This is a genomic window from Streptomyces sp. NPDC046915 (assembly GCF_040644935.1).
Lineage (GTDB): Bacteria > Actinomycetota > Actinomycetes > Streptomycetales > Streptomycetaceae > Streptomyces.
Genome location: NZ_JBEYXB010000017.1, coordinates 55,749 through 112,939, shown reverse-complemented (window position 1 = coordinate 112,939; position 57,191 = coordinate 55,749). Strand labels below are relative to the sequence as shown.

Annotated in this window: 51 protein-coding genes, 4 pseudogenes and 1 riboswitch (2 of these 56 cut by a window edge); of the genes and pseudogenes, 18 read left to right on the top strand and 37 right to left on the bottom strand. The window is 70.9% G+C overall.

Features of this window, described 5'->3' with window-relative positions; all coding sequences use genetic code 11:
• The 7 genes and pseudogenes from glyA to ABZ915_RS35340 form a co-directional block, all read left to right on the top strand.
• Positions 1-1,139, top strand: the 3' portion of a protein-coding gene (gene glyA / locus ABZ915_RS35370; RefSeq protein WP_361811830.1) for a serine hydroxymethyltransferase. Its footprint begins 196 nt before the window's first position; the window shows 1,139 of its 1,335 coding nt (coding positions 197-1,335); the start codon falls outside the window, past its left edge; it ends in the stop codon at positions 1,137-1,139.
• Positions 1,139-2,386 (top strand): sarcosine oxidase subunit beta family protein, encoded by a 1,248-nt coding sequence (locus tag ABZ915_RS35365; protein ID WP_361811827.1) that lies wholly within the window; start codon positions 1,139-1,141, stop codon positions 2,384-2,386. Before glyA ends, ABZ915_RS35365 begins: the two co-directional genes overlap by 1 nt.
• Positions 2,387-2,405: 19 nt before the next feature.
• Positions 2,406-5,572, top strand: a pseudogene (locus ABZ915_RS35360) (sarcosine oxidase subunit delta family protein).
• Positions 5,562-6,152 carry a sarcosine oxidase subunit gamma family protein gene (locus ABZ915_RS35355; protein ID WP_361811824.1) on the top strand — a complete coding sequence of 197 codons (591 nt, stop codon included), beginning with the start codon at positions 5,562-5,564 and terminating at the stop codon, positions 6,150-6,152. The pseudogene ABZ915_RS35360 and the gene ABZ915_RS35355 overlap by 11 nt, the downstream one beginning before the upstream one ends.
• Positions 6,153-6,207: 55 nt before the next feature.
• Complete coding sequence (gene purU, locus ABZ915_RS35350; protein ID WP_361811821.1) at positions 6,208-7,062, top strand: formyltetrahydrofolate deformylase; 855 nt, start codon at positions 6,208-6,210, stop codon at positions 7,060-7,062.
• Between the two features lie 117 nt (positions 7,063-7,179).
• Positions 7,180-7,929: a MerR family transcriptional regulator gene (locus ABZ915_RS35345; RefSeq protein ID WP_361811818.1), complete on the top strand. Its 750-nt coding sequence runs from the start codon at positions 7,180-7,182 to the stop codon at positions 7,927-7,929.
• Complete coding sequence (locus tag ABZ915_RS35340) at positions 7,926-8,555, top strand: hypothetical protein (RefSeq protein ID WP_361811815.1); 630 nt, start codon at positions 7,926-7,928, stop codon at positions 8,553-8,555. The genes ABZ915_RS35345 and ABZ915_RS35340 overlap by 4 nt, the downstream gene beginning before the upstream one ends.
• Positions 8,556-8,566: 11 nt before the next feature.
• Here ABZ915_RS35340 and ABZ915_RS35335 read toward each other — a convergent pair whose 3' ends face one another.
• Both ABZ915_RS35335 and ABZ915_RS35330 read right to left on the bottom strand, forming a co-directional pair.
• On the bottom strand, positions 8,567-9,748 hold the full coding sequence (locus ABZ915_RS35335; protein ID WP_361811812.1) for a spermidine/putrescine ABC transporter substrate-binding protein: 1,182 nt from the start codon (positions 9,746-9,748) through the stop codon (positions 8,567-8,569).
• A gap of 169 nt (positions 9,749-9,917) precedes the next feature.
• Positions 9,918-11,375 (bottom strand): gamma-aminobutyraldehyde dehydrogenase, encoded by a 1,458-nt coding sequence (locus ABZ915_RS35330; RefSeq protein ID WP_361811809.1) that lies wholly within the window; start codon positions 11,373-11,375, stop codon positions 9,918-9,920.
• Between the two features lie 161 nt (positions 11,376-11,536).
• Between ABZ915_RS35330 and ABZ915_RS35325 the strand changes: the two genes are divergently transcribed.
• From ABZ915_RS35325 to ABZ915_RS35295, 7 genes are all read left to right on the top strand, one after another.
• Positions 11,537-12,049 carry an Lrp/AsnC family transcriptional regulator gene (locus ABZ915_RS35325; protein ID WP_361811806.1) on the top strand — a complete coding sequence of 171 codons (513 nt, stop codon included), beginning with the start codon at positions 11,537-11,539 and terminating at the stop codon, positions 12,047-12,049.
• Positions 12,034-13,416 (top strand): aspartate aminotransferase family protein, encoded by a 1,383-nt coding sequence (locus ABZ915_RS35320; RefSeq protein WP_361811803.1) that lies wholly within the window; start codon positions 12,034-12,036, stop codon positions 13,414-13,416. Before ABZ915_RS35325 ends, ABZ915_RS35320 begins: the two co-directional genes overlap by 16 nt.
• 194 nt (positions 13,417-13,610) lie before the next feature.
• Entirely contained in the window at positions 13,611-14,351 is a 741-nt protein-coding gene (locus ABZ915_RS35315) for an ATP-binding cassette domain-containing protein (protein WP_361811800.1), read from the top strand.
• Positions 14,333-15,598, top strand: a complete 1,266-nt coding sequence (locus ABZ915_RS35310) for a hypothetical protein (protein WP_361811797.1) — start codon at positions 14,333-14,335, stop codon at positions 15,596-15,598. Before ABZ915_RS35315 ends, ABZ915_RS35310 begins: the two co-directional genes overlap by 19 nt.
• Before the next feature lie 87 nt (positions 15,599-15,685).
• Positions 15,686-16,090 carry a VOC family protein gene (locus ABZ915_RS35305; RefSeq protein WP_361811794.1) on the top strand — a complete coding sequence of 135 codons (405 nt, stop codon included), beginning with the start codon at positions 15,686-15,688 and terminating at the stop codon, positions 16,088-16,090.
• Between the two features lie 48 nt (positions 16,091-16,138).
• A complete protein-coding gene (locus ABZ915_RS35300) occupies positions 16,139-17,263 on the top strand; it encodes a Rossmann fold nucleotide-binding protein (RefSeq protein ID WP_361811791.1) in 1,125 nt (374 codons plus the stop codon).
• A gap of 160 nt (positions 17,264-17,423) precedes the next feature.
• On the top strand, positions 17,424-18,149 hold the full coding sequence (locus ABZ915_RS35295) for an LAETG motif-containing sortase-dependent surface protein (RefSeq protein WP_361811789.1): 726 nt from the start codon (positions 17,424-17,426) through the stop codon (positions 18,147-18,149).
• An 85-nt stretch (positions 18,150-18,234) separates the two neighbouring features.
• On the opposite strand, the pseudogene ABZ915_RS35290 reads toward ABZ915_RS35295, so the two are convergent.
• The 10 genes and pseudogenes from ABZ915_RS35290 to rpsB form a co-directional block, all read right to left on the bottom strand.
• Positions 18,235-19,248, bottom strand: a pseudogene (locus tag ABZ915_RS35290) (ABC transporter ATP-binding protein); the annotation flags it as partial.
• A complete protein-coding gene (locus tag ABZ915_RS35285; protein ID WP_361811786.1) occupies positions 19,248-20,849 on the bottom strand; it encodes an iron ABC transporter permease in 1,602 nt (533 codons plus the stop codon). The gene ABZ915_RS35285 and the pseudogene ABZ915_RS35290, both read right to left, overlap by 1 nt.
• A gap of 50 nt (positions 20,850-20,899) precedes the next feature.
• Positions 20,900-21,982 (bottom strand): thiamine ABC transporter substrate-binding protein, encoded by a 1,083-nt coding sequence (locus tag ABZ915_RS35280; RefSeq protein WP_361811784.1) that lies wholly within the window; start codon positions 21,980-21,982, stop codon positions 20,900-20,902.
• 89 nt (positions 21,983-22,071) lie between these two features.
• Positions 22,072-22,179, bottom strand: a riboswitch (TPP riboswitch).
• A 24-nt stretch (positions 22,180-22,203) separates the two neighbouring features.
• Positions 22,204-23,310, bottom strand: coding sequence for a 23S rRNA (adenine(2503)-C(2))-methyltransferase RlmN (gene rlmN, locus ABZ915_RS35275; protein WP_361811781.1), 1,107 nt, complete (start codon positions 23,308-23,310; stop codon positions 22,204-22,206).
• A gap of 55 nt (positions 23,311-23,365) precedes the next feature.
• On the bottom strand, positions 23,366-24,052 hold the full coding sequence (locus ABZ915_RS35270; RefSeq protein WP_361811778.1) for a hypothetical protein: 687 nt from the start codon (positions 24,050-24,052) through the stop codon (positions 23,366-23,368).
• A gap of 111 nt (positions 24,053-24,163) precedes the next feature.
• Complete coding sequence (locus ABZ915_RS35265) at positions 24,164-25,351, bottom strand: phosphatidate cytidylyltransferase (protein ID WP_361811775.1); 1,188 nt, start codon at positions 25,349-25,351, stop codon at positions 24,164-24,166.
• Entirely contained in the window at positions 25,351-25,908 is a 558-nt protein-coding gene (gene frr, locus ABZ915_RS35260) for a ribosome recycling factor (RefSeq protein WP_361811772.1), read from the bottom strand. The genes ABZ915_RS35265 and frr overlap by 1 nt, the downstream gene beginning before the upstream one ends.
• A 142-nt stretch (positions 25,909-26,050) precedes the next feature.
• The gene (gene pyrH / locus ABZ915_RS35255; RefSeq protein ID WP_116146707.1) at positions 26,051-26,809 is read right to left on the bottom strand and encodes a UMP kinase; all 759 of its coding nucleotides are present in this window, start codon (positions 26,807-26,809) and stop codon (positions 26,051-26,053) included.
• 215 nt (positions 26,810-27,024) lie between these two features.
• Positions 27,025-27,861, bottom strand: a complete 837-nt coding sequence (gene tsf / locus ABZ915_RS35250) for a translation elongation factor Ts (protein ID WP_361811768.1) — start codon at positions 27,859-27,861, stop codon at positions 27,025-27,027.
• 176 nt (positions 27,862-28,037) lie between these two features.
• On the bottom strand, positions 28,038-28,976 hold the full coding sequence (gene rpsB / locus ABZ915_RS35245; protein ID WP_361811765.1) for a 30S ribosomal protein S2: 939 nt from the start codon (positions 28,974-28,976) through the stop codon (positions 28,038-28,040).
• 283 nt (positions 28,977-29,259) lie between these two features.
• Between rpsB and ABZ915_RS35240 the strand changes: the two genes are divergently transcribed.
• Positions 29,260-29,838, top strand: coding sequence for a peptidoglycan DD-metalloendopeptidase family protein (locus ABZ915_RS35240; protein ID WP_361811762.1), 579 nt, complete (start codon positions 29,260-29,262; stop codon positions 29,836-29,838).
• A 43-nt stretch (positions 29,839-29,881) separates the two neighbouring features.
• Here the strand turns inward: ABZ915_RS35240 and ABZ915_RS35235 are convergent, their stop codons facing one another.
• The 18 genes from ABZ915_RS35235 to proS all read right to left on the bottom strand — a co-directional run bounded on the left by ABZ915_RS35235 (position 29,882) and on the right by proS (position 44,582).
• Positions 29,882-30,439, bottom strand: coding sequence for a helix-turn-helix domain-containing protein (locus ABZ915_RS35235; RefSeq protein WP_361812031.1), 558 nt, complete (start codon positions 30,437-30,439; stop codon positions 29,882-29,884).
• Between the two features lie 66 nt (positions 30,440-30,505).
• Complete coding sequence (gene whiG, locus ABZ915_RS35230) at positions 30,506-31,348, bottom strand: RNA polymerase sigma factor WhiG (RefSeq protein ID WP_132855968.1); 843 nt, start codon at positions 31,346-31,348, stop codon at positions 30,506-30,508.
• Positions 31,349-31,660: 312 nt separating this feature from the next.
• A complete protein-coding gene (dprA, locus tag ABZ915_RS35225) occupies positions 31,661-32,821 on the bottom strand; it encodes a DNA-processing protein DprA (RefSeq protein ID WP_361811759.1) in 1,161 nt (386 codons plus the stop codon).
• Positions 32,818-34,443, bottom strand: coding sequence for a YifB family Mg chelatase-like AAA ATPase (locus ABZ915_RS35220; RefSeq protein ID WP_361811756.1), 1,626 nt, complete (start codon positions 34,441-34,443; stop codon positions 32,818-32,820). Before ABZ915_RS35220 ends, dprA begins: the two co-directional genes overlap by 4 nt.
• Before the next feature lies 1 nt (position 34,444).
• On the bottom strand, positions 34,445-34,858 hold the full coding sequence (locus ABZ915_RS35215) for a YraN family protein (RefSeq protein WP_361811753.1): 414 nt from the start codon (positions 34,856-34,858) through the stop codon (positions 34,445-34,447).
• An 88-nt stretch (positions 34,859-34,946) separates the two neighbouring features.
• Complete coding sequence (locus ABZ915_RS35210; protein ID WP_003965949.1) at positions 34,947-35,255, bottom strand: DUF2469 domain-containing protein; 309 nt, start codon at positions 35,253-35,255, stop codon at positions 34,947-34,949.
• Positions 35,256-35,311: 56 nt separating this feature from the next.
• Entirely contained in the window at positions 35,312-35,836 is a 525-nt protein-coding gene (locus tag ABZ915_RS35205) for an NUDIX hydrolase (protein WP_361811750.1), read from the bottom strand.
• Positions 35,826-36,605 carry a signal peptidase I gene (gene lepB, locus ABZ915_RS35200; protein WP_361811747.1) on the bottom strand — a complete coding sequence of 260 codons (780 nt, stop codon included), beginning with the start codon at positions 36,603-36,605 and terminating at the stop codon, positions 35,826-35,828. The genes ABZ915_RS35205 and lepB (ABZ915_RS35200) overlap by 11 nt, the downstream gene beginning before the upstream one ends.
• A 58-nt stretch (positions 36,606-36,663) precedes the next feature.
• Positions 36,664-37,650 carry a signal peptidase I gene (gene lepB, locus ABZ915_RS35195; protein ID WP_361811744.1) on the bottom strand — a complete coding sequence of 329 codons (987 nt, stop codon included), beginning with the start codon at positions 37,648-37,650 and terminating at the stop codon, positions 36,664-36,666.
• Positions 37,541-38,632, bottom strand: coding sequence for a signal peptidase I (lepB, locus tag ABZ915_RS35190; protein ID WP_361811741.1), 1,092 nt, complete (start codon positions 38,630-38,632; stop codon positions 37,541-37,543). Before lepB (ABZ915_RS35190) ends, lepB (ABZ915_RS35195) begins: the two co-directional genes overlap by 110 nt.
• Entirely contained in the window at positions 38,625-39,323 is a 699-nt protein-coding gene (lepB, locus tag ABZ915_RS35185; protein ID WP_361811738.1) for a signal peptidase I, read from the bottom strand. Before lepB (ABZ915_RS35185) ends, lepB (ABZ915_RS35190) begins: the two co-directional genes overlap by 8 nt.
• A gap of 45 nt (positions 39,324-39,368) precedes the next feature.
• Positions 39,369-39,719: a 50S ribosomal protein L19 gene (rplS, locus tag ABZ915_RS35180; protein ID WP_030612790.1), complete on the bottom strand. Its 351-nt coding sequence runs from the start codon at positions 39,717-39,719 to the stop codon at positions 39,369-39,371.
• Between the two features lie 133 nt (positions 39,720-39,852).
• On the bottom strand, positions 39,853-40,686 hold the full coding sequence (trmD, locus tag ABZ915_RS35175; protein ID WP_361811735.1) for a tRNA (guanosine(37)-N1)-methyltransferase TrmD: 834 nt from the start codon (positions 40,684-40,686) through the stop codon (positions 39,853-39,855).
• Complete coding sequence (rimM, locus tag ABZ915_RS35170) at positions 40,686-41,228, bottom strand: ribosome maturation factor RimM (RefSeq protein ID WP_361811732.1); 543 nt, start codon at positions 41,226-41,228, stop codon at positions 40,686-40,688. Before rimM ends, trmD begins: the two co-directional genes overlap by 1 nt.
• A 107-nt stretch (positions 41,229-41,335) precedes the next feature.
• A complete protein-coding gene (locus ABZ915_RS35165) occupies positions 41,336-41,575 on the bottom strand; it encodes an RNA-binding protein (RefSeq protein ID WP_005479813.1) in 240 nt (79 codons plus the stop codon).
• Between the two features lie 5 nt (positions 41,576-41,580).
• Positions 41,581-42,000: a 30S ribosomal protein S16 gene (rpsP, locus tag ABZ915_RS35160; protein WP_020942484.1), complete on the bottom strand. Its 420-nt coding sequence runs from the start codon at positions 41,998-42,000 to the stop codon at positions 41,581-41,583.
• Between the two features lie 294 nt (positions 42,001-42,294).
• Complete coding sequence (locus ABZ915_RS35155) at positions 42,295-42,897, bottom strand: hypothetical protein (protein ID WP_132855956.1); 603 nt, start codon at positions 42,895-42,897, stop codon at positions 42,295-42,297.
• Positions 42,898-43,166: 269 nt separating this feature from the next.
• Positions 43,167-44,582 carry a proline--tRNA ligase gene (proS, locus tag ABZ915_RS35150; RefSeq protein ID WP_361811729.1) on the bottom strand — a complete coding sequence of 472 codons (1,416 nt, stop codon included), beginning with the start codon at positions 44,580-44,582 and terminating at the stop codon, positions 43,167-43,169.
• Positions 44,583-44,781: 199 nt separating this feature from the next.
• Here proS and ABZ915_RS35145 point away from each other — a divergent pair, with 199 nt between their 5' ends.
• The gene (locus ABZ915_RS35145; RefSeq protein WP_361811726.1) at positions 44,782-45,615 is read left to right on the top strand and encodes a methyltransferase domain-containing protein; all 834 of its coding nucleotides are present in this window, start codon (positions 44,782-44,784) and stop codon (positions 45,613-45,615) included.
• A gap of 19 nt (positions 45,616-45,634) precedes the next feature.
• Here ABZ915_RS35145 and ftsH read toward each other — a convergent pair whose 3' ends face one another.
• The 6 genes from ftsH to ABZ915_RS35115 all read right to left on the bottom strand — a co-directional run bounded on the left by ftsH (position 45,635) and on the right by ABZ915_RS35115 (position 55,356).
• The gene (gene ftsH / locus ABZ915_RS35140; RefSeq protein ID WP_361811723.1) at positions 45,635-47,581 is read right to left on the bottom strand and encodes an ATP-dependent zinc metalloprotease FtsH; all 1,947 of its coding nucleotides are present in this window, start codon (positions 47,579-47,581) and stop codon (positions 45,635-45,637) included.
• A 95-nt stretch (positions 47,582-47,676) separates the two neighbouring features.
• Positions 47,677-49,230 carry a signal recognition particle protein gene (gene ffh / locus ABZ915_RS35135; protein WP_361811720.1) on the bottom strand — a complete coding sequence of 518 codons (1,554 nt, stop codon included), beginning with the start codon at positions 49,228-49,230 and terminating at the stop codon, positions 47,677-47,679.
• Between the two features lie 90 nt (positions 49,231-49,320).
• On the bottom strand, positions 49,321-51,768 hold the full coding sequence (locus ABZ915_RS35130) for a [protein-PII] uridylyltransferase (protein WP_361811717.1): 2,448 nt from the start codon (positions 51,766-51,768) through the stop codon (positions 49,321-49,323).
• A 33-nt stretch (positions 51,769-51,801) separates the two neighbouring features.
• Positions 51,802-52,140, bottom strand: a complete 339-nt coding sequence (locus ABZ915_RS35125) for a P-II family nitrogen regulator (protein WP_039656487.1) — start codon at positions 52,138-52,140, stop codon at positions 51,802-51,804.
• Positions 52,137-53,477 (bottom strand): ammonium transporter, encoded by a 1,341-nt coding sequence (locus ABZ915_RS35120; protein WP_361811714.1) that lies wholly within the window; start codon positions 53,475-53,477, stop codon positions 52,137-52,139. The genes ABZ915_RS35125 and ABZ915_RS35120 overlap by 4 nt, the downstream gene beginning before the upstream one ends.
• A gap of 400 nt (positions 53,478-53,877) precedes the next feature.
• Positions 53,878-55,356, bottom strand: a complete 1,479-nt coding sequence (locus tag ABZ915_RS35115) for a hypothetical protein (RefSeq protein ID WP_361811711.1) — start codon at positions 55,354-55,356, stop codon at positions 53,878-53,880.
• A 478-nt stretch (positions 55,357-55,834) separates the two neighbouring features.
• Here ABZ915_RS35115 and ABZ915_RS35110 point away from each other — a divergent pair, with 478 nt between their 5' ends.
• Entirely contained in the window at positions 55,835-56,491 is a 657-nt protein-coding gene (locus ABZ915_RS35110; RefSeq protein ID WP_361811708.1) for a bifunctional DNA primase/polymerase, read from the top strand.
• 101 nt (positions 56,492-56,592) lie between these two features.
• Positions 56,593-57,039: pseudogene (locus ABZ915_RS35105) on the top strand (helix-turn-helix domain-containing protein); the annotation flags it as partial.
• A gap of 54 nt (positions 57,040-57,093) precedes the next feature.
• Here the strand turns inward: ABZ915_RS35105 and ABZ915_RS35100 are convergent.
• Positions 57,094-57,191: pseudogene (locus ABZ915_RS35100) on the bottom strand (IS982 family transposase) (its annotated part continues 28 nt past the right edge of the window); the annotation flags it as partial.

Genomic DNA, 57,191 nt, shown 5'->3' with positions numbered 1-57,191 from the left:
AGTACGCCGAGGGCTACCCCGGGCGCCGTTACTACGGCGGCTGCGAGCACGTCGACGCCATCGAGCAGATCGCGATCGACCGCGTCAAGGAACTGTTCGGGGCCGAAGCCGCCAATGTGCAGCCCCATTCCGGCGCGCAGGCCAACGCGGCCGTCATGGCCGCCCTGCTCCAGCCCGGCGACACGATCCTGGGGCTGGATCTGGCCCACGGCGGCCACCTCACCCACGGCATGCGGCTCAATTTCTCCGGGCGCCTGTACAAGGTGGCGGCCTACCAGGTCGGCGAGGACGACCACCGCATCGACATGGAGCAGGTCCGCAAGCTCGCCCACGAGCACCGGCCGAAGCTGATCGTGGCCGGCTGGTCGGCCTACCCCCGCCACCTGGACTTCGCGGAGTTCCGTCGTGTCGCGGACGAGGTGGGCGCCTACCTGATGGTCGACATGGCCCACTTCGCGGGCCTGGTCGCCGCCGGTCTGCACCCCTCCCCCGTACCGCACGCGCATGTGGTGACCACCACCACCCACAAGACGCTCGGCGGTCCCCGCGGCGGTGTGATCCTGTCCACCGCCGAACTCGCCAAGAAGATCAACTCCTCGGTGTTCCCGGGCCAGCAGGGCGGCCCCCTCGAACACGTCGTCGCGGCGAAGGCCGTGGCGTTCAGGATGGCCGCCCAGCCGGAGTTCGCGGACCGTCAGCGCCGCACCCTGGAAGGGGCGGCGATCCTGGCCGAGCGGCTGCTGGCCGAGGACACGAAGGCGGCCGGAGTCAGTGTGCTGACCGGGGGCACCGACGTGCACCTGGTCCTGGTGGACCTGCGCCACTCCGAACTCGACGGCAAGCAGGCCGAGGACCGGCTGCACCGGATCGGCATCACCGTCAACCGCAACGCCGTCCCCTTCGACCCGCGCCCGCCGATGGTCAGCTCCGGTGTCCGCATCGGCACCCCGGCCCTGGCCGCCCGCGGCTTCGGGGCACAGGAGTTCACGGAGGTCGCCAACATCGTCGCCACGGCGTTCCTGCCCGGCTTCGACGACCAGGTCGCCGCCGAACTGCGCCGGCGCGTCCAGGTCCTGACCGACCGCTTCCCGCTCTACCCCGTCGACCCGCGGCTCGTGGCCGAGGAGGCTGCTCAGTGATGCACCCGCGCGACAACGCCCCCGCCACGCCCGGTGACGTCCTCCCCGACCACCCCGGCTTCCTGTGGCGCAACCCCGACCCCAAGCCGTCGTACGACGTCGTCATCGTCGGTGGCGGCGGGCACGGCCTGGCCACCGCCTACTACCTGGCCAAGAACCACGGCATCACCAATGTCGCCGTCCTGGAGAAGGGCTGGCTCGCGGGCGGCAACATGGCCCGCAACACCACGATCATCCGCTCCAACTACCTCTGGGACGAGAGCTCCGGCATCTACGAGCACTCCCTCAAGCTCTGGGAGACCCTCGAAGAGGACCTCGACTACCCCATCCTCTTCAGCCAGCGCGGCGTGCTCAACCTGGCCCACACCCTCCAGGACATCCGCGACAGCAAGCGCCGCGTCTACGCCAACCAGCTCAACGGCATCGACGCCGAGTGGCTGGAGCCGGACGAGGTCGCGAAGGTCTGCCCCATCGTCAACACCTCCCCCGACGTGCGCTATCCGGTGCTCGGCGCCACCTACCAGCCGCGCGCCGGCATCGCCAAGCACGACTACGTGGCCTGGGGCTTCGCCCGCAGGGCCGACGCGTACGGCATCGACCTGATCCAGGACTGCGAGGTCACCGGCCTCGACATCGCCGACGGCCGGGTGCGCGGGGTCCAGACCACGCGCGGCCACATCGCTGCCGGGAAGGTGGCGCTCGCGGCGGCCGGTCACTCCTCCGTACTCGCGTCCATGGCCGGGCTGCGGCTGCCACTCCAGAGCCACCCCCTCCAGGCGCTGGTCTCGGAGCTCCTCGAACCCGTCCACCCGACCGTGGTGATGTCGAACGCCGTCCACGTGTACGTCTCCCAGGCACACAAGGGCGAGCTGGTCATGGGTGCCGGCATCGACAGCTACAACGGCTACGGACAGCGCGGCGCCTTCCACATCCTGGAGCGCCAGATGGCCGCCGCCCTGGAGCTCTTCCCCGTCTTCGCCCGCGCCCACATGCTGCGCACCTGGGCCGGCATCGTCGACACCACCCCCGACGCCTCCCCCATCGTCGGCCTGACCCCCGTCGAGGACCTCTACCTCAACTGCGGCTGGGGCACCGGCGGTTTCAAGGCCACACCGGGAGTCGGCTGGTGCTTCGCGCACACCGTCGCCACCGGCGAACCGCACCCCTACAACGCGCCCTTCACGCTCGACCGCTTCACCACCGGCGCCCTGGTCGACGAGCACGGCGCGGCCGCCGTCGCGCACTGAAACCCTCTGGGAGACCCCGATGCAACTCATCACCTGCCCCTGGTGCGGTGACCGCGAGGAGATCGAGTTCCACTACGGCGGTCAGGCGCACGTCGCCTACCCCGACGACCCCTACGCCCTCGACGACGAACAGTGGGCCCAGTACGTCTTCTTCCGCGACAACCCCAAGGGCCCGTTCGCCGAACGGTGGGTGCACTCGGCCGGCTGCCGGCGCTGGTTCAACGCCCTGCGCGACACCGTCACCCACGAGTTCCTCGCCGTCTACGAGAGCGGTGCCGAGCGCCCTGCCGTCCCGAAGGGCCAGGAGGCCAGCCGATGAACACCCCCTTCCGCGCCCCCGGCCACGGTCACGTCGACCGCGGCACCACCCTCTCCTTCACCTTCGACGGCACCGCCTACACCGGGCACCCCGGCGACACCCTCGCCTCGGCCCTGCTGGCCAACGGTGTGCACCACGTGGCCGACAGCATCAAGTACGGCCGCCCGCGCGGATTCCTGGCCGCCGGAGCCGAAGAACCCAACGCGCTGGTCCAGATCGAGGCCCCCTTCCCCGAGCCCATGCTCACGGCCACCACCGTGGAGCTGTACGACGGCCTGGTCGCCCGGGGTCTGTCCGGCCAGGGCCGGCTGAGCAGCCAGCCCGACACCGCCCGCTACGACACCATGCACACCCACTGCGACCTCCTGGTCGTCGGCGCGGGCCCGGCCGGACTGGCCACCACGCTGGCAGCCGCCCGGACCGGAGCCCGGGTGATACTCGTCGACGAACTCCCGCAGCCGGGCGGGTCGTTGCTCGGCAGCCAGGAACTGATCGACGGCGCACCGGCGCTCTCGTGGGTCAGCGAAGTCGTCGCGGAACTCGGCGACATCGACGACGTACGGATCCTGCGACGCACCACCGCCTTCGGCCACTACGACGACGGACTCGTCCTCGCCCTGGAGAAGCGCACCGACCACCTCGGTGCCGCCGCGCCCGCCCACGTCTCGCGGCAGCGGATCTGGCGGATCCGCTCCCAGCAGGTCGTGTACGCCACCGGCGCCTACGAGCGTCCGGTCGCCTTCGACAACAACGACCGCCCCGGGATCATGCTGGCCGGCTCGGCCCGCACCTACCTCAACCGCTTCGGTGTACTGCCCGGACAGCGGGCCGTCGTGTTCACCACGAACGACAGCGCCTACCCGGCCGCACTCGAACTGGCCGACGCGGGCGTGCGGATCACCGCCGTGATCGACGCACGCGAGGAGGTGCCGGCGCACTGGCGCACCGCCTGCGACGAACGGGGCATCGGCGTCCGCGCCGGCCACGTCGTCACCGGCACCAGCGGCATCGAGCGCGTCACCCGGGCCCACGTCGCCCCCTTCGGCCGGGGACAGCTCGGCGAGCGGCAGGGCGTCGACTGCGATCTGCTGCTGGTCTCCGGCGGCTGGAACCCCGCGGTCGCCCTGTTCAGCCAGGCCCGCGGCACCCTGCGCTACGACGCCGGAATCGGCGCCTTCGTCCCCGCCGACGCGCCCGGCAACATCCGTACGGCAGGGGCGGCCGGCGGTACGTTCACTCTCTCCGGCTGTCTCGCCGACGGCGTGGACGCCGCCTGGCAGGCCCTGTCGGCCCTCGGCAGGACCGGCTCGATGATCGCTCTGCCGACCACCGTCCCGCTCCCGGACGGAGCAGCCACGCGGGTGCTCTGGCGGGTCCCGAGCCCGCAGGACGACCAGGGCGGCCAGGACGGCTCGAACCAGTTCGTCGACCTCCAGCGCGACGCCACCGTCTCCGACGTGCTGCGGGCGACCGGGGCGGGCCTGCGGTCGGTGGAGCACGTCAAGCGGTACACCACCATCGGCACCGCCCACGACCAGGGCCGTACCTCGGGCGTGATGACCTCGGGCATCGTCGCCGAGGCGCTCGGGGTGGACGTCGCCGACCTCGGCACCACCCGCTTCCGCCCGCCCGCCGTGCCGGTCTCCTTCGCCGCCCTCGCCGGCCGCAACCGCGGGGAACTCTTCGATCCGGTCCGGGTGACCGCACTGCACCCCTGGCACGTCGAACGGGGCGCCCTGTTCGAGAACGTCGGCCAGTGGAAGCGCCCCTGGTACTACCCCCAGGCGGGCGAGAGCATGGAGGAGGCGGTACTGCGCGAGTGCCGGGCCGCCCGCACCGGCGTCGCGATGATGGACGGCTCCACCCTCGGCAAGATCAATGTGCAGGGCCCGGACGCCGGCGTACTGCTGGACCGGCTCTACACGAACCTGATGAGCACCCTCAAGGTGGGCCGGGTCCGCTACGGCGTGATGTGCGGAGTCGACGGCATGGCCATCGACGACGGCACCGTGATCCGGGTGGCCGAGCAGGAGTTCCTGCTGACCACGACCACCGGCAACGCGGCCAAGATCCTCGAATGGATGGAGGAGTGGCTCCAGACGGAGTGGCCCGACCTGCGGGTGCACCTCACCTCCGTCACCGAGCACTGGGTGACGATCCCCCTGGTCGGCCCCCGCTCCCGCGACGTGCTGGCCCTGGCGGCCCCGGACCTGGACGTGAGCAACGACGCCTTCCCCTTCATGTCCTGGCGGGACACCACCGTCGCCGGGGTGGCGGCACGCGTGTGCCGCATCAGCTTCTCCGGGGAACTCGCCTACGAGATCAACGTGCCCGCCTGGTACGGCATCACCGTGTGGAAGGCCCTCCTCGCGGCCGGTGACGCGTTCGGCATCACGACGTACGGCACCGAGACGATGCACGTCCTGCGCGCCGAGAAGGCCTACCCGATCATCGGGCAGGACACCGACGGCACCATCACCCCGCAGGATCTGGGCATGTCGTGGGTGGTGTCCAAGAAGAAGCCGGACTTCGTCGGCAAGCGGTCCTTCACCCGGGTGGAGAACCAGCGCGAGGACCGCAAGCAACTGGTGGGGCTGCTGCCGGCCGACGAGCGCGTGCTCCTTCCCGAAGGCGCCCAGATCATCGCCACCAGCGACATCCCGGCGCCTCCGGTGCCCATGCTGGGCCACGTCACCTCCAGCTACCGCAGCGACGCCCTGAAGCGGACGTTCGCCCTGGCCCTGGTGCGCTCGGGAACCCGGCGCATCGGCGAAACCCTCTACGTGCCCCTGGACGGCCGGACCGTTCCGGTGACCGTGACCGACCCTGTGCTCTTCGACAAGGAGGGAACTCGCCGTGACGGTTGAGACACCCGCTCGCTTCAGCCCGCTGTCCGAGTGGCAGGACGGCTTCGCGCAGCTGCCGACCGGATTCCAGGTGCGGGAACTGCCCTGCCTGACCCAGCTCACCCTCCGCCTGAAGCCCGGGGGCGCGGCGGCGAAGGCCGTCGAGTCCTGCCTGGGCACCACCCTGCCCGGTCCCCTGCGCGCCGAGCTGTCGGGCGACGTCGAGGTGCTGTGGATGGGCCCGGACGAATGGCTGCTGGTGGCTCCGGCCGGCCGGCAGGACGACCTCCTCGCACGGCTGCGCTCGGCCATCGGCGACGAGTTCGCCACCGTCACCGACGTCTCGGCGCAACGCACCACGCTGGCCCTGTCCGGGCACCTCGTCCGCACGGTACTGGCCCAGGGCTGTGCCATCGATCTGGATCCGCGGGTGACACCCGCCGGCTCCTGCCTGACCACGCTGCTGGCACAGGCCCCGGTGACCCTCGTGGTGCGCGACGAGGCGGCCTCCGGTGTCTGGCTGCTGGTCCGCTCCTCGTTCGCCTCCTACCTGGCCGCCTGGCTGGCCGACGCCTGCACGGAATACCGGGAGAACAGCTGATGAGCAGCAGCGTCTTCACCGTCCCTCGACGTCGTCGAGTGCTGAGGAGCCCCGTATGAAGACCGAGTTCGTCCTCACCCTCAGCTGCCCCGAGCGCCCCGGCATCCTGCACGCCGTGACCTCGTTCCTGCTCGGGCACGGGTGCGACATCACCGAGCACCAGCAGTTCGACGACGCCGACCACGGCATCGTGTTCCTGCGCACCAGTTTCACCGCCCCCGACACCGAGGTCACCCTGGAGCGTCTGCGGGAGACCTTCACCCCCGTGGCCGCCGAGTCCGGGATGGAGTGGCAGCTCAGGAGCGCCGCTCTCAGGCCGCGTGTGCTGGTGATGGTGTCCAAGTTCGACCACTGCCTGGCCGACCTGCTCTACCGCTGGCGCAGCAACGCCCTGGATGCCGAGATCGTCCTGGTGGTCTCCAACCACCCCGACCTGGAGCCACTGGTGGCAGCCGAGGGAGTGCCGTTCGAGCACGTCCCGGTGACGGCCGACACCAAGCCGCAGGCCGAAGCCCGGCTGCTCGCCCTCGTGCAGGAACACCACATCGACCTCGTCGTCCTCGCCCGCTACATGCAGGTGCTCTCCGACGACCTGTGCAAGCGGCTCGAAGGCCGGGCCATCAACATCCACCACTCCTTCCTGCCGAGCTTCGCCGGAGCCAAGCCGTACCACCAGGCCCACCGCCGCGGGGTGAAACTCGTCGGCGCGACCGCCCACTACGTCACGGCGGATCTGGACGAGGGCCCGATCATCGAGCAGGAGATCATCCGGGTCGATCACCGGGCCGGCGCCGACCAACTCGTCACCGTCGGCCGCGACGCCGAACGCCTGGCGCTGGCCCGCGCCGTCAACTGGCACTGCCAGGGCCGCGTCCTGATCCACGGCAACCGGACCGTGGTCTTCAGCTGACGCCGACCTGCCGGCCGGTCGTGCCGCCTGCCGCCTGCCGCCTGCCTCCTGCCTCCTGCCTCCTGCCGCTCAGGCCGACCTTGACCTTGTCGCAGCGTCATGGTTTTCACTGAGGCCATGCGAATCGGCGAACTCGCCGCCCTCATCGGGATCACCCCGCGGGCCGTGCGGCACTACCACCAGCTCGGGCTGTTGCCCGAGCCCTCACGGCGCGGCAACGGGTACCGCGAGTACGGCCTCCGGGACGCCGTCCTGCTCGCCCGGATCCGGCGGCTGACCGAGCTCGGACTCGGGCTCGACGAGGTGCGGGACGTCCTCACGGACGCCGCGGGCCGGGACCTGGTGGAGGTCCTGGAGGAGCTGGACGACGACCTCGGCCGGCAGGAGACGGTCGTCCGGGAGCGGCGGGCACGTCTCGCCACGCTGCTGGCCCAGGCACGGGCCGGACAGCTCGCCGCCGAGGGACCGTTGTCGCCGGAGCTCACCAGCCTGCTGGCCGGTCTCGGCGAGGTGCCGGACTCCCCGATGGCCGTGAAGGACCGGGAGGTCCTGGCCCTCCTCGACACCGTGGTCCCCGAGGAGGAACGGCTCTCGCTGATGGCGACGCTGCGCGGGATGACACAGCAGGCGGGAGAGGTGTACGCCCTGCTGGACGCCCTCGCCGACGAGCAGCCGGACGACCCGCGGGTGGTTCGTGCCGCGACGGCGCTGGCGGCCCTCGTGCCCGACGACCTGGCGGTGCGTTTCCCCGACAGGGGCACCGGCGGTCTGACGGACGTTCTCTTCGCGGACCTGGCTCCGGCCCAGTCGGCCGCCGTCCGCCGTGCGATCGAACTCGTGACGGAACGACAGGAGGGACCGGCATGACACCTGCGAAGCCCCCGGCGGCCGTCCTGCGGTTCCTCGCGCACGAGCGGCGCGTCATGGAAAGCCTGATCCGATGGGTCGCCCGCCGACCGCACGGCGTCGACGGCGCCGACGCGGTCTTCACCCACGGCCGCGACCAGGCCCTCACCATGTACGGCTTCGCCTTCGCCTGCGTGGTCGAGACCGTCGCCGTGTCCTGCCTCCTCTCCGACCGGCCCGCCGTCCACCTCGCCTTCCTGGTCGTGGACGTCTACACCGTCCTGTTCGTCCTCGGCCTGCACGCCGCGTCCGTCACGCGACCGCACGTCCTCGCGGAGGGAACCCTGCGCGTCCGGCAGGCGGCCGGCGTCGACATCCGCGTCCCCCTCGGCCAGATCGCCTCCGTCCGCCGCGAGACACGCTTCACCCACGCGAAGAAGGACGGCGAACTGAACCTCCCCATCGGCTCACAGACGTCCGTCACCCTCGAACTGACCACACCGGTCGACGCACCGACGTTCTTCGGCGCGCCCCGTCCCGTCACCGTGATCAGGCTCCACGCGGACGACCCCAAGGCCCTCCACGACGCCGTCGCACAGGCACGGACCGCACCGGTGCCGGCCCGGGGTACACCCACGTCGGCGTGACGCGGGACCGCCTACAGCCCCACGATCGCGTTCCACCGCTTGGTGAACTCCACCCGCTCCGTGGACGTGATGTCCCGCGCGATGGCGAGCCGCTCGCGCATTCCGGCGTCGGGGAAGATCAGGGGGTTGTCGGCCAGAGCGGCCGTGTCCTTGTCCTTGGCGGCGGCCAGGACCTCCTTGGCCGCGGGGACCGGGCAGACGTAGTTGACCCAGGCGGCGAGTCCGGCGGCGACCTCGGGGGCGTAGTAGTAGTCGACGAGCCGCTCGGCGTTGGCCTTGTGGCGGGCCAGGTCGGGGATCATCAGGGAGTCCGACCAGAGTTCGGCGCCCTCCTCGGGGACGACGAAGCGGATGTCGGGGTTGTCCGCCTGGAGCTGGATGACGTCACCGGAGTACGCCTGGCAGGCGAGGACATCGCCGCTGACCAGGTCCTTGGTGTAGTCGTTGCCGGTGAAGCGGCGGATCTGGCCCCGGCGGACCTCCTTCTCCACCTGGTCGCAGACGGTGTGGAAGTCGGCCGCCGTCCACTTGGTGATGTCCACGCCGTTGCCCTGCATCAGCAGCGCGAACGCCTCGTCCAGTCCGGAGAGCAGGGTCACCCGGCCCTTGAGGTCGCTCGCCCAGAGGTCCTTGACGTGGCGTATCTCGCGGCCCAGCTTGCGCCGGTTGTAGGCGATGCCGGTGATGCCCGACTGCCAGGGCACGGTGAACTTCCGGCCGGGGTCGAAGGCGGGCGAGCGCAGGAGCGGGTCGAGGTACTTCGTCACGTTCGGCTGCCGGGCCCGGTCCATCTGCTGCACCCAGCCCAGGCGCACGAACCGCGCGCACATCCAGTCGCTGACGACGATCAGGTCGCGGCCGGTCGACTGGTGGTTCATCAGCGCGGGGCTGATCTTGCCGAAGAACTCGTCGTTGTCGTTGATCTCCTCGACGTAGTCGACCGAGATGCCCGTGCGCTTCTCGAACGCCTCCAGCGTGGGCCGCTTGTTGGGGTTGTCGTCGTCGGTGTCGATGTACAGCGGCCAGTTCGCCCAGGTCAGCCGCTTGTCGCCGGCGGACGCGTCGGTGGCGGCACGGTCGCCCGGCTTGACGTACGCGGCGGGCACGCCGCAGCCGGCGAGCGCGCCGAACACGGCGGTACCACCGAGGGCGCGCAACAAGGAGCGGCGGGAGGGCAGGTGGGAAGCAGGCACCCCGGCAGCATGCCGCGCCTGCCCTCCCCGGGCAATGGACGCCCCGTCGAGCGAGCCGCTGCGGACGCGACACCCTGTCGATCCCACCACCCGTGCGACCGCGCACGCCGCGGCCCCGGACCGGAAGCCCGGTCCGGGGCCGCACCGTCACCGCGGAACCGCCTGAGGCCTACGCCTCCAGCGACGTCATGACGTGCTTGATCCGGGTGTAGTCGTCGAAGCCGTACCCCGACAGGTCCTTGCCGTAGCCGGACTTCTTGAAGCCGCCGTGCGGCATCTCGGCGACCAGCGGGATGTGGGTGTTGATCCACACGCAGCCGAAGTCGAGCTTCTTGGACATCCGCATGGCGCGGCCGTGGTCCTTGGTCCACACCGAGGAGGCGAGGGCGTACTCGACGCCGTTGGCCCACTCCACGGCCTGGTTCTCGTCCGAGAAGGACTGGACGGTGATGACCGGGCCGAAGACCTCCTGCTGGACGATCTCGTCGTCCTGCTTGAGGCCCGAGACGACGGTCGGGGCGTAGAAGTAGCCCTTGTCGCCGACCTGGTGGCCGCCGGCCTCGACCTTGGCGTGCGCGGGGAGGCGCTCGATGAAGCCGGAGACCTGCTTGAGCTGGTTGGGGTTGTTGAGGGGGCCGTACAGGACGTCCTCGTCGTCCGGCTGGCCCGTCTTCGTCTCGGACGCGGCCTTGGCGAGCGCGGCCACGAACTCGTCGTGGATGGACTCGTGGACGAGGACGCGGGTGGCGGCCGTACAGTCCTGGCCGGCGTTGAAGAAGCCCGCGACCGAGATGTCCTCGACGGCCTTCGCGATGGCCGCACTGTCGAGGTCCTCGAATACGACGACCGGCGCCTTGCCGCCCAGTTCGAGGTGGACGCGCTTGAGGTCCTTGGACGCGGACTCGGCGACCGACATGCCGGCGCGCACGGAGCCGGTGATGGAGGCCATCGCCGGGGTCGGGTGCTCGACCATCAGGCGGCCGGTGTCGCGGTCGCCGGTGATGACGTTGAAGACGCCCTTGGGCAGGATCGAACCGATGATCTCGGCGATCAGGACCGTGGAGGCGGGGGTGGTGTCCGAGGGCTTCAGGACGACCGTGTTGCCCGCCGCGATCGCCGGGGCGAACTTCCACACCGCCATCATCATCGGGTAGTTCCACGGCGCGACCTGGGCGCAGACGCCGACCGGCTCACGGCGGACGATCGAGGTCATCCCCTCCATGTACTCACCGGCCGAGCGGCCTTCGAGCATCCGCGCCGCGCCCGCGAAGAAGCGGATCTGGTCGACCATCGGCGGGATCTCCTCGGAGCGGGTCAGCCCGGTCGGCTTGCCCGTGTTCTCCACCTCGGCCGCGATCAGTTCCTCGGCGCGCTCCTCGAACGCGTCCGCGATCTTCAGGAGGGCCTTCTGCCGCTCGGCCGGGGTCGTGTCCCGCCAGCCGGGGAAGGCCTCGGCGGCCGCGGCCATCGCGGCGTCCACGTCGGCCTGCCCGGACAACGGCGCGGTCGCGTACGCCTCGCCCGTCGCGGGGTTGACCACCTCGGTGGTCCGTCCGTCGGCGGCGTCCCGGAACTCACCGGCGATGTAGTTACGTAGCTTGCGCAGCCGTCCCAGCTCGGTGCTCACTGCCGGCCCTCCTCGGGTGTCCATTGGATGAGACACCCACACTAATCGGAGAGTCGACGTTTTCAACACCCCCGATCCCACGTTCGGTGCGGAATCCGCAGGCTTCAGGCGCGTAAACAACGAATTTCATTGATCCGGCCTTGCGGAACTGTCGAGACGTCGTGCACAGTGACCCCGTGGCCAGAAGCGCAGACCAGAGGGACTCCCGCGAGTCCAGGAACGGCAGCCCCCAGCTGGACGCCGTCTCCCTCGCCATCATCCAGCAGCTCCAGGAGGACGGCCGCCGGCCGTACGCCGCGATCGGCAAGGCCGTGGGCCTGTCCGAGGCGGCCGTGCGCCAGCGCGTCCAGAAGCTGCTCGACCAGGGCGTGATGCAGATCGTCGCCGTCACGGACCCGCTCACCGTGGGCTTCCGCCGGCAGGCGATGGTCGGGATCAACGTCGAAGGCGATGTCGAGTCGATCGCTGACGCGCTGACCGGCATGTCGGAAGTCGAGTACGTGGTGATGACCGCGGGCTCGTTCGACATCCTCGCCGAGATCGTCTGCGAGGACGACGACCACCTGCTGGACGTCATCAACAAACGCATCCGGGCCCTGCCCGGCGTGCGCTCCACCGAGAGCTTCGTCTACCTCAAGCTCAAGAAGCAGACCTATATGTGGGGAACCCGATAACCGTGAGCTCAAAGGACCTCAGCCGAACCGCGTACGACCACCTGTGGATGCACTTCACCCGCATGTCCTCGTACGAGAACTCCCCCGTGCCGACGATCGTGCGCGGCGAGGGCACCTACATCTACGACGACAAGGGCAAGCGCTACCTCGACGGTCTCGCGGGTCTGTTCGTGGTCCAGGCCGGTCACGGCCGCACGGAACTGGCCGAGACCGCCTTCAAGCAGGCGCAGGAGCTGGCGTTCTTCCCGGTGTGGTCCTACGCCCACCCGAAGGCCGTGGAGCTGGCGGAGCGGCTCGCCGACTACGCCCCGGGCGACCTGAACAAGGTCTTCTTCACCACCGGCGGCGGCGAGGCGGTCGAGACCGCCTGGAAGCTCGCCAAGCAGTACTTCAAGCTCCAGGGCAAGCCGACCAAGTACAAGGTCATCTCGCGTGCGGTCGCCTACCACGGCACCCCGCAGGGCGCCCTGTCGATCACCGGCCTGCCGGGCCTGAAGGCCCCCTTCGAGCCGCTGGTCCCCGGTGCCCACAAGGTCCCGAACACCAACATCTACCGCGCCCCGCTCTTCGGTGACGACCCGGAGGCCTTCGGCCGCTGGGCCGCCGACCAGATCGAGCAGCAGATCCTCTTCGAGGGCCCGGAGACGGTCGCCGCGGTCTTCCTGGAGCCGGTGCAGAACGCCGGCGGCTGCTTCCCGCCGCCGCCCGGGTACTTCCAGCGGGTCCGCGAGATCTGCGACCAGTACGACGTGCTGCTCGTCTCCGACGAGGTCATCTGCGCCTTCGGCCGCCTGGGCACGATGTTCGCCTGCGACAAGTTCGGCTACGTCCCGGACATGATCACCTGCGCCAAGGGCATGACCTCGGGCTACTCCCCGATCGGCGCCTGCATCATCTCCGACAGGCTCGCCGAGCCGTTCTACAAGGGCGACAACACCTTCCTGCACGGCTACACCTTCGGCGGCCACCCGGTGTCGGCCGCGGTCGGCCTGGCCAACCTGGACCTCTTCGAGCGCGAGAACCTCAACCAGCACGTGCTGGACAACGAGTCCGCGTTCCTCCAGACCCTCCAGAAGCTGCACGACCTGCCGATCGTCGGCGACGTCCGCGGCAACGGCTTCTTCTACGGCATCGAGCTGGTGAAGGACAAGCACACCAAGGAGTCCTTCAACGACGAGGAGACCGAGCGCGTCCTGTACGGCTTCCTCTCCAAGGCGCTCTACGACAACGGCCTGTACTGCCGTGCCGACGACCGCGGCGACCCGGTCGTCCAGCTCGCCCCGCCGCTGATCTCCAACCAGGAGACCTTCGACGAGATCGAGCAGATCCTGCGCGCGACGCTGACGGAGGCGTGGACGAAGCTCTAGCCGCCGGCGATTCAGCCGATCATACGGCCCGGGGAGCACCCGTACGAGTGAGAAGGGTGCACCCCGGGCCGCGTGCTGTCCGGCGTCGCGGCCCCGGCTCCTTAGCGTGCCTGGTAACCGATCGGCCCTGCCTTCGTTCCCCCGCACGAGGGACTTGGTACGGGAAATACGGATCAGAACCGAGGTGTACGCCCATGGAGGCCCCGCCGGACAACGACGTGCTCTGGGCACGCTCGCTGCACTACGTGCATCCCGACGGCTCGCCGGGACTGGCCGGTGTCTCGCTCGGCGTGCGGGTGGGCGAGATCCTCGCCGTCAGCGGACCGCGCGGCAGCGGCAAGACGACCCTGCTGAGCTGCCTGTCCGGTCTGGTGCCGGCGCAGCGCGGGGAGGTCTGGTTCAACAGCGTGCCCGTGCACACCATGGGCCCCATGCGGCGCGAACGGCTGCGCCGGGACCGCTTCTGCTGGATCGACCCGGTACCGGCCCTGGTCCCCGAGCTGACCGTCTGGGAGAACACCGCCCTCCCCCTGATGCTGCGCGGCACCAGCCGCCGCCGGGCCAAGGTGGCGGCCCTGGAGTGGCTGGAGCGCCTCGACGTCGGCGAGAAGTCCCGCAAGCGCCCGCACGAGCTGGTGCAGGCCGAACGCCAGCGGGTCGCCATCGCACGGGCGCTGGCCCCCGCGCCCACGGTCCTCTTCGCCGACGAGCCGACCGCCCCGCTGCACCGGGCCGACCGCGCGCACGTCCTGCGGACGCTGACCACCGCGGCCCGCTCGCACAGCATCACGGTGGTGCTGGCCACCCACGACGCGGAGACCGCGGCGCTCGCCGACCGCACGGTGACCCTGCTGGACGGCCGGCGCGTCCACACCGTGCACCTGCCCGAGGCCCCCGAGGCGGAAGGCCGGGCCGCGTGCTCGCTCTCCGCCTGACCCGCCTCGCGCATCCCGCGGTCCAGCTGCGCCGCCTCCTGGTGGCGACGGCGGCCGCGGGCACGGGCTTCCTCCTGCTCGGCACCTTCGGCTACGCACTGGGCCACCAGGGCGCACCCGCCGCCTCCCTTCTCCTGCGTCTGGCCTGGTGCGCGGTCCCGCTGGCCGCCACCGTCCACTTCGCGGTGGCCGTCGCCCGCACCGACCCCGGCACCCGCCCCCGGCCAGGCCTGTCCGCGCTGGGCCTGGGCCCGGCCCGGCTGATGGCGATCTCGGCCCTGACGACCGCCCTGTCCTGCACCCTCGGCTCGGCGGTGGCGCTCCTGCTCTTCCTGCATCTGCGCGGCGACGTGACGGGCATGCCCTTCGACGGCGCCGCCGCGCGGTCGCTCGCCGCCGGCCGGCCACTGCCCGTTCCGGCGACCCTCACCCTGCTGGCCGTGGTCCCCGCCATCGCCTCCACCGCGGCCGCCCTGGTACTGCGCCCCCGGGACATCCGCCGCCCGCGCCCCGTCTCGCCCCGGTTCGGGGCACGCTTCCGGCTCCGTGAGCAGACACCGGCGGGCGGTGCCCGGCAGGCCCCGGACGAGGTGACCGACCCCGGGGCGGAGACCCCGGACGCCGACTGGACCGACGTCCTCACCGATCCCCCGCCGCCCCGCGAAGCACCCCGCGGTCTGCCCTGGGGCATCGCCGTACTGGCCGCGGGCCTGGCCGTGGAGTCCTACGCCGGACCGGCCGCCCCCGCCCCCCTCCGGGAAAGCCCCGCGGGGGTGCTCGCCGGCTGGGCCCTGACCGCGGCCGGCCTGGTCCTCGCGGGCCCCGGCCTCACCCACCTGTGCGGCCTCCTGCTGCAAGCGGTCCGGCCGGGCGCGCTGAGACTGCTCGCCGGCCGCGTCCTGATGGCGGAGGCCACCCGGGTCGGCCGCCCCCTCGGCATCGTCTGCGCGGTCGCGTCCGGTGCGTACGCGATGACGGCCCCGTACGCCGGCGGCGCCCCGTCCTTCGGCCCGCTGACCGGCCTCGGCACCCTCCTGGTGGCCGGCTGCACGGTGGCCACGCTTCTCACGGCGGCCGTGGAGGCCAGGCAGTCCCGGGCCGGCACCACCGCCGCGCTGGTCCGCCTCGGCGCCCGCGCCACGCTCCTGCGCGGTGCGGCGGCCCTGCGGGCGGGCGCGCTGCTCGCCCTGTTCGGCCCGCTCACCCTGGCGGTCGCCCACCTCGCGGCACTCCCGCTGGGCCGCTGAAGAAAATCTGCCGGCCACCGATGAGATTCCCGGCGGCCGCCGGTCTATCAGCCGTAACGACGCACCGCACCCCGACGGGAGACCGGCATGTACCAGCAGATGATCTTCGTGAACCTGCCCGTGAACGACCTGGACGCCTCGAAGAAGTTCTTCACGGAGCTGGGCTACACGATCAACCCGCAGTTCAGCGACGAGAACGCGGCCTCCGTCGTGATCAGCGACACCATCGTGGCGATGCTCCTCACCAAGCCGTTCTACGCGACCTTCACCGACAAGGAGATCGCCGACGCGGCCAAGACCAGCGAGGTGCTGGTGTGTCTGAGCGCCGAGAGCCGCGAGAAGGTCGACGAGCTGGTGGAGAAGGCGGTCGCGGCGGGCGGCACGGCCGGCCGGACCCAGGACCACGGCTTCATGTACGGCCGGGGCTTCGACGACCTCGACGGCCACACCTGGGAGATCACGTGGATGGACCCGGCGGCGATCCAGGGCTGAGCCGCCGAACCCGGACCGGGATGCGAACGGCTGTGCCAGCATGGGCGGGTGCATCCGACACCCGCCCAGCCCAACCGTGCCGCCCACGACCACGAGATAGAGTCGCTCGTCGAGTTCGACGAGGTGGTCGCCGAACACGGCACGCTCGCCCGGTTCCGTGTCCAGGCAGTCGATCTGACGGCCCGTACGGACGTCCTGCTCTCCGTGGACGCCTCGGGAGCCGTCTTCCTCGGCTGCCCGATGGATCCCGAGGCCGCCGCCCGGGTGCGGGCCGCCGGCGCGCTGGTGTTCCCGCCCGTGCCGGGCCTGCCCTTCGACCCGTACCGTGGCTTCGTCTACACGCCGGACGAGTTGTTCGAGTCCCTCGACGAGGGATACGAGGCCACGCCGGACGCGCGGGCCTACGACTGGTTCCAGCGGACGAAGTCCGACGGCGACGTCTACTCGTCCATGCTGCGCGCGATCCACGACGACGCCGTCTCCGACGCGCTCGACGAACTCCTCGCCGGCACACGGGTGGTGGGCGTCATGGGCGGCCACGCCATGGAGCGCGGCACCGAGGCGTACGCCGGTGCCGCCCGTCTGGGCCGCGAACTGGCCCGCGCCGGGCTCACGGTGGCGACCGGCGGCGGTCCGGGGGCCATGGAGGCGGCCAACCTCGGTGCGTACTCCGCCCCGTTCGAGGACCGGATGCTCGGGGAGGCGCTGCGACTCCTCGCCAAGGCCCCCTCGTTCCGGCCGTCCGTCTCCGACTGGGCGCACGCCGCCTTCGAGGTGCGCGACCGCTGGCCCGACGGTGGTGCGTCGGTGGGCATCCCGACCTGGTTCTACGGTCACGAGCCGCCGAACGCCTTCGCCGCGCACATCGCGAAGTACTTCGCCAACGCCACCCGCGAGGACGGCCTGCTGGCCCGCTCCACCGCGGGCGTGGTGTTCCTGCCGGGCGCCGCCGGGACCGTACAGGAGGTCTTCGACAACGCGACCCCGAACTACTACGAGTCGCGGGGCGAGCCCACGCCGATGGTGCTCGTGGACCGGGCGCACTGGACGGAACGGCTCCCGGTGTGGCCGCTGTTGCAGGCGCTCGCGCGGGGGCGGTCGATGGAGTCCCGAATCGCCCTTGTTGACCGGATCGAGGAGGCGCCCGAGGCATTGAAACGTATCGTTGGTTAATAAGCTGGTAAAGTCAACGCACGTGCTCCGCTTGCGCATTGACACTCCTTACGGAGCACTTATAGACCTGTGAGCCTCTTGGGGTTGATGATGCCTCACCTCTTCGTCATGTCATCTCCCCTTCAGCCCCCCGCAGTTATGCACTCTGTAATGGACAAACGTGTCCAAAACTCGCCGCAACGCACGCCGTTCCGTGCGTGTCCTGGGTGTCGCCTCCGCTTCCGCCGCGCTGGCGCTGGGTGTCGCGGGCACCGCGTTCGCCTGCGAAATAGGTGACTTCTCCGCCGAGGCCACGTGCGACGGCGGTAAGGGCGTCATCGTCGTCACCGACAAGGACGCCGCAGGCACCCCTGCCATCATCACCGTGTTCCTGGAGAACAACGGTGCCGATGTGAAGCAGATCGGCAAGCCGCAGAACATCAAGGGATCCAGCACGGGCACCACGGTCACCTTCGCGGAGGACTGGAAGCCCAACGCGACGTACCGCGTCCACGTCAAGGCCGGCAAGAAGGTCGACGCGGACATCTCGCCCAACCTGACCACTCCCTCCACGGCCTGCCAGACCAAGGAGCCCGAGACCCCCAAGGCGCCCGCCACGGAGACCTCGAAGCCGTCGCAGTCCGCCTCGGCGTCGGCCTCGGCCCCGGCCGAGTCCGCGACCCCGTCCGCGTCCGCGTCGGAGTCGGCTCCGCAGGGCACCAGCACCGCCCCGGCGGGCACCTCGAACAACGAGCCGTCCCCGGCGGCCGGTGACTCGAACCTCGCCGAGACCGGTGCGAACTCCAACACCGGTCTGATCGCGGGCATCGCGGCCGCCCTGGTCGTCGTCGGCGGTGGCGCGGTGTTCTACGGCATGCGCCGTCGCGGGGCGGGCAGCGGTCGCTGACGCCTCACTCCTCGTGCACCACCGTGGCCCGCTCCCCCGTCCGGGGGGCGGGCCACTGCCGTCCCCCGGCGGGCGGCCGCTCCTCGAGTACGACGATCTCGGCCGCGTCGAACTCCACGCCGACCTCCCCACCGACCTCCGGCGCCTCCCTGAGCGCGCACGCCGCCTCCAGACGCGGGGCGTCCTCGGGCTGGAGATGGACGGCGACATGCGTGCCCCTGAACGTACGGGCGGTCACCGTGCAGCGCAGACCCTCGCCGGCCGGGACGAGCCGCACACCGGCGGGCCGGACGAGCACCGTACGGGCACCCTGTGGCGCGCCCGCGGGCACCGGCAGCTTGCCCCACGGCGTGTCCGCGGCCTCCCCGGCGACCGTCGCGCCGGCCACGTTGTCGAAGCCGAGGAAGCGGGCCACGAACTCGTCGGCCGGCCGCTGCCACACCTCCAGCGGAACACCGGACTGGGCGATCCGCCCGTCCCGCATCACCACCACCCGGTCGGCCAGCGCGAACGCCTCGCCCTGGTCGTGCGTCACGGCGAGCACGGTGGTCCCCAACCGGCCGAACAGCTCCCGCAGTTCCACCACCAGCCGCTCCCGCAGCGACCGGTCGAGCTGCCCGAGCGGCTCGTCCAGCATCAGCAGCCGGGGCCGGGGAGCGAGCGCCCGGGCCAGCGCCACGCGCTGCTGCTCCCCGCCGGACAGCCCGGCGATCGCCCGGCCGGCGGCGCCCGGCAGGCCCACCAGGTCCAGCAACTCCCGTACCTGGGCCTCCTGCCGGCCCTTCGCCGCCCCCTGCATGCGCAGCCCGAAGGCCACGTTGCCGCCCACGTCCCGCTGCGGGAAGAGCTGGTGGTCCTGGAACATCAGCCCCACCCCGCGCCGGTGCGCGGGCACGCCCTTCTGGTCGCGTCCGTCGAGCACCACCCGCCCGGAGTCCAGCGGTTGCAGCCCGGCCACCGCCCTCAGCAGCGTCGACTTGCCGCTGCCGCTGGGCCCGAGCACGCACACGATCTCGTGTTCGTCGACCGACAGGTCCACGGCGTCGAGCACCGCCCGCCCGCCGAAGCGCACGGTCGCGGCCTCAAGGCTCAGCAGCATCAGAACTCCCCCGTCCGGTCGGTGCGCAGCCGCTCCAGAACGAGCAGGGAGGCCGCGCACACCACCATCAGAATCGTGGAAAGGGCCATCGCCTGCCCGTAGTTGAGTTCGCCCGGCCGGCCGAGGAGCCGGGCCACCGCGACGGGCAGCGTCGGGTTGTCGGGCCGCGCGATGAACACGGTCGCCCCGAACTCCCCCAGCGACACCGCGAAGGCGAACCCGGCCGCGATCAGCAGCGCCCGCCGCACCATCGGCAGGTCGACCTCCCGCCACACCCGCCAGGGCGAGGCCCCGAGCACGGCCGCCGCCTCCCTGAGCCGCCCGTCCACGGCCCGCAGCACGGGCAGCATGGTCCGTACGACGAACGGCACGCCGACCAGCGCCTGCGCGAGCGGCACCAGGATCCAGGACTGCCGGAGGTCCAGCGGCGGCTTGTCGAGCGCGATCAGGAACCCGAAGCCGACGGTCACCGCGGACACGCCGAGCGGCAGCATCAGCAGCGCGTCGAAACCGCGCACGATCCGGCCCGCGTCCCGGCGGGCGAGCGCGGCGGCGGCCAGACCGCCGACAGCCAGGGCGATGGCGGTCGCGGCGACGGCGTACTGGAGGGAATTGGTGATCGCGTTGATCGGCGCCACCAGGAACATGCCGCCGCCGTCGTCGGTCAGCGCCCGGTAGTAACCGAAGCCCGGCGCGTCCAGCGAGCGCGACACCAGCACGGCGAGGGGCAGCACCAACAGCAGGGCGACGGTGGCGAGGACACCCGCCAGCAGCGCCCACTGACCCGCGCCGCGCGGCCGACGGGCGGTCACGGCGGCGTCCACCAGCCGCAGCGCGGTCTCCCGGCGCCGTACCGTCCAGGCGTGCACGGCGAGGATCACGCCGACCGCGAGGAACTGGACCAGGGTGAGGACGGCGGCCGTGGCCAGGTCGAAGACTTCGGAGGTCTGCCGGTAGATCTCCACCTCGACGGTGGAGAAGGTGGGCCCGCCGAGGATCTGGACCACGCCGAAGGAGGTGAAGGTGAACAGGAACACCATCAGGGCGGCGGCGGCCACCGCGGGTGCGAGGGCGGGCAGCGTCACCTTCCGCCAGGCGCGCAGCGCGGACGCCCCCAGCATCCGGGCGGCCTCCTCCTGACGCGGGTCGAGTTGTGCCCACAGTCCGCCGACCGTCCGTACGACGACCGCGTAGTTGAAGAAGACGTGCGCCAGCAGGATCGCCCACACGGTGGTGTCCAGCCGCACGCCCCACAGTTCGTCCAGCAGCCCGCCGCGCCCGACCAGCGCGAGGAAGGCGGTGCCGACGACGACGGTCGGCAGCACGAACGGAACCGTGACGACGGCCCGCAGCACCTGCTTGCCGGGGAAGTCCAGGCGGGCGAAGGCGTAGGCGGCGGGCAGCGCGATCAGCAGGGTGAGCGCGGTGGAGGCCAGCGCCTGCCAGGTGGTGAACCACAGCACGTGCCCGATGTCCGGCTGGGTGACGACGTCCGCCATCCGCCAGAACTGCCAGACGCCGTCCACCTTCAGCCCGCGGGCCACGATCGCGGCCACCGGCCAGGCGAAGAACACCGCGAAGAACGCGACGGGCAGGGCCATGAGGCCGAGCCGCGCCGCGGTTCCCCGCCTGATACCCCGCCTGGGCGTGGCTACTTCAGTACCAGCGACGTCCACGACTTGACCCACTGGTCGCGATGGGCGGCGATCTTCTCGGGGGCCATGGTCTCGGGGGACTTGGCCTGCGGGCCGTACTTCACGAAGTCCGGCGGCACCTGGGCGGCCTCGCGCACCGGGTAGACGAACATGTTGAGCGGCATGTCGTCCTGGAACTCCTTGGTGAGCAGGAAGTCGAGGAACGCCTTGCCGCCCTTGGTGTTCCCCGCGTTGCTCAGCAGCCCCGCGTACTCGGTCTGCCGGAAGCAGGTGCCGTACGACACCCCGGTCGGGGCGGTGCTGGGCCGCTTCTTGGCGAAGATCACCTCGGCGGGCGGGGAGGAGGCGTACGACACCACGAGCGGCCGGTCGCCGCCGGCCTTCCTGCCCTCGGAGGAGCCGGAGAACTCCTGGTAGTAGGCCTGCTCCCAGCCGTCGACGACCTTGACGCCGTTGGCCTTCAGCTTCTTCCAGTAGTCCTGCCAGTCGCCGTCCCCGTACTTCGCGGCGCTGCCGAGCAGGAAGCCGAGGCCGGGTGAGGAGGTGGCCGCGTTCTCGGTGACGAGGAGGTTCTTGTACTCGGGCTTGGCGAGGTCGGCGAACGACTGCGGCGGTGTGAGCTTGTGCTCGCTGAAGTACGCCTTGTCGTAGTTGACGCAGATGTCGCCGGTGTCGACGGGCGTGACCCGGTGCTTGTCCTGGTCGACGCGGTACTGGGGCAGGATCAGGTCGGAGCCCTTGGGCTCGTACGACTGGAACAGCCCCTTGTCGAGGGCCCGCGACAACAGGGTGTTGTCCACGCCGAAGAAGACGTCGCCCTGCGGGTTGTCCTTGGTCAGGATCGCCTTGTTGACGGCCTGGCCCGCGTCGCCGTCCTTCAGGACCCGGAGCTTGTACCCGGACTGCTTCTCGAAGTCCTTCCGCACGTTCTTCGACACGGCCCACGAGTCGTGGCTGACGAGGGTGACGGTCCTGGAGTCCGCCGAACCCTTCCCGTTCGACGCCCCACACCCCGTCAGAACGGGCAGCGCCACGAGACCGAGCCCTACGGCCACGGCCACGAAGGTCTTGTTGTGCACTGGATTCCTCCTGGGGTTGACCAGGAAGAGACGCGGCCCTGCCCGGGACCCGCGGAGGAATCCGCCGGTGCCCGGGCAGGGCGCAACAGCTCGAGTGATGACCGAACTCCCTACCCAGAATGACCTGGGCGAGGTTCAGAGGGTCTGCGGCCCGGTTGCCGCACTCTCAGCGCTGTGGCGCTCCCCTGTCGGAATATGAAGATGTACTTGACGCCCACAGACTACCGCTCGGTGGCCGCCAGCTGACCACAGGCTCCGTCGATCTCCTGCCCACGGGTGTCCCGGATGGTGACGGGCACTCCGTGCGCGGCGATGGCCTCCACGAAGGCCTTCTCGTCCTCCGGCCGCGACGCGGTCCACTTGGAACCCGGCGTCGGGTTCAGCGGAATCAGATTGACGTGCACGGGCCTGCCCTTGAGCAGCCGCCCGAGCCGGTCACCGCGCCAGGCCTGGTCGTTGATGTCCCGGATCAGCGCGTACTCGATGGACAGCCGCCGGCCGGACCTGGCGCTGTACTCGAAGCCGGCGTCCAGCACCTCGCGCACCTTCCAGCGCGTGTTCACGGGTACGAGGGTGTCGCGCAGCTCGTCGTCCGGCGCGTGCAGCGAGATCGCGAGCCGGCACTTGAAGCCCTCGTCGGAGAACCGGTGGATCGCCGGGACGAGCCCGACGGTGGAGACGGTGATGCCGCGCTGCGACAGCCCGAGCCCGTCCGGCTCGGGATCGGTGAGCGCCCGGATGGCACCCACCACGCGCTTGTAGTTGGCGAGCGGCTCGCCCATCCCCATGAAGACGATGTTGGACAGCCGCGCCGGTCCGCCGGGCACCTCTCCGTCCCTGAGCGCCCGCATCCCGTCCACGATCTGATGGACGATCTCGGCGGTGGACAGATTCCGGTCGAGCCCCGCCTGCCCGGTCGCGCAGAACGGGCAGTTCATCCCGCAGCCCGCCTGCGAGCTGATGCACATGGTGACCCGGTCCGGGTACCGCATCAGCACCGACTCGACGAGCGTCCCGTCGAACAGCCGCCACAGCGTCTTGCGGGTGGTCCCCTGGTCGGTCGACAGATGCCGCACCACCGTCATCAGCTCCGGCAGCAGCGCCTCCCGCAGCCTGTCGCGCGAACCGGCGGGGATGTCGGTCCACTGCTCCGGGTCGTGCGCGTACCGCGCGAAGTAGTGCTGCGAGAGCTGCTTGGCGCGGAACGGCTTCTCCCCGATCTCGGCCACCGCCTCCTTGCGCTCGGCAGGCGTGAGATCAGCGAGATGCCGCGGCGGCTTCTTGGCTCCGCGCGGCGCGACGAAAATGAGTTCTCCGGGCTTAGGCATGGCCTTACCAGTGTCGCAGATCGACTTGGGTGGCCCGGGACGAGTGGTGGGGCGGTCAGGCCGGGCCTGTTCCCAGAGTGTCGCGGAGTTCTGCGATGTCGCGTTCCAGGTCGCGGTACTGGTCGCTGACCCTGCGGTCCTGGGTGGGGATCACCCGGCCCTCGTCCAGGGCGGTGAGCCGGTCGCCGAGGGCGGCGAGGGTCGCCTGGCGGCCGAACCAGCCGGGGGCGCCCTGGGTCGCGTCCAGTTCCTTCTGGGCCGCGCGGAAGGCGGCGTGGACGCGTTCGCGCAGGGGGATCAGGTCCTCGCGCAGGCGGTGGGTCTTCTCCCGCAGCTCCAGCATCGACTCGATGAGGCCCGCGAACGACTCCCCGATCTCCGCCATGCCCTGGGCGTGCGCCACGAGTTCCTCGAGTGCCGGCATGATCTCGTCGAGGTCGTTCTCGTCCTTGCCGACGAGCAGCGCCCGCGTGTCGCCGTACTCCTCGGACATCCGGTCGATGTCCCCGAGGATCCGCGCGGCCACATCGGTCTGCTGCCGGATCGCGTCGACGGGCATCCCGTCGCGGTGGCCGAGCAGTGCGGCGATCTCCGCGAGCTCCTGCGCCAGCTGCTCCCGCATGTCCAGCAGCGCCTGGTGCGTCTCGTCGGCGGAGTCGATCGTGGACCTCAGACTCCCGGCGAGCGCCTCGACCGCGTCGGCCGCCTCCTGCTCCCGCTTGGCACGCCTACGTCCCCACACACGCCTCACCCCTCCCGGACACGGATCACGGCGGAATGATCATATGTTCGGAAGGGGTGGTTGCGGGATCCTCGGACGCGATCGCCGGTACGGACGGTGCAGAAGCGACGGTCAGCCGGATCCCACGAAGATCACCAGAAGAAGCCACACCACCGGAGCCGTCGGCAGCAGCGAGTCCAGGCGGTCCATGATGCCGCCATGACCGGGGAGCAGCGTGCCCATGTCCTTGATGCCCAGGTCGCGCTTGATCATGGACTCGCCGAGGTCGCCGAGGGTGGCGCTGACCGCGACCGCCAAGCCCAGCAGGAGGCCCTGCCACCAGGCGCCGTCGTCGATCAGGAACTGCATGCACAGCGCGCCCGCGACCATGGCGAACAGCACCGCGCCGAGCAGGCCCTCGCGGGTCTTGCCCGGGCTGATGCGCGGGGCGAGCTTGTGCTTGCCGAAGCGCCAGCCGACGGCGTACGCCCCGGTGTCGCTGACGACCGTCAGGAGGAGGAAGGTCAGCACGCGCCACGGGCCGTCGCCGGCGGTGAGCATCATCGCGACGAACGTGGCCAGGAACGGGACGTAGAAGGCCGCGAAGACGCCCGCCGTGACGTCCTTGAGGTAACCCTCCGGTGGTTCGGTCATCCGCCAGACCAGTGCCGCCAGCGCGGTCAGCGCCATCGCCACCCAGGCGCCCTCGGCACCCCGGACGTACCCGGCGACGACCATCGCCGCACCGCCGACGGCCAGCGGGACCAGGGGCGCCTTGATGCCCTTGCGCTCCTGAAGCCTGCTGGTCAGCTCCCACAGGCCGACGACGACGGCGACCGCCACGACGCCGACGAACACGGCCTTGACGATGAACAGGGACGCGACGATCACCACGCCGAGCCCGACGCCCACCCCTATGGCCGAGCTCAGGTCCCGGCCCGCACTCTTCTTCTGCGGCGCGGGGGCCGGCTGCGGGGCGTCGGGCATGGGCTCCGGATTCTGCGGCGCCGCCCCGTCGGGCGACGTCCGCGGCATGTCATACGGCCCGTAGGACTGGGCCTGCGGCTCGTCGCGGAACAAGGGGCCGCTCAGCCGAGCGGCCCCCCGGTCGTCGTCCTGGTGTCCGCCACGAGGGCCATGAACGGGTACGTCGGGCACGGCCGGCATGGGGCGAGTCTGCTGCGCGTCATGCGCATCGTACGCGGGGCCCGCCGGGGCAGCCCCCCGGACCGGTCCCTGGTCGGTGGGCCCCCAGTACCCGGCCTGTGACCCGGCTTGTGACCCGGCTTGTGGCGGAGCGCCCCAGGAAGAGTCGTTCATCAGACCTCGAGCAGTTCCGCTTCCTTGTGCTTGAGGAGCTCGTCCACCTGGGCCACGTACTTCGCGGTGGTGTCGTCGAGTTCCTTCTCCGCACGGCGGCCCTCGTCCTCGCCGACCTCGCCGTCCTTGATCAGCTTGTCGAGGGCGTCCTTGGCCTTGCGGCGCACCGAGCGGATCGACACCCGGGCGTCCTCCGCCTTGCCCTTGGCGACCTTGATGTAGTCGCGGCGGCGCTCCTCGGTGAGCTCGGGGAACACCACGCGGATGATGTTGCCGTCGTTGCTCGGGTTGACGCCCAGGTCGGAGTCGCGGATCGCCTGCTCGATGTTGCGCAGCGCGCTCTTGTCGAACGGGGTCACGACGGCCATGCGCGGCTCCGGTACGGAGAACGAAGCCAGCTGGTTGATCGGCGTCAGCGCGCCGTAGTAGTCGGCCACGATCTTGTTGAACATGGCGGGGTGCGCACGGCCGGTGCGGATCGCGGCGAAGTCCTCCTTGGCGACCACGACGGCCTTCTCCATCTTCTCCTCGGCCTCGAGGAGGGTCTCTTCGATCACCACTTGCTCCTGCGTGTCTTGAGTAGGCCCGGCTGCGGTTCCTTGGCGGTGGCGGCGGCCGGCTGCGTCGCGTCTTCTTCCTGCACGGTTCCCGACCGGCAGGACATTGTCCATCCCCCGGCCAGGTCCCGGGGTGGTCCGGTCAGGCCCGGCTGCCCTGATCACCCACGAGCGTGCCGATCTTCTCACCCTTGACGGCTCGTGCGATATTCCCCTCGGCCAGAAGCTCGAACACGAGGATCGGCAGCTTGTTGTCACGGCACAGGGTGATCGCGGTGGCGTCGGCGACCTTGAGGTCGCGGGTGATGACCTCGCCGTAGCCGAGGGCGTCGAACTTGACGGCGTCGGGGTTGGTCTTGGGGTCGGAGTCGTAGACCCCGTCCACGCCGTTCTTGCCCATGAGCAGCGCCTCGGCGTCGATCTCCAGGGCGCGCTGGGCGGCGGTGGTGTCGGTGGAGAAGTACGGCATGCCCATACCGGCGCCGAAGATGACCACGCGGCCCTTCTCCAGGTGGCGCACGGCGCGCAGCGGGATGTACGGCTCGGCGACCTGGCCCATGGTGATGGCGGTCTGGACCCGGCTGTCGATGCCCTCCTTCTCCAGGAAGTCCTGGAGGGCGAGGCAGTTCATCACGGTGCCGAGCATGCCCATGTAGTCGGAGCGGGCGCGGTCCATGCCGCGCTGCTGGAGTTCGGCGCCGCGGAAGAAGTTGCCGCCGCCGATGACGACCGCGACCTCCGCGCCGTCGCGCACGACGGCCGCGATCTCGCGGGCGATCTTGTGCACTACGTCGGGGTCGACGCCCAGGCCCCCGCCACCGGAGAAGGCCTCTCCGGACAGCTTCAGCAGAAACCGGCCGCGCACTTTGCCGTCGTCGCTCTTCTGGGCCTTGGTGGTCATGGGGATCCCGCCTCTGTTACGTGGTGCACATACGAAGAAGGCCACTGCCGGTTGGGGTCGCTTTTCGCTCCCATGCGCGGCAATGGCCTCCTCGTCAGATCTGCTGCCGTCCGCCACGTGCCTGGGTGTGGCGGTGTGCGCGGACGACTGCTGTCGACCCTATCGAGAATTCCCCGAGGATTTCTCCGTGGGCCGCGCGTCGATCGCGGACGGACTCAGATGCCGACCTTGATGCGCGAGAAGCGCTTCAGGGTGACACCGGCCTCGTCCAGAATCTTCTGGACGGACTTCTTGTTGTCCAGCGCATACGGCTGGCCGAGCAGCGTGGCGTCCTTGAAGAAGCCGTTCAGGCGACCGTCGACGATCTTGGCGATCGCGGCCTCGGGCTTGCCCTCGGCGCGGGTGGTCTCCTCGGCGATGCGACGCTCGGACTCGACGATGTCGGCCGGCACGTCCTCCTTGGCGAGGTACTTCGGCGCGAAGGCGGCGATGTGCTGGGCGATGCCCTTGGCGACCTCGGCGTTCGGCTTGTCGAGCTCGACGAGGACACCGATCTGCGGGGGCAGGTCGGGCATCGTGCGGTGCATGTAGGCGGTGACGTAACCGTCGGAGAACTGCGCGAAGCGGTCCAGGACGATCTTCTCGCCGAGGTTGGCGTTGGCCTCGTCCACGAACGCCTGGACGGTCTTTCCGGCCTCGATCTCGGAGGCGAGCAGGGCCTCGAGGTCGGCCGGGGAGGTCTTGGCGACGTGCTCGGCGATGGCCGTGGCCACGGCCTGGAACTTGTCGCCCTTGGCGACGAAGTCCGTCTCGCACTTCAGCTCGACCAGGACACCGGAGGAGTTGTCGTCGGCGATGATGGAGACCACGGCGCCGTTCTCGGCGGAGCGGCCCTCACGCTTGGCGACGCCCTTCTGGCCCTTGATGCGGAGCGCCTCGACGGCCTTCTCGACGCTGCCCTCGGCCTCGTCCAGCGCCTTCTTGCAGTCCATCATGCCGGCGCCGGTGAGCTCACGGAGCTTCTTGACGTCGGCGGCGGTGTAGTTCGCCATGAGTCTGTGAGTCTTTCTCGAAGTCTTGGGAGATCGGAGATTGGCACGGTCTGCGGGTCCACATGTAGTCATGGATCGCGGACACCGTGCCGACCTACGGGTGAACAGCGGGGGCGGACTTCACCGCGCCGGAGGGGCTGTCGGATGCAGTGCCGCCCCCGCCGTCAACACGGTTGTCAGGCCTGCTCGCCCTCGGCGGCCGGGGCCTCGGCGGCGGGCGCCTCGGCAGCGGGAGCCTCAGCGGCCGGAGCCTCGGCAGCGGGAGCCTCGGCAGCGGGAGCCTCAGCGGCCGGAGCCTCGGCAGCGGGCGCCTCGGCGGCGGCCGGGGCCTCCTCGGCCTTCTTCTCGCCCTCGAGCAGGTCGCGCTCCCACTCGGCCAGCGGCTCGCCGGCGGCCTTCTCGCCCTTGTCACCGGTGGCGACGCGCGAGCGGCTGATGAGGCCCTCGGCGACGGCGTCGGCGATCACACGGGTGAGCAGGGTGACGGAGCGGATCGCGTCGTCGTTGCCCGGGATCTTGTAGTCGACCTCGTCGGGGTCGCAGTTGGTGTCGAGGATGGCGACGACCGGGATGTTCAGCTTCCGGGCCTCGCCGACCGCGATGTGCTCCTTCTTGGTGTCCACGATCCAGACGGCGCTGGGCACCTTCTGCATCTCGCGGATACCACCGAGGGTCTTCTCCAGCTTGGCCTTCTCGCGCGAGAGCACGAGAAGCTCCTTCTTGGTCAGACCGGAAGCGGCGACGTCCTCGAAGTCGATCTGCTCGAGCTCCTTGAGGCGCTGCAGACGCTTGTAGACGGTGGAGAAGTTGGTGAGCATGCCGCCCAGCCAGCGCTGGTTGACGTAGGGCATGCCGACGCGGGTGGCCTGCTCGGCGATGGCCTCCTGCGCCTGCTTCTTCGTGCCGACGAACATGACCGTGCCGCCGTGGGCGACGGTCTCCTTGACGAACTCGTAGGCGCGGTCGATGTACGACAGCGACTGGAGCAGGTCGATGATGTAGATGCCGTTGCGCTCGGTGAAGATGAAGCGCTTCATCTTCGGGTTCCAACGACGGGTCTGGTGACCGAAGTGGACGCCGCTCTCCAGCAGCTCCCGCATCGTGACGACGGCCATGGCCGTATCTCCTTGAATTTCTCGGTTGTGCCGCGGATGCCGGACGGCTCCCGCGCCTGACGCCCACGACGCGCCGTTGCCACATGAGGACCGAGGGGCGCTGATACGAACGGACCGTCGCCGGCCGCGCCTCGTATCGGGGCGTGCGAAGTCGACCCGGTGACCCGGATCGCCACAAGAATTGTACGGGACCGGCGAGGCGCCGGGTGACGCCGCTGTCCACAACCGGTGAGTTGTCCACACGTCCCGGCCATGACCGCGGGGGTGCGGGACGGTTTGCCGCATGCGAGCGAAACGATGTGCGGGGGTGCGGCTGCTCCTCGCGCCGGCCCTGACGGTGACCGTCCTGACGCCCCTGGCCTGGGCCGACTCCCCGGCTCCCCCGGTCCCTGCGGCCCCGCGGGCGCGGGTGCCGGCGATCGGCCGGGCCTGGCCGGTGGGCACCCGCCCGGCGGTGGTGCGCGGCTGGGAACCTCCGGCGACGGTGTACGGCCGCGGCCACCGGGGCGTGGACCTGGCGGCCCCCGCCGCGGCTCCGGTACGGGCCGTGGCGGCGGGCCGGGTGTCCTTCGCCGGGCGGGTGGCGGGCAGGGGTGTGGTGTCCGTGGAGCTGACCGGCACCGGCCTGCGGACGACGTACGAGCCGGTGACGCCCTCGGTGGAGAAGGGGGACGAGGTGGCTGCGGGCGAGGTGGTGGGCAGCACGGAGGCGACGGGCGGTCACTGCGCGGGCGGCTGCCTGCACTGGGGCCTGCTCAGCGGCGACACCTATCTGAACCCGCTGTCACTGCTCCCCCCGTGGCTGCTGCGCGGGGGCCCGTCGAGACTGCTGCCGGTACTGGGCGTACCGCTGCCGGCGTAGCCGCGGCGAGCCGTGCCCACCCCCACGGCGACCTCGGCCGCCCTCAGCCCCGTACACCCCGCAGCGCCATCCCCACCGCGGCGTCCGTGATCGCCTCGGGGTCCTCCGCCGCGCCGAGCTCGATCCGCCGCACCGCCACGTCCACGACGCCCTGGAGCAACATCGCCGCCAGCCGGGGCTGCGCATGCCCCATCTCGCCCAGCGCCTCGACGATCATCGCGACGAGCCCGCCGTGCGCCGCCCGGATCTTCTCCCGCGCCCCCGCGTCCAGCTCGCTCGCCGAGATCGCCACGACGGCCCGGTGCCGCCGGTCCCCCACCAGGGCCAGCTGCCGGCGCACATACGCCTCGACCTTGCCCTCGGGTGTCTCCGCCCGCTCCATCGCCGCCGCCACCTCGGCCGCCCACACCGGGAAGTCGGCCTCGCACAGCTCCTCGACCACGGCGGCCCGCGAACGGAAGTACTCGTACACGGACGACCGCGCCAGCCCCGTCCGCTCGGCGAGGGCCGGGAAGGTCAGCGCCTCCGTCCCGCCCTCGGACAGCAGGGACCGTGCCGCGTCCAGCAGGGCGGCTCGCTGCATCGACCGGTGCTCGGCCACGGAGGCCGCTCGAATCCTTGGCACGCCGACCACTCTACGGACGCGCCACGGCGAACGGGAGGCGGCTCAGCGCCCAAAGCTCGCCAGCTTCGCCCGCAGCTGTAGTACCGACTTGGTGTGGATCTGGCTGACCCGGCTCTCGGTGACCCCGAGCACATTGCCGATCTCGGCGAGTGTGAGTCCCTCGTAGTAGTACAGCGTGACCACGGTCTTCTCCCGCTCGGGCAGCGTGTTGATCGCCCGCGCCAGGAACCGTCTGAGCTCCCGGTCCTCGGCCACCTCCACCGGATTGTCGGCGTCGGTGTCCTCCAGCGTGTCCATCAGGGTGAGCCGCTCGCCGCCCTCGCCCCCGGCGTGCAGCATCTCCTCCAGCGCCACCACGTTGGCCAGCGACAACTGGCTGAAGACCGCGTGGAGTTCGTCCACCTCGATGCCCAGCTCGGCGGCCACCTCCGGCTCGGTGGGGGTGCGTCTGAGCCGTGCCTCCAGCGTGGCGTAGGCCCGCTCGACGTTCCGCGCCTTCTGCCGCACCGACCGGGGGATCCAGTCCAGCGCGCGCAGTTCGTCGATCATGGCGCCGCGGATCCGGGTGATCGCGTACGTCTCGAACTTGATCTCCCGGTCGATGTCGAACTTCTCGATGGCGTCGATGAGCCCGAAGACCCCCGAGGACACGAAGTCGGCCTGCTCCACATTGGGCGGCAGACCCACGCTCACCCGCCCCGCCACGTATTTCACCAGCGGCGAGTAGTGCAGGATCAGCTGCTCCCGCAGCCGCTCGTCCCCCGTCGCCTTGTAGGACCGCCACAGCTCGTCGAGTGTCGAGGGAGCGGGCGGCCGCACGCTGCCACCGTCGCGGGCGGCTGGGGGGATCGCCGCCCGGTCGGACCCGGAGGTGTGCTGGGGCATTCGTCGCCTTGTGTCGTTCTGCCGTGAAGTGCCGTGAAGTGCCGCTACCGAGCGGAGTGTGCCGAAGAGGGACTGAGTGGGTGAGGTGCCGGTCTGATGTCGAGTTGCAGTGGTCTGCGTCGAGGTCTTCGTGAGCGTAGCGTGACTGAGGTGTCGCGGTGCGCGAACAGTGAGCCTCACCCCCTGCGGGGACACCCGCTGCGGCACCTCCCGGCGCACCGTATACATCGCTCTGGGTGACCGGAGGGGCGTGCCAACTCCGAGAAAACCCAAGGGTGTCGGGGGTTCCCCCGGACGGGCGAACACACTCGGTCAACATCGGGTGGGACCGTCCTCGACCGGGAACATCGCCTGGCGTGTCAACTTCCAGCCGTCGCCGTGTCGTTCGACGTAACCAAGTGCTCGGAGTTCGTACAGCCTGGCGATCGCCTCGTCCCGCGTGGTCTGCGCGCCGCACGCGATCTCGCCGGGCGGGGCCGGCCGGTCCGCAGGCAGGGCGGCGAGGACCCGCCGGGCACCGGGCTCCAGCAGGTCGCGCGGGAGGACCGGGCCGCGCCGCGCGGGGGCCAGCTCGCCGATGTCCCCGACCAGCTCGACGACCTCCGCCGCGTCGGTGACGAGCGCCGCCTCCCCGCGCAGCAGCTCGTGCACCCCCGCCGAGAGGGCGCTGGTGACGGGTCCGGGCACGCCCATGGTGAGCCGCCCCAGCCGCTGCGCCGCCCGCGCGGTGGCCAGGGCGCCGCTGCGGTGGGCGGCCTCCACGACCACGGTGCCCCTGGTCAGCGCCGCGATCACCCGGTTGCGCAGGATGAACCGGCTCGGGGTCGGGTGATCACCGGGCGGTAGTTCGCCGATCACGAGGCCCTGTTCCGCGATCCTGCTGATCAGCTGGGTGTGTCCGCGCGGGTAGGGGCGGTCGACGCCGCAGGCCAGGACGGCGACGGTGGCACCGCCCGCGCCGAGCGCGCCCCGGTGGGCGGCGCCGTCGACGCCGTACGCGCCGCCGGAGACCACCACCCAGCCGCGCTCGGCGAGCCCCGCGGAGAGCGCGGCCGCCGCGTGGGCGCCGTACTCGGTGCAGGCCCGGGCGCCCACGACGGCGACCGATCTGAGCGCCCACATCCGCAGGCCGGCCGGACCGCGCACCCACAGCCCCAGGGGCCGGGCGTCCCCGAGGTCGTCGAGCTGGGCCGGCCACTCGGCGTCCCCCGGGCACACGAACCGCACCCCGGCCGCCCGCGCGACCTCCAGGTCCCGCTCGGGCCCGGCCCGCCCGGCGCGGGCCCGCAGCCCCGCCCAGCGCGTGCCGCTCACCCCCGGCAGCGGCTCGCCGCCCTCCCGCAGGCGCCGGGCCACCTCCCGCACCCCGTGCTCCCGGACCCAGCGCCCGCCGGTCTCGTCGCCGGGTTCGAGGACCCGGGTGAGGAAGACCCGGCACAGCCGTGCGCCGTACGGATCGTCCGGCGGGGTCACGCGGGCGCCCCGATGGCCATCGGCACGCCCCGGGGCACGCCGGTGCGCAGTTGCAGGGCCAGGGCGACGTCCGCGGCGTCGGGCCGGTCGTGGCCGGCGAGGTCCGCCACCGTCCAGGCGACCCGCAGCACACGGTCGATCCCGCGGGCGGTCAGCACGCCCCGCTCCAGGTTCCGCTCCGCCTCGTCCATCGCGCCGCTCGCCGCCTGCCAGCGGCTGCGCAGTTCCCTGCCCGGGACCTCGCTGTTGGTCCGCCACGGGGTTCCGGCCAGGCGTGCGGCTGTCCGTTCCCTGGCCGCCCGGACCCGGCCGGCGACCGTGGCCGTGGACTCGCCGCGCGCGCCGGGCTCGGTGAGCTCGGCCCGGGTGACGGGGTCGACCTCGACCCGCAGGTCGACCCGGTCGAGCAGGGGGCCGGAGAGCCGGGACTGGTAGCGGCGGATCGCCGAGGGCGGGCATTCGCACAGCGTGTCGCGCTGCGAGAAGCGTCCGCAGGGGCACGGGTTGGCCGCGAGCACCATCAGGAACCTCGCCGGGAACCGCACCACGCCGGCGCTGCGCGCGATCACGACGTGCCCGGATTCGAGGGGCTGCCGCAGCGCGTCGAGGGTGTGGCTGTGGAACTCGGGCGCCTCGTCGAGGAAGAGCACTCCCCGGTGGGCGAGCGAGACGGCGCCGGGCCTGGCGATGCCCGGACCGCCGCCGACGAGGGACTGCATGGTGGCCGAGTGGTGCGGGGCGCAGTAGGGGGCGACGTCGATGAGGGGCTTGCCCGGCGGCAGAAGTCCGGCCACCGAGTGCACTGCCGTCACCTCCAGCGAGTCCTGCCGGCAGAGCCGGGGCAGGACGGCGGGCAGCCGTTCGGCGAGCATGGTCTTGCCCGCGCCGGGGGGCCCTTCCAGGAACAGGTGGTGTCCGCCGGCCGCGGCGACCTCCACCGCCGTGCGCGCCGAGGTCTGGCCCACGACGTCGGCGAGGTCGTGGTCGAGTTCGTGCTGGGCGGCGCCGATGCTGTGCATGCCGGTGGCCGCTCCCGTGCCGGGCACGCGCAGGCCGGCCAGGAGCGGGTCGGGGCGTCCCGGCTCCTCCGGTTCCTCCTCGGGTACGGGTTCTTCCGCCAGGACGGCGATCAGCTGCCGCAGGCTGCGGATGCCGAGCACCGAGACACCGGGCACCAGGGCGGCCTCGGCGGCGGCGCACTCCGGGACGACCACCTGCTCGTACCCGGCGTCGGCCGCGGCCAGCACGGCGGGCAGGATGCCCCGGACCGGGCGGACGCGGCCGTCCAGCCCCAGTTCCCCGATCATCACGATGTCGGCGAGGACCCGGGGGTCGATCCGCTCGGCGGCGCCGAGCACGGCACAGGCGACGGCCAGGTCGAAGCCGCTGCCGGCCTTGGGCACCGAGGCCGGGCTGAGGCCCACCGTGAGTTTCTTCTGCGGCCATTCGCCGCCCGAGTTCACGACCGCCGCCCGTACCCGGTCCCGGCTCTCCGTCAGGCTCTTGTCGGGCAGGCCCACCAGGGTGAACGCCGCGACGCCCGGTTCCAGGTCGGCCTGGACCTCGACCACGACCCCCTCGACGCCCACCAGCGCCACGGAGCACGTACGTGCGAATCCCATGTCAGGCCACCCCCCGTACGTGCTCGACCACGGGTGCGCCGCGGTCGGGGAGGAGCACGCCGACGAGGTCGATGCGGACGCCTCCCGGTGGGGCGCCCCCGTGTTCCTGCGTCCAGCGTTCCGCCAGGGCGCGCAGTCGCTCCGCCTTGGCCGGCGTGACCGCGGCCATGGGGTGCTCGAAGGCGCCGTTCCGGCGGGTCTTCACCTCGCAGACCACCAGGACGTCGCCGTCCCGGGCCACGATGTCGATCTCACCCGTCCTGCCGCAGCGCCAGTTGCGCTCCAGGACGGTCATTCCGGACTCGCCCAGCCGCCGTGCGGCCAGGTCCTCGCCGTACTTGCCCAGCGCACTGCGTTGCGCACTGCGTTGCGTACCGCGTTGTGCGTTGCGTGGTTGCGCGTCTCGTGTCTTCATGTCGGCACCACCTCCGGCGCCAACGATGAGGGCAGATCAGCGAGCTATTGGATCTTGGTGGACGAATCCGTGACTGTGGACAACTCCGTCACCCGCCCGGGAGCTCCAGGTCGCTCTTGTTGAGCTCCTCGATGTTCACGTCCTTGAACGTGAGCACGCGGACCTGCTTCACGAAGCGGGCCGGCCGGTACATGTCCCAGACCCACGCATCCGCCATGGACACTTCGAAGAAAACCTCACCCTGGACCGAGTGCACCTGCATCTCGTAGTCGTTGGTGAGATAGAAGCGCCGCTCGGTCTCGATCACGTATTTGAACAGACCGACGACATCTCGGTACTCCCGGTAGAGCTTGAGCTCCATCTCGGTCTCGTACTTTTCGAGGTCCTCGGCGCTCATGGCATGTTCCCCTTCAGCCGTGCGATCCCACCATTGTGCGCCAGTCCCGCGGGCCCCTAGACGATTTCCGGGTCAAGGGTCACGGGCCTGGCAGGGGGACCCTCGTCGAGCAACCTGCCAAGGAGCTCGGCGAGTCTGGTCGGATACACCGTCTCATGTGCCCGGGTCAGTTCCCGGCACGTCCACCAGCGTGCTCCCGCGACGCTGCGCCGCTCCAGTTCGGTCAGGGCCGTCGCCCGGGTCGCGGTCTGGGTCGTACGGGCGAGGTAGTACCACTCGTCCTGGTCCCAGCGGCGGCCGGCGAACGGGAAGGAGCACATGCGCCGCCACAGCACCGGGCCGAGTTCGACCTCGGTGATGCCGGTCTCCTCGGCGAGTTCCCTGAGCGCGGCCTCTTCGCGCGTCTCGGCGCCCTCCAGTCCGCCGCCGGGGGTGAACCACCAGTCGTCGGCCGGGTCGTCCGGCTCGTGGCCGTGCAGCAGCAGGATGCGGTCGTCGGGGTCGAGCAGGACCACTCGGGCGACCTTGCGCAGCCCGCCGCCGGACGGGTCCGCGCCCGGCTCCGCGATCTCAGCCGGCACCGACGGGCTCCGTACGGGGCCGGGAGCGGCCGCCGAGCCGCTTGGCGATCGGGCCGTAGGCGCCGCCGCCGAGGATGAGCACGGCGCCGCCACCGATCAGCAGGACCATCGTGCGCAGCGGGCCGGCCTGGGAGAGGGTACCGAGGGTCTCGAAGCCGGTCGGGCGCTTGAGCATGCCGTTCATGGGCCAGACGACGGCGTCGACGCGGGCGGAGACTGCGCTGCGGGCGACCGTGCCGCCGGCGGCGTCGGTGAGGTGGGCGGTGGAGTCCAGGGAGCCCTGGCGCTCGTCACCGAGCAGGAAGAGCCGGCCCTCGGGCACGGTCACCGTCGGGATCTTCTTGGTCTCGGCCAGGCTGCCCTTGGGCAGGTACGGCTCGTCGATCTGCTTGCCGTTGACGGTCAGCTTGCCGTCGGTGCAGCAGGAGACGGTGTCACCGCCGACCGCGACCACGCGCTTGACCACGTTCGCGTTGGTCACCCAGCTCTTGTCACGGAAGACCACGACATCGCCGCGGCGCACCTCACCGCCGTCGACGCGCTGGGCGAGCACGCGGTCGCCCGCCGCGATCGTCGGCGACATCGAACCGGTGGGCACCGTGTACGGCCGGTAGACCACCGCTGCCCAAGCGAATCCTCCGAGGAACAGCACCAGGCCCAGTGCCACGGCCACTCCGGACAGCCGCTGTCCGAGCCGGCTGCCCACCTGTGCCGCTCCTGTGCTCCCGCCGCTGCGCGGGACCGTACGCGTCGTGCTCTCGCCACCCATGGACCCGCACCCTACCCGGCGGTACCGAACGGGGGCAGCCCCTCTTTCCCGGCCTTGGTCAGCTCTTGCGCTTCCGCCGCCACACCGCCACGGGAAGCACACCTGCCAGGGCGATGGCCTGCGGGGCCACCGTGAGGGATCCGAGGGCGGAGGACTGCTGGTCCAGGCCCGGCTGGTCGAAGGTGTCGGGAACCGGCAGCGTGCCCCAGCGGTTGATCGGCCAGGCCTTCACGATGGCGCGCCCGACGACATCGTCGACCGGGACCATGCCGTGGTACTTGTCGTCCTGGTTGTAGCGCGAGTCGCGCGAGTTCTGGCGGTGGTCGCCCATGACCCAGACGTAGCCCTTGGGCACCTTGACCTTGAACTGGCCGCCCTGGTCGTCGTCGGTGCAGGGCGTGTTGCCGGCGTAGACGTACGACTGCTCGTTCAGCGCCTTGCCGTTGACCGTCAGCGGGCCGGTCCCCTTGCACTCGACCGTGTCCCCGCCGACCCCGATCACACGCTTGATCAGGTCCTTCTCCTCCGCCGACGGCATCAGGCCGATCCAGCTGAGGACCTTCTGCGCGGCGTTGGGCTCGGGCGTCGGCTCGCCGGCCAGCCACTGGCTGGGGTCGTGGAAGACGATGACCTCGCCGCGCTCGGGTTCGGAGCCGAACCACGGGGTGAGCTTGTCGACGAGGACCCGGTCGCCCTCCTGCAAGGTGTTCTGCATCGAGTCGGACGGGATCGAGAACGCCTGCACCAGGAACGTCTTGATCAGCAGGGCCAGCACGAGCGCGATGCCGATCAGGATCGGCAGCTCCTTCCAGAAGGAGCGCGGCTTCTTGGGGGCCGGCGTCGAGCCACCAGGTCCCTGGCCCTCCGTCGGGCCCCGGTCCTCGGCCGGGCCCTGCGGTTCGCCCGGCTCCGCACCGTCACCGTCCGCCGGGGAGTCACTCCCGGAGGTCACGGCGTCGTCCGCGCCGGGGGTCGCGTCCACGGGGCGCCCGCGGTTCTCCTCGCCGTCGTGCCCGGACCGTGCGCCAACCGCCACATCCCCCACGCCAACTCCTCACTCTGTTCCGCCGCCTGCCCCATACGCGGTGCAGGCCCACCACTCCCATAACGAGCGGAAGTTCCGCAGGGCTCGGGAGTGGGATCGTTCCGTTGGGATCGTCGGTGACAACCCTATGCGACAGCCGCGATGACGAGGTCGTCGTGGCCCCCGCGTCGGTGACGGAAGAAAAGGTTTGCGGTTCTTTGAGGGTGGTCCAGTGGCCCATCGGCCAGCCGATGACCATGGCCCGTCCGACCACCGAACTCAAGGCGACCGTGCCTCCGTAGCTGGTGTTCCGGTGGTACCGGGAGTCCGCGGAGTTGCCGCGGTGGTCGCCCATCACCCACAGCCGTCCCTTGGGGACGGTGATGTCGAACGACATCTGGGAGGGGGCGTTGCCCGGGTACAGGTAGTCCGTCTCGGAGAGGGGAACGCCGTTGACGGTCATGCGGCCCTGGGCGTCACAGCATTTGACGTGGTCCCCGCCGACCCCGATGACCCGTTTGATCAGGTCCTTCTCGTTGTCGGAGGGCAGCAGGCCGATGAACTGGAGGCCTTCCTTGACCTGCTTGATCCCCACCGGGTCGTTCTTCTTGGCGGTCTGCTCGTCCGCCAGCCAGCCGCCCGGATCGTGGAACACCACGACGTCCCCGCGCTGCGGCTCGGAGCCGAACCACGGGGTGAACTTGTCGACCAGGACCCGGTCGCCGATCCGGATCGTCTGCTCCATGGAGCCCGAGGGGATCACGAACGCCTGGACGAGGAAGGTCTTGAGCACGAGCGCTATCAGGACGGCCACGCCGACCAGGAGGGGGATCTCCCGGACGGCACTGCGCCTGCGCTTGCGCTTGACCTTGCGCTGGAGCTTGCGCCGCTCCGCACGCGTGCGCCCGCCGGACGGCTTGGAGCCGGCCCGGCGGAAGCCGGTGGGCAGCAGGTTCTCGGCGGGGCCGCTGGGCACACCGCGCGGTTTGCCGCGGTTACCCATGGGCACCCTCCGCGGCGGGCACGCGCGCGTACGCGGCGGGGCGCTTCAGGTGCGTGAGACGGTCGGACGGCCAGACGACCCAGTCGGCCCGGCCGATCACGTCACCGACGGGAACCATGCCGCCACCGGGCGAGCCCAGGTGGTCGCGGGAGTCGCTGGAGTCGCTGCGATGGTCGCCGAGGACGAAGAGCCCGCCGTCGGGCACCGCGACGTCGAAGGGGACGGAGGAGGCACTGTCCCCGGGGTAGAGGAACGCCGTCTCGTCGACCGACCGGCCGTTCACTTGGATCTGCCCCTCCTTGTCGCAGCAGACAACATGGTCTCCACCTACACCCACAACGCGCTTGATGTAGTCGGCGTGCCCGAAGTACCCGGTGCCGTCGAACACGACCACATCGCCACGTCGCGGCTGGGCACCGAAACGGTACGCCAACTTATTTACGAGAACGCGGTCTCCGATCCTCAATCCCTGTTCCATGGATCCGCTGGGAATTTGGAATGGCTGAACCACGAACGCGTTGAGGAGGAGCAAAAACACCAGGCAGACGAGGACGGTGAGGGTGATCCACCCGCCCGGCAGCCAGTCGGTGATCCGCGACACCAACGCGAAACGCGACCGTTCCTCCGTACCCCTGGTGTCCCCGGGGCGGGAGGAGCGGTCGCGCTCCGTCGGCTGTGCTTCGGTGTCCATCGAGGCCAGATGCTATCCGGCCTCGCTGTGACGTCCGGGTGGAGCTCAGCTCTCGCGCTTCTCCTTGATCTTCGCGGCCTTGCCGCGCAGCTCGCGCAGGTAGTACAGCTTGGCGCGGCGCACGTCACCGCGGGTGACGAGCTCGATCTTCTCCACGATCGGGGTGTGCACCGGGAAGGTGCGCTCGACGCCGACGGAGAAGGAGACCTTGCGGACCGTGAAGGTCTCGCGGACACCGGAGCCCTGGCGGCGGATCACAACGCCCTTGAACTGCTGCACACGGGAGCGGTTGCCCTCGATGACGCGGACGTGGACGTTGACGGTGTCACCCGGGCGGAAGGCCGGGATGTCGCTGCGCAGCGACGCGGAGTCGACGGAGTCGAGCAGGTGAGACATTTCGTCTGCTTTCTTCGCTGATGCCACAGGTCATCAACGGGAACTAGGTGTTCACAGGGGGTGCTGCGCGGTCGGACGGGCGTCGTGTCCCCCTGTGGCAGGGGCGCACGCCGGACGGACGCACAACAGCGGTCTATTCTTCCATGCCTTCGGTCCTGCGCCAAAATCGACCGTGGGGCGCGCCGTCCGGGTCGGGGGCCCAGCCCAGGATGGACAGCATCTCGCGGTCCTTCTTGTCGAACGCCTTGGGATCGCAGCGCTCGATGAGATCGGGCCGGTTGGCCGTCGTACGCCGCAGGGCCTCGTCCCGGCGCCAGCGGGCGATCCTGCCGTGGTGGCCGCTGAGCAGCACGTCCGGGATGTCGCGGCCGCGCCAGAGGGGCGGCTTGGTGTAGACGGGCCCCTCCAGGAGGCTCGCCATCGCGCCGGGCGCGAAGGAGTCGTCCCGGTGGGACTCGGCGTTGCCGAGGACGCCGGGCAGCAGCCGTGCCACGGCCTCCGTGACGACGAGTACGGCCGCCTCGCCGCCGGCCAGGACGTAGTCGCCGATGGACACCTCGTACACCGGCATCCGGGTGGCGTACTCGTCGATGACGCGCCGGTCGATGCCCTCGTAGCGGGCCGGGGTGAAGACCAGCCAGGGGCGCTCGGACAGTTCGACGGCCAGTTCCTGGGTGAAGGGGCGGCCGCTGGGGGTGGGGACGATCAGCGCGGGGGCCCGGGAGCCGGTCTCGTAGCCGTCGGCGAGGACGGAGTCGAGGGCGTCGCCCCAGGGCTCGGTCTTCATGACCATGCCCGGGCCGCCGCCGTACGGCGTGTCGTCGACCGTGTTGTGGCGGTCGTAGGTCCACGCGCGCAGATCGTGCACGTGCACGTTCAGCTGTCCACGCGCGCGTGCCTTGCCGACGAGGGAGACGTTCAGCGGTTCCAGGTACTCGGGGAAGATCGTGACGACGTCCAGGCGCATTACGCCTCTTCCCTGGACGAGGCGATCTCCGCGCGGTCGTCGATCAGGCCCGGTGGCGGGGCGATGACCGCCTTCTGCTCCTCCAGGTCGATCTCGGTGACGATCTCCGCGACGAACGGGATCATGACCTCGGTCCCGTCGGGGCGCTCCACGATGAACAGGTCCTGGGTGGGCAGGTGCGAGATCTCGGTGATCCGGCCGACCTCCGTACCGTCCACGGTCACCACGTCGAGGTCGACGAGCTGGTGGTCGTAGTACTCGTCCTCCTCCTCGGGCAGCTCGTCCGGGTCGACCTCGGCGATCAGGAGGGTGTTGCGCAGCGCCTCGGCGGCGTTGCGGTCGGCGACGCCCTCGAAACGCAGGAGGAGCCGGCCGCTGTGCACCCGGCCGGTCGCGATGGTGAGCGGCCCCGCGGCGGCGGGGTCCGTGGTCAGTACGGCACCGGGTCCGAGCCTGAGTTCCGGCTCGTCGGTACGGACCTCGACGGTGACCTCGCCCTTGATGCCGTGGGCGCGGCCGATCCGTGCGACTACCAGCTGCACTGTGCGTGATCTCCCTGTCGGAACGACGAGCCGTCGGACGGCTCATACGACTGCGGGCCGGGGACGGCCCAGTGGCCCTCCCCGGCCCGAGCCGGTGCTGCGAAACGTCAGCGGACGTGGTCCACGTCGACGAGGTCGACGCGGACACCGCGACCGCCGATGGCGCCCACGACGGTGCGCAGGGCGCGCGCGGTGCGGCCGTTGCGGCCGATCACCTTGCCGAGGTCGTCGGGGTGCACCCGGACCTCGAGGACACGCCCGCGGCGCAGGTCGCGCGAGGCGACCTGCACATCGTCAGGGTTGTCGACGATGCCCTTCACGAGGTGCTCAAGCGCCTCTTCGAGCATGCTGCTCAGGCCTCGGTCGACTCGGACTCAGCCGCGGCCTCGTCCTTCTTCTCAGCCTTCTTCTTCTGGGTGATCGCCTCACCCTTGCCCTCGTCGTCACCGCCGAGAGCCTCGAACGACGGACGCGTGGCCTTCGGCTCGGCGACGAGCAGCGGCGCCGGGGCGGGCTCGCCCTTGAACTTCTGCCAGTCGCCGGTCTTCTTCAGGATGGCGAGCACGGGCTCGGTCGGCTGCGCGCCGACACCCAGCCAGTACGCCACGCGGTCGGCGTCCACCTCGATGACCGACGGGTTGTAGGTCGGGTGGTACTTGCCGATCTCCTCGATGGCCCGGCCGTCACGGCGGGTACGGGAGTCGGCGACGACGATGCGGTAGTGAGGCGAACGGATCTTGCCCAGACGCTTCAGCTTGATCTTGACTGCCACGGGAGTGGATTCTCCTGGATTTGACGTGGTTGGGCACGGCGGAACTGCCGCGTGGGGTTGCGGTACCCGAGTGCCCGACGGACGCGTCAGCCGGAGGAGAGAGGGGTCCTGTGCGGCTGTCGAGTACAGCTAGCCATTGTGCCATACCCGGCGGGTCGCTCCTGGCCGGGGGTGCGGAGGGTGGGGAGGGCGCGCTCGGGCATGCCTGTGGGGCACCCGGCGCGGAGGTGAGGTACGTCGGGTGCTCGCCCGGCGGGGAGGGCCGGGTCACGGCTGCCACGAGCAGCCGGGACCTCAGCTCGCCGCCGCCCCCACGACTTCCGGGATCCGGAACGGCTTGCCGCAGCCGCCGCACACGATCGGGGCCTGGGCCAGGACCGAGGGCACCACCCGGACGTTGCGGCCGCAGTCGCAGACCGCCTTGACGCGGACGCCGCCGCCGGAGGAGCCGTGGCGGGCGGCCGGGCCGCGGAACGTACGGGAGGTGTCGGCGGACGTCGCCGCCGTGTGGGCCTTGAGGGCGCGCTGGAGGCGCTCGATGGTCGGCCGATAGCGTCGCTTCGCCTCAGGGTTGAGCGTGACCAGCGAGAAGCCGCTGCTGGGGTGCGGCTCGTCGGGGTGGTCCAGGCCCAGCTCCTCGGCGATCGCGAGGAATCGGCGGTTGTGGTACCGGCCGGCGCGGGAGGTGTCGCGGACTCCGCGCGCGGCGGCGATGCCGTGGACTGCTTCGTGCAGCAGTCGCTCGAAGGAGAGCTCGTGACCGCAGGCGGACGACGACTCTCCGATCAGGGACTCTGGCGCGGCAAGGTCCGGCAACTCGGGGTGGTACCGCTGAATGTCGGCCCACGCCTGTGCCAGCTCTGCGGCGAGAACAGGTGGTGTCTGTGTCGTGCTCACGTAATGACAACGAGCCGGGGTGCCGCTGTGTTCCGATTCCGGGGCATCCCAAATAATTTGCACGTACCCGTCAGTTGCCGCTGATGCGTCCTGACGAGGGCGGGTGCGCTGATCTGCGGAGAAGCCGCACAGCTCCTACCAAGCCGGTGCGTAGCCTGACGTACGGCCACGTACGGCCCGGCGCGTAGATGACCTCCCGCGCCGGGCCGCCCGTGATCGGTCGGTGCGCAAGATGCGTTTCGGTCGCTCTCCCGCCGGAAGGGCGCTACTCAGTAAGCGCGCGCGACGAGCGCGACGTTACCCGGCGCGTCCTCCGCGTCCGGCACCGACCCGTCCTCGGCGACCAGACACCGTACGGTCACCGCGTGCTCGGCCAGCTCGGCCTCGCCCTCCGCGCCGAGCGCCGCCCAAGGGATGCGCGCCCAGCCGCCGGCACCGATGACCTCCACGGCCTCCGCGGCCGACGACACGTCCGAGGTACGGGACTCGCGGCGCTCGCGGGACTGCCGCAGCAGCAGTGCCTGGTCCTCCTCCAGCATCGCGGGGAGGACGTCCGCGAGCGCGTCGACCGCCACCGGCTCCTTCCCTCCGGGGATGCGGCGCGCCAGCATCGCGGTGCCGTTCTCCAGGTCCCGGGGGCCGACCTCCACGCGCGCGGGCACGCCCTTGAGCTCCCAGTCGACGGCGCGGCGGCCGAAGGGCGTGTCGACGCGGTCGTCGACCTGGACGCGCAGGCCGGCCGCCTTCAGCCGGTCGCCGATCTCGCGGACCTTGGCCAGAACCGCCTCGTCGCCCTTGATCGCGAGGACGACGACCTGGACCTGCGCCAGGCGCGGCGGAACCCTGAGGCCGTCGTCGTCGCCGTGCATCATCACCAGCGCGCCGATCATGCGCGTGGTCGAGCCCCAGGAGGTCTGCCAGACCAGTTCCTGCGTGCCGTCCTTGGACAGGTACGAGGTGTTGAACGCCTTGGCGAAGTTCTGGCCCAGCTCGTGACTGGTCGCCATCTGGAGGGCCTTGCCATCGCCCATCATGCCTTCGAGCGTGAGGGTGTTGATGGCCCCCGCGAACCGCTCCTTGGCGGTCTTGCGGCCGGGCACGACGTCCATGGCGAGCACGTTCACCATGAAGTCCTCGTAGACCTCGCGGTGGATGTGGGAGGCGAAGTCGCGGGCGTCCTGATGGGTGGCGTGCGCCGTGTGGCCCTCCTGCCACAGGAACTCCGTCGTGCGCAGGAAGAGACGCGGTCTGAGTTCCCAACGGACCACGTTCGCCCACTGGTTGATCAGCAGGGGCAGGTCCCGGTAGCTCTGCACCCACTTCGAGAAGTAGTCGTTGATGATCATCTCGGAGGTCGGCCGGACCACCGCCGGCTCCTCCAGCTCCTTGCCGCCGCCGTGCGTGACCACCGCGAGCTCGGGCGCGAACCCCTCGACGTGGTCGGCCTCCCTGGTGAGGTACGACTGCGGGATGAGCAGCGGGAAGTACGCGTTCTGGGTGCCCGTCTCCTTGATGCGGGCGTCCATCTCCGCCTGCATCCGCTCCCACAGCCCGTACCCGTACGGTCGGATGACCATGGTGCCGCGCACCGGACCGTTGTCGGCCAGTTCGGCCTTGTTGATCAGATCCTGGTACCACCGCGGGAAGTCGTCCGCCCGCGGCGTGAGAACGGGTGCCTTGGCCATGGCGAGATGGTACGGGCTCACATTGCGGGGATGTGAATTCTCGCCACAGGCACAGGGAAGGCACAAGGAGGGCCCCGCTACCACTGGACGCCGCCGCGAGCCCGGAGTTACCTGACATACGTGGAATGTGCGAGCGCACGGCACGGGGGCCACGTAACGGGGCACAGCGGCAACTCTCTGCGGATTGGGGCGCTTACCTATGACACCTACGCTCGTGCGGCAACACCTGTCTCACGTGGGATCGGCTCCCCGCGTGAACCTGTGCGCACGCGCGCGTGACTGGTCCGAGATTCAGGAGCGGATGCTGGTCCCGCTCTACGAGGCCGTCTACGAGCGACTTGAAGTAGGCCCTGGCACACGGCTGCTGGGCCTCGGCTGCGGCTCCGGACTCGCCCTGCTGATGGCTGCCTCCAGAGGGGCCGCGGTCGCCGGTGTCGACTCCTCCCCCGAACGACTCGCCCTCGCGCGGCAACGCCTGCAACCGGACGGCTGGACCACGCGCGCGCGTGCCCGCACCCGGACCGTCGCCGGCTCACTCCGGGACGCGGCCGACGCGGACACCCCCGCCTACACCCTGGTCACCGCCTTCGACCCGCTCGGGTCCCTGGCGGCCGGCTCCGAGGACCTCGGCGAGCTGCTCACCGAGGCGACCCCGCTCGCCGCGCGCGGGACACCCGTGGTGCTCGCCGACTGGGGCCCGCAGGAACGCTGCGCCACGTCGGCGGTGCTGCGGGCGGCCACCCGGCCGGCCCAGTGGCGCTCCGCCCTGCGCGACGACCTCGAGGAGGTCGCCCAGCGGGCCGGGCTGAAACCTGACGGCTCGGGCCGGGTCGCCTGCCCGTTCGGATACGCCGACCTCGACAGCGCCGCCCGCGGCCTCATGTCGACGGGCCTGCTCGACACGGCGGTCGCCGCGACGGAGCGGGAACGGGTGGACAAGGAGCTGGCGGAGGCGCTGCACCCGTACCGGCGGGGGGACGGCACCGTGTGGATGCCGAACATCTTCCGCTACCTGATCGCCCGCGTGCCCTAGGCCGGGGCCGCCCGGGTCCTCACCGGGGCTCCCCGTTCTTCGTCAGGCGGCTGATCCCGGCGATCCGGTAGGCGTCCGCCTCCTCCAGCGTCTCGTGCTCCAGCAGCGCGTGGGCGAGGGCGTCCAGCCGCCCGCGGTGGTCGAGCAGTTTGCGGCACGCCTCCTCGTAGCACTCGTCGACGATCCGCCGCATCTCGCCGTCGATCACGTCGAGGGTGTGCGGGGCGGCGGCGAGTCCGTACGCCTGCTGGGCGTCGCTCGGGAGGGCGGAGAGACGGCCGACGCGCTCGCTCATGCCCCAGCGGGCCACCATCCCGCGCGCGATGTTGGTGACCTGTTCGAGGTCGTTCTCCGCCCCCGTCGTGACGACCCCGTAGACCACCTCTTCCGCCGCCATGCCGCCCAGGGCGCCGATGATGCGGCCGCGCAGGTACTCCTCCGAGTGCGCGTACCGCTCCACCTCGGGGGTCGACATGGTCACCCCGAGGGCCCGGCCGCGCGGCACGATGGTGACCTTGCGGACGGGGTCGGCGCCGGGCTGGAGCATGCCCAGGAGGGCGTGGCCGCTCTCGTGGTAGGCGGTGCGGCGACGGTCCTCCTCGGGCATGACCAGGGTGCGTTCGGCGCCCAGCTGCACCTTCTCCAGGGCTTCCGAGAGCTCGGACTGGGTCACCTGCTCCTGTTTGCGCTTGATCGCGAGCAGTACGGCCTCGTTGGCGAGATTGGCCAGATCCGCACCTGTCATGCCCGGGGTGGTACGGGCCACCCGGGCCAGGTCCACCTCGGGGGCGAGCGGTATCTCGCGGGTGTGGATCCGCAGGATGGCCTCGCGTCCGCCGCGGTCCGGCGGGGAGACGTTGACCACCCGGTCGAAGCGGCCGGGCCGGGTCAGCGCCGGATCCAGGATGTCGGCGCGGTTCGTCGCCGCGATGACGACCACGCCCTCCGACCCGGAGAAGCCGTCCATCTCGGTGAGGATCTGGTTCAGCGTCTGCTCGCGCTCGTCGTGGCCGCTCACCGAGGCGCCGCCGCCCCGGGCCCGCCCGATGGTGTCGATCTCGTCGATGAAGATGATCGACGGGGCCACCTTGCGCGCCTCCCCGAACAGCTCACGGACACGGGAGGCGCCGACGCCCACGATCATCTCGATGAACTCCGAGGCGGAGGCCGAGAAGAACGGCACCCCCGCCTCACCCGCCACGGCCCGCGCCAGCAGGGTCTTGCCGGTGCCGGGCGGCCCCGCGAGCAGCACGCCGCGCGGCATCTTCGCGCCCATCCTGCGGTAGACGTCGGGGTGCTCCAGGAAGTCGACGACGTCGTCCAGCTCTCCCTTGACCTCGTCGATGCCGGCCACGTCGGCGAAGGTGGTGCGCTGGGTGCCGGGCCGGAGCTCGACCGGCCTCGGCGGTGCCTTGCGGCCGAGCATGCCCCCGGCGCCGCCCAGTCCGCCGCCCGCGCGCAGCCGCCGCGCGAAGAAGATCCACACCGCCGCCAGCACCACCAGCGGCGCGAGGGAGAGCAGCAGGTTGGACAGCAGGCTGCGCTGCTGCACCACCGGCTGCGCGGTCACCGTGACACCGTGGCTGGTCAGGCTGTGCCAGAGGTTGTCGTTCGCGAAGGCCGGGCGCTGCGTCTTGAACTTGGTGTACTGGCCGCCGCCCTCGGGGTTGCCGCGGGCGCTCTTGAGCTGCCCCTGGATCGCGTCGCCCTTGGAGTAGATCTTGGCGACGTTGCCCGCGTCGACCTGTCTGCTGAACTCCGTGTACGAGATCGTCGGCTCGTTGCCCTGGCCGAGGTAGTTCAGCCCCACGTACGCCAGCAGGAAGACGATCACAGCGGTGACGGCCAGCCCCCACCACCGGCCGCGCAGCCTTCTGCCACCGGGCCGCCGTGGCGCCTCGTCCGGGGTGCCCTCGGTGCGCCACGGGCGGTCGGGGACCCTGGGGGGTGGCGCGGCGTTGCTCATATCTGGACGTTACGGCACACAGCTGGCCATGGCACGCGCTGAGGGCGCCCCTTCGTGGAAGGGGCGCCCTCAGTGGCGTACGGCGTGGGTGCGTGTCAGCCCATGAACTTCTTGAACTCGTCCGGCAGTTCGAAGTCCTCTCCGGCCTGCTGGCCCGGCAGGCCGAAGGCGCCGGCGCCCTGGGCTCCGGCGGCGCGGCGGGCAGCCGCCTCCTGCTCCTGCTGCTTGCGCTTCATCGGGTTGCCGGAGCGCTGCTTGCCCTTGGCCTGCTTCGGCTGCTTCTTGCTCCGGCCGGGACCGCCGCCCATGCCCGGGATCCCCGGCATGCCGGGCATGCCGCCGCCCTGAGCCATGCGGGACATCATCTTGCGGGCCTCGAAGAACCGCTCGACCAGGCCCTTGACCGCGCTGACCTCGACACCCGAGCCCTTGGCGATACGGGCGCGGCGCGAGCCGTTGATGATCGTCGGGTCCTGGCGCTCGCCCGGGGTCATCGACTTGATGATCGCGCCCACCCGGTCGACTTCCCGCTCGTCCAGGTTGTTGATCTGGTCCTTGATCTGGCCCATGCCGGGCAGCATGCCGAGCAGCTTGCTGATGCTGCCCATCTTCCTGACCTGCTCCATCTGGGCCAGGAAGTCGTCCAGGGTGAAGTCCTGGCCCTTCTTGGACGCCAGCTTGGAGGCCATCTTCTCGGCCTCTTCCTGGCTGAACGTCTTCTCCGCCTGCTCGATCAGGGTGAGCAGGTCACCCATGTCGAGGATGCGGGAGGCCATCCGGTCAGGGTGGAAAGCGTCGAAGTCGTCGAGCTTCTCGCCGTTCGACGCGAACATGATCGGCTTGCCGGTGATCTGGCGGATCGACAGGGCCGCACCACCGCGGGCGTCGCCGTCGAGCTTGGAGAGCACCACGCCGTCGAAGCCGACGCCGTCGCGGAAGGCCTCCGCGGTGTTGACCGCGTCCTGACCGATCATGGCGTCGACGACGAAGAGGATCTCGTCGGGGCTGACGGCGTCGCGGATGTCCGCGGCCTGCTGCATCATCTCCTGGTCGATGCCCAGGCGGCCGGCGGTGTCCACGATCACGATGTCGTGGACCTTGGTCCTCGCGTGCTCGATGGAGTCCTTGGCGACCTTGACCGGGTCGCCGACGCCGTTGCCCGGCTCGGGCGCGTACACCGCGACACCGGCCCGCTCGGCGACCACGCTGAGCTGGTTGACGGCGTTGGGGCGCTGGAGGTCGGCGGCGACGAGCAGCGGCGAGTGGCCCTGCTCCTTGAGCCAGCGGCCGAGCTTGCCCGCGAGCGTGGTCTTACCGGCGCCCTGGAGACCGGCGAGCATGATCACGGTGGGCGGCTGCTTGGCGAAGCGCAGGCGCCGGGTCTCGCCGCCGAGGATGGTGACGAGCTCGTCGTTGACGATCTTCAGCACCTGCTGGGCAGGGTTCAGCGCGCGGGAGACCTCGGCGCCGAGGGCCCTCTCCTTGATGTTCTTGATGAACGTCCGCACGACGGGCAGCGCCACGTCTGCCTCGAGGAGCGCGATGCGGATCTCGCGGGCCGTGGCGTCGATGTCCGCCTCGGAGAGCCGTCCCTTGCCGCGCAGGTTCTTGAAAGTCGCTGAGAGGCGATCGGAGAGAGTATCGAACACGGCGGCGTCGGTCCTCGGAGTCGGGGGCAGTCTGAGCGTCTTCCAGGGTATCCGGCCGCGCAAGACAATCGTCCCCGCCTGTCCAGAAGGTCACGCCCGCAGCGCCTCCTCCAGTGCCCGCGCCACCGAAGCCGCCTCCTCGCCCGGCAGCGGTGCCCCCTTGGGCGCGGTGACGTAGAAGGCGTCGACGGCGTTGGATCCCAGGGTCGACACATGCGCGCTGCGCACCCGTACGCCCGCCTCCTCCAGCGCCCGCCCGATCCGGAAGAGCAGGCCGGGCGCGTCCTGGGCGCGGACCTCGATCACTGTGGCGTGGTGGGAGGCGGCCGGGGCGACCGTGACCCGCGGGGGCGGGGCCACCCAGCCGCGGCGGCGGGGGTAGGCGGCGTCGCGTTCGGCGAGGCGGGCGGCGATGCCGAGGCTGCCGTCGAGGGCCCGTACGAGATCGGCGCGCAGCCGGGCCGCCTGGGGCAGGGAGCCGTACTCCGCGGCCACCCGCCAGTTCAGGAGCAGCACCGAGCCCTCCTCGAAGCCGCCGGGCAGCTCCAGTGCGCGGAGCTCCGCGGTCCGCACGGTCAGGCGGTGCATGGCGAGGACACCGGCGACGGCGGGCAGGACGCCGGGCTGGTCCGGTACGGCGATGACGAGCTCCACGCCGAGGGGCTCGGGTTCGCCCGGCCCTTCCTCGGCCGGCGGCTCGGGCTGGGCGCGCAGTGCGAGGACCGGCCCGCCGGTGCGGAAGGCCTCGACGGCGAGCCGCTCCTGTTCGGCGGTGGGCGCGGCGGCCTCGGGCTCGTCGGGGGTGTCCCCGGCGAGGACGGCGGAGACCCGCTTCACCAGGTCGGCGACCAGGGAGCCGCGCCAGGAGGACCACGCGGCCGGGCCGGTGGCCAGCGCGTCCGCCTCGGTGAGGGCGTGCAGCAGTTCCAGCGTGCTCTGGGTGCCGACGGCCTCGGCGACCGACTGGACGGTGGCCGGGTCCTCCAGGTCCCGCCGGGTGGCGGTCTCGACGAGGAGCAGATGGTGGCGTACGAGGGCGGACAGTACGGCCACGTCGGTGCGGTCGAAGCCGATCCGGGCCGCGACGTCCTTGGCGATGATCTCGCCGGCCACGGAGTGGTCGCCGGGCCAGCCCTTGCCGATGTCGTGCAGCAGCGCGGCGACCAGGAGCAGGTCGGGGCGGCTGACGCGGCGGGTCAGCTCGGAGGCGCGGACGGCGGTCTCGATCAGATGCCGGTCGACGGTCCAGAGGTGGACGGCGTTGCGCTGCGGGCGGCAGCGGACCCGTTCCCAGTCGGGCAGGAGCCGGGTGATCAGGCCCTCGGCCTCCAGTGCCTCCCAGACGTCCACCGTCGGGCGGCCCGAGCCGAGCAGCGTGACCAGCTGTTCGCGCGCCTCCGCGGGCCAGGGCGTGGGCAGGGGGCGCCCGTGTGCCGCCATGCGGCGGACGGCGTGCAGGGAGAGCGGGAGGCCGGCCTGTGCGGCGGCGGCCGCGGCGCGCAGCGGCAGCACGGGGTCGCGTTCGGGTCGTGCGGCGCGGGCGAGCACCACCTCGCCGTCCTGCTCTACGACCCCCTCGGCCAGCGGGGACCGCTCCGGGACCGGCTTGCCGCCGCCCAGCATGGCGCGCAGGCGCGGGCGTACGGCGCGTGACCGTAGCACGCGCCCCACTTCGCGCCAGGTGACGTCGCTGGCGTACGAGATGACCCGTGCGGCCTCGTACACCTGGCGCAGCAGGGTGTCGGCGTCGAGCAGGCCGAGGTCGGCGGCCACCTGGTCCTGCTCCTGCAAGGCCAGCCGGTCGGTGGCCCGGCCCGTGGTCAGGTGCAGGGCGTCGCGTACGTCCAGCAGGCTCCGCCGGGCGTCCGCGAGGCCCTCGCGCGGGGCGTCGGCCAGCCAGGAGGCGGCGACCGCGCGCAGGGCGGTGGCGTCCCGCAGACCGCCCCTCGCCTCCTTGAGGTCGGGCTCCAGCAGGTACTGGAGCTCACCCTGGCGTTCGGCGCGCTCGGCGCACAGTTCCTGGAGTTCGGGGAGACGTTTCGGCGCCTGGTTGCGCCAGTCGGCCAGCACCGTCGTGCGCAGACCGGCGGTGAGGCCGAGGTCACCGGCGAGATGGCGGGCGTCGAGGAGGCCGAGCTGGACCTTGAGGTCCTCACCGGCTGTCTTACGGGCCTCCGCCGGGGTGCGCACGGAGTGGTCGAGGGCGAGGCCGAGGTCCCAGACCGGGTACCAGAGCCGGTCGGCGAGGGCGGCCACCGCCTTGGTGTCGCCGCCGTCGTGCAGCAGGAGCAGGTCGAGGTCGCTGCGCGGGGACAGCTCGCCGCGCCCGTAGCCGCCGACGGCGACGAGGGAGACGCCCCTGAGTCCGTCGGCCGCCGCGGTGAACAGCCCCGACAGCCAGTCGTCGGTCAGCTCGGCGAGGGCCGCACGGCGCGGCGGCCCGGACCGCGCCCCCTCACCGAGGAGGCGCAGCCGGGCCGCCGCGTAGCCGCTGGGTCCCGAGTCATCCGCTTCGTTCCGCACATCCGTACTCGTCACCCAGCCGCTCCTGACTGCATTCAGACGGTTGTTCTACAGCGCGTCCGGGCCGCGCTCGCCGGTGCGCACCCGTACGGCCGTCTCGACCGGCAGGGACCAGACCTTGCCGTCACCGATCTTGCCGGTGCGGGCCGCCTTGACGACGACCTCGATCAGCTGTTCGGCGTCGTCGTCCTCGGCCAGCACCTCGATGCGGATCTTGGGCACCAGGTCGACGGTGTACTCGGCACCGCGGTAGACCTCGGTGTGGCCCCGCTGACGACCGTAACCGCTCGCTTCGGTGACCGTCAGTCCGTGGACGCCGAAGGCCTGGAGGGCCTCCTTGATCTCGTCGAGCCGGTGGGGCTTGACGACGGCGGTGATGAGCTTCATGCGTCCACCTTCTTGCTCTGCGCGGCGGCCAGGGCCGAACCGGCGACAGATCCGACGACACCGCCGCCGGCGCCGCTGAAGTCGTATGCGGTCTCGGCGTGCTCGGCCTGGTCGATGCCGGACACCTCCTCGTCCTCCGTGACCCGCATGCCGATGGTCTTGTCGAGGAGGAAGGCGAGGATCGCGGAGGCGATCAGGGAGTAGGCGAGGACCGCACCGACACCGGCGCACTGCTTCCACAGCTGGGTGAAGGTGTGGTCGCCGTAGAGGACACCGGTCGCGGTGGACTGGCCCTTGCCGGTGGCGAAGAAGCCGATGAGCAGGGAGCCGATGATGCCGCCGACCATGTGGACGCCGACGACGTCGAGGGAGTCGTCGTAGCCGAACCTGAACTTCAGGCTGACGGCCGCGGCGCAGGCGACACCGGCGATGGCGCCGACGGCGATCGCGCCGAGCGGGGAGACCGCGCCACCGGACGGGGTGATCGCGACCAGACCGGCGACCGCGCCGGAGGCGGCGCCCAGCGTGGTGAACGCGCCGTGGCGGATCTTCTCGTAGGCGAGCCAGGCCAGCATGGCGGCGGCGGTGGCGACCTGCGTGTTGACGAACATCAGCGCGCCGACGCCGTCGTCGTTGCCGAGCCAGGAGCCCGCGTTGAAGCCGAACCAGCCGAACCACAGCAGACCGGCACCGAGCATGACCAGCGGGAGGCTGTGCGGGCGCATCGGGTCCTTCTTGAAGCCGACGCGCTTGCCGATGACCAGGATGACGCCGAGGGCGCCGGCACCGGCGTTGATGTGGACCGCCGTACCACCGGCGAAGTCGATCACACCGAGCTTGAAGGCCCAGCCGTCGGCGCCCCACACCCAGTGGGCGACCGGGACGTAGACGACCGTGAGCCACAGGGCGACGAACAGCGACCAGGCCGAGAACTTGACGCGGTCGGCGAGGGCGCCGCTTATCAGGGCCGGTGTGATCACCGCGAACATCAGCTGGAAGACCATGAAGACGAAGATCGGGATGGTGTAGCCGTCCCACAGCTCCGTCAGCCCGATGTTGCTGAGGCCGAACCAGTCCGGGTTCCAGCCGATGAGGCTGTTGTTCGTGCCGAAGGCGAGGGAGAAGCCGTAGAGGACCCACAGGATCGTGACGATCCCGATGCTGATGAAGCTCATCATCAGCATGTTCAGGGTGCTCTTGACGCGGACCATGCCTCCGTAGAAGAAGGCGAGTCCGGGTGTCATGAGCAGTACCAGGGCGGAACAGATGAGCATGAAGCCTGTGTTCGCGGCAGACAGCTTGGGTGCCTCCGCGGCAAGCGTGATGGCTGGTGCCATCGGCGTCTCCTCGTCGATTGGTACGGCCCCGTGCGGGCGAAGCCTTGAGCGGTCCGGTCAGTGAGGGGTGGGCCGGTTATGCGCCATGAGATTGGCGCAGCGCCGTTTCGGTGGAGGCCCCTCGTTGTTTCGCCGGGGTGACGAAGACGCCGTGCGTGTTACGCGTCGGTGAATTGCGAGATGCCGCCCGCGCCGATCGTTATCGTGGCGCAATCTTGGACCGGGACAACCGTGACCATCGATTGAGGAACCCCCACGGCGATCAGCCACGGCCGCGAGAGCGGCGCCGGCTCAGGCGCGAAAGGGGGCAACCGGCCGCGGACGGCCTTCCGATGACCTGGCATGGGGGAGCCGAGTCGGACAGTTCGGGAGGGCCGGCCGCGGCCGGGGTTTCGCGGGGTCAGACCGCTTCGGCGGTCTCCGGGAGATCGACGGCGAGCTGGTCGCTGAGCTCGATGACCTCGGTGAGGTCGCCGAAGTCACGGACGGCGGTGTCGACGGTCTTCCGGATACGGGTGTTCACCCGCTCGGAGCGGACCTTCTTGGCCACGTGCATGGCCTGCGAGGCCAGGACCGCGCTCTGCTCGGGCTCACGGCGCAGCAGGTGCACGGTGGCCATGCCGATGAGGTTCAGCGCGTACGACCGCTGGTGCTCGTGGTCCTTTGTGAACAGCTCCACGGCCCGCTGCATCAGGGGTTCGGCCAGGGAGGCGTAGGTGGGGCTGCGGCCCGCGATATAGGCGAGGTCGCGGAAGGAGTGGGAGTTCTCCGCGAACAGCTCGGCCTCGGAGAAGAAGCGGATCCAGTCGGGGTCGGGGTCGTCCCACTCGTCGGCCTCGGCGAAGGTGTCCTCGGCCATCCGCACCGCCCGCTTGCACTTGCCGGGCTGGCCCATGTTGGCGTAGGCGCGGGCCTCCATCGCATACAGCATGGCCTGGGTGCGCGGGCCGGCGCAGTCCCGGCTGCCGTACTGCGCGAGGTGGATCAGTTCCAGAGCGTCGTCGGGCCGGCCGAGGTGGATCATCTGGCGGCTCATGCTGGACAGGACGTAGGAGCCGAGCGGCTTGTCACCGGCTTCCTTGGCGGCGTGCAGGGCGAGGACGAAGTACTTCTGCGCGGTGGGCTGGAGCCCCACGTCGTACGACATCCAGCCCGCGAGCTCGGCGAGCTCGGCGGCGACCTGGAAGAGCTTGCGGGTGGTGGTCTCGGGCTGGGGTTCCTGGAGGAGGTCGGTGACCTCGTGCAGCTGGCCGACGACGGCCTTGCGGCGCAGACCCCCGCCGCACTGCGCGTCCCACTGCCGGAACATCACCGTGGTGGACTCCAGCAGGTCCAGCTCCGGCTTGGACAGGCGGCCCGGACGGCGGGGCTCGACGACGGGCTCGGGCCGGTGCGGGCCGGGCGTGGACGGCGAGGGGACGAGCCAGCGCTGCATCGGCTCGATGAGCGACGGGCCCGCGGACAGGGCCAGCGAGGTTCCGAGGAAGCCGCGCCGCGCCAGCATCAGGTCGCTGCGCGAGAACTCGCTGAGCAGTGCCACCGTCTGCGGGCCCGTCCAGGGCAGGTCCACGCCGGATGCGGAGGGTGACTGGCGGGCGGCGCGCAGACCGAGGTCCTCGACGGAGACGACGCAGCCGAACCGCTCGGAGAACAGCTCGGAGAGGATCCTGGGGATCGGTTCGCGCGGGTTCTCCCCGTCCAGCCAGCGGCGCACCCGCGAGGTGTCCGTGGAGATGTGGTTGGCGCCCAACTGGCGTGCCCGGCGGTTCACTTGGCGGGCGAGTTCGCCCTTGGACCAGCCGCTGCGCACGAACCACGAACCGAGCAGCTCGTTGGGGCGCTTGTCAGCGTTCGTCCCACTACCGCCGTTGCCGCCCACTGGAACGCCCCCATCCCTGAGACCACTTGTCGCCGCCTGCGCCAAGCCTTATCAGAATGCCGGTAAATACGGCCTCCCGTCCGGCGGTTCTCACCCTTCGAACGAGATGCCGACTTGCCTCCGGCATACCCACGAGTGCATGTGCCCCCAGGACTCGTGCACACACCGTAATCCTACGATCACCGACGCAGCCACGACGATCCCGTAAACGCCACCATTCGCCACCCCTTCGAATGAACTAACGGTCGGCCAGGCACGATTCACTTGACACAGGACAGCCAGAAGTGATGAAGCGATGCATCCAGGGGCGCGCGCGGCCGGGCGTACGACCCTGAGCGCTTCCGGACGCCGTCCGCGACAAGCGGGAAATCGTCTGCAACAAGCGGGAAGAGGGGAAGGCGGAGCTTCGGAGGTCACTTTCCGTCTCCGCCCAGTTCCGCCGCGTAACCACCGGCATGTTGGACCCGTTGGAGGGGGCATGGAGTTCACGATCGGCGGCATCCGCGAGATCCGCTCCGGCGCACGTCGGCGCGGCCGCTCGTCGGAGTGCACCGCCGTCGCCGAGTTCACCGGACTGTGGGGCTGGGACGTGGTGCCGGGCGCGCGGGCCTCGGCGGGCGCCTGCTCCTGCGGCCGCGCCGACTGCCCCGCGCCGGGCGCGCACCCCCTCGCGTTCGCGCCGCGGGTCTCCGCCGGGGCCACGCTGGACGAGGCGACCAAGGCCTGGGCCGAGTTCCCGGGTGCCGCCGTGATGCTGCCGGTCGGGCGGGCGTTCGACGTGATCGAGGTCGCCGAGCCGGCCGGCCGCCGGGCGCTGGCCCGCCTGGAGCGCATGGGCATCCCCCTCGGCCCGGTCACCGCGACCCCGGACGGCCGCGCCCACTTCCTCGTCGCCCCGGGCGCCGCCGCGGAGCTGCCCGCACTGCTGTACCGGCTGGGCTGGGACGACCCCTCCGCCCTCGACCTGCGCGGCCTCGGCCCCGGTACGCACATCACCGCGCCGCCCTCCGACCGGGCCGGCCTGGGCCCGGTGCGCTGGCTGCGGCCCCCCGCACTGGACGCGGCGACGAAGCCTCCGGCGGCCCGCCTGCTGCTGGGAACCCTGGCGTACGTGGCGCACCGGTCACGGGCCTAGTGCCGCGGCACTAGATGAGTAGTTCCGATGTGGTTACTGACCTTTATGGCGTGATGTCGTTGGGGGCTGACGATGTGTGATCGTCGCGGTATGCCGGTTGTGTGAGGTATCCGCAGGGTGGTGGGCTGACGCCTGAACGGCAGACGTTTCGTGAGCGGATCCGGCTGGAGGCCGCGGAACGATTCGCTGCCGGTGCCTCCAACACCGAGGTCGCCAAGGACTTACGGGTGAGTGTGCGCTCGGTGCGGCGCTGGCGCCGGGCCTGGCACGACGCCGGCGCCGAGGGGCTGCGGTCCGCCGGACCGGTCTCACGGCCCAAGCTGAGTGAGTCCCTGTTCGCCGTGCTCGAGCAGGAGCTCGCCAAGGGGCCGGTCGCGCACGGCTGGCCGGACCAGACCTGGACGCTGGCACGGATCAAAACGCTGATCGGGCGCCGGTTCCACAAGAGCATGACGCTGTCGGCGGAGGAGGCCGTGGCGGGCTGGGTGAAGGAGACCTGGCCCCAGGTGGAAGGTCAGGGGCGGCGCTCGACGCCTGGCTGTGCTTCAGTGGTTGTCGAACCAGAAGTCCGTGTCCGTGGCCAGCAGTCGTATTGCTTTCTTGACCAGCGGCAACGCCGAGCGAAGCCGCTTGTTGTATCCGGGCCGCTGGGGCAGATACGGAAACATCGACGTGAGGTTGGTCCGGGCGAACCGCAGCC

Excerpts from the sequence above, each read along its gene's own strand:
- ABZ915_RS35220 (WP_361811756.1), bottom strand. The coding sequence starts at position 34,443 with ATGGGATTCGCACGTACGTGCTCCGTGGCGCTGGTGGGCGTCGAGGGG.
- ABZ915_RS35315 (WP_361811800.1), top strand. The coding sequence starts at position 13,611 with ATGGAGGCCCCGCCGGACAACGACGTGCTCTGGGCACGCTCGCTGCAC.
- lepB (WP_361811747.1), bottom strand. The coding sequence starts at position 36,605 with ATGGGTGGCGAGAGCACGACGCGTACGGTCCCGCGCAGCGGCGGGAGC.
- proS (WP_361811729.1), bottom strand. The coding sequence starts at position 44,582 with ATGGCCAAGGCACCCGTTCTCACGCCGCGGGCGGACGACTTCCCGCGG.
- lepB (WP_361811741.1), bottom strand. The coding sequence starts at position 38,632 with ATGGGTAACCGCGGCAAACCGCGCGGTGTGCCCAGCGGCCCCGCCGAG.
- ABZ915_RS35240 (WP_361811762.1), top strand. The coding sequence starts at position 29,260 with ATGCGAGCGAAACGATGTGCGGGGGTGCGGCTGCTCCTCGCGCCGGCC.
- lepB (WP_361811738.1), bottom strand. The coding sequence starts at position 39,323 with ATGGACACCGAAGCACAGCCGACGGAGCGCGACCGCTCCTCCCGCCCC.
- ABZ915_RS35340 (WP_361811815.1), top strand. The coding sequence starts at position 7,926 with ATGACACCTGCGAAGCCCCCGGCGGCCGTCCTGCGGTTCCTCGCGCAC.
- ABZ915_RS35215 (WP_361811753.1), bottom strand. The coding sequence starts at position 34,858 with ATGAAGACACGAGACGCGCAACCACGCAACGCACAACGCGGTACGCAA.
- ABZ915_RS35345 (WP_361811818.1), top strand. The coding sequence starts at position 7,180 with ATGCGAATCGGCGAACTCGCCGCCCTCATCGGGATCACCCCGCGGGCC.
- ABZ915_RS35165 (WP_005479813.1), bottom strand. The coding sequence starts at position 41,575 with ATGCTCGAAGAGGCGCTTGAGCACCTCGTGAAGGGCATCGTCGACAAC.
- trmD (WP_361811735.1), bottom strand. The coding sequence starts at position 40,686 with ATGCGCCTGGACGTCGTCACGATCTTCCCCGAGTACCTGGAACCGCTG.
- rpsB (WP_361811765.1), bottom strand. The coding sequence starts at position 28,976 with ATGGCCGTCGTCACGATGCGGGAGCTGCTGGAGAGCGGCGTCCACTTC.
- rplS (WP_030612790.1), bottom strand. The coding sequence starts at position 39,719 with ATGTCTCACCTGCTCGACTCCGTCGACTCCGCGTCGCTGCGCAGCGAC.
- ABZ915_RS35145 (WP_361811726.1), top strand. The coding sequence starts at position 44,782 with ATGACACCTACGCTCGTGCGGCAACACCTGTCTCACGTGGGATCGGCT.
- ABZ915_RS35120 (WP_361811714.1), bottom strand. The coding sequence starts at position 53,477 with ATGGCACCAGCCATCACGCTTGCCGCGGAGGCACCCAAGCTGTCTGCC.
- ABZ915_RS35210 (WP_003965949.1), bottom strand. The coding sequence starts at position 35,255 with ATGAGCGCCGAGGACCTCGAAAAGTACGAGACCGAGATGGAGCTCAAG.
- ABZ915_RS35365 (WP_361811827.1), top strand. The coding sequence starts at position 1,139 with ATGCACCCGCGCGACAACGCCCCCGCCACGCCCGGTGACGTCCTCCCC.
- ABZ915_RS35305 (WP_361811794.1), top strand. The coding sequence starts at position 15,686 with ATGTACCAGCAGATGATCTTCGTGAACCTGCCCGTGAACGACCTGGAC.
- whiG (WP_132855968.1), bottom strand. The coding sequence starts at position 31,348 with ATGCCCCAGCACACCTCCGGGTCCGACCGGGCGGCGATCCCCCCAGCC.
- tsf (WP_361811768.1), bottom strand. The coding sequence starts at position 27,861 with ATGGCGAACTACACCGCCGCCGACGTCAAGAAGCTCCGTGAGCTCACC.
- ABZ915_RS35110 (WP_361811708.1), top strand. The coding sequence starts at position 55,835 with ATGGAGTTCACGATCGGCGGCATCCGCGAGATCCGCTCCGGCGCACGT.
- ftsH (WP_361811723.1), bottom strand. The coding sequence starts at position 47,581 with ATGAGCAACGCCGCGCCACCCCCCAGGGTCCCCGACCGCCCGTGGCGC.
- ABZ915_RS35125 (WP_039656487.1), bottom strand. The coding sequence starts at position 52,140 with ATGAAGCTCATCACCGCCGTCGTCAAGCCCCACCGGCTCGACGAGATC.
- rlmN (WP_361811781.1), bottom strand. The coding sequence starts at position 23,310 with ATGCCTAAGCCCGGAGAACTCATTTTCGTCGCGCCGCGCGGAGCCAAG.
- ABZ915_RS35265 (WP_361811775.1), bottom strand. The coding sequence starts at position 25,351 with ATGAACGACTCTTCCTGGGGCGCTCCGCCACAAGCCGGGTCACAAGCC.
- pyrH (WP_116146707.1), bottom strand. The coding sequence starts at position 26,809 with ATGACCACCAAGGCCCAGAAGAGCGACGACGGCAAAGTGCGCGGCCGG.
- ABZ915_RS35285 (WP_361811786.1), bottom strand. The coding sequence starts at position 20,849 with ATGGCCCTGCCCGTCGCGTTCTTCGCGGTGTTCTTCGCCTGGCCGGTG.
- purU (WP_361811821.1), top strand. The coding sequence starts at position 6,208 with ATGAAGACCGAGTTCGTCCTCACCCTCAGCTGCCCCGAGCGCCCCGGC.